Origin of the sequence: Lunatibacter salilacus, from assembly GCF_009797935.1 — a bacterium.
GTDB lineage: Bacteria > Bacteroidota > Bacteroidia > Cytophagales > Cyclobacteriaceae > Lunatibacter > Lunatibacter salilacus.
This window is the reverse complement of the sequence record NZ_VOLC01000013.1, coordinates 1-57,671: the sequence shown is the minus strand read 5'-3', so window position 1 is coordinate 57,671 and position 57,671 is coordinate 1. Positions and strand designations below refer to the sequence as shown.

47 protein-coding genes and 1 pseudogene (1 of these 48 running past the window's edge) are annotated in these 57,671 nt (G+C 42.6%); 25 read left to right on the top strand and 23 right to left on the bottom strand.

Annotated features, from left to right (window positions below; translation table 11 throughout):
- The 3 genes from FQ608_RS17245 to FQ608_RS17235 form a co-directional block, all read left to right on the top strand.
- Nucleotides 1-786 carry the end of a gliding motility-associated C-terminal domain-containing protein gene (locus FQ608_RS17245; protein ID WP_158859603.1) on the top strand. It extends 4,386 nt beyond the left edge of the window, so 786 of the gene's 5,172 nt are visible here — the last part of the coding sequence; its start codon lies off the left edge, out of view; the stop codon is at nucleotides 784-786.
- Between the two features lie 2 nt (nucleotides 787-788).
- Nucleotides 789-1,541, top strand: a complete 753-nt coding sequence (yaaA, locus tag FQ608_RS17240; RefSeq protein WP_158859601.1) for a peroxide stress protein YaaA — start codon at nucleotides 789-791, stop codon at nucleotides 1,539-1,541.
- A gap of 225 nt (nucleotides 1,542-1,766) precedes the next feature.
- Complete coding sequence (locus tag FQ608_RS17235) at nucleotides 1,767-4,448, top strand: hypothetical protein (RefSeq protein ID WP_158859599.1); 2,682 nt, start codon at nucleotides 1,767-1,769, stop codon at nucleotides 4,446-4,448.
- Nucleotides 4,449-4,714: 266 nt separating this feature from the next.
- Here FQ608_RS17235 and FQ608_RS17230 read toward each other — a convergent pair whose 3' ends face one another.
- The gene (locus tag FQ608_RS17230) at nucleotides 4,715-5,167 is read right to left on the bottom strand and encodes a c-type cytochrome (protein ID WP_234364249.1); all 453 of its coding nucleotides are present in this window, start codon (nucleotides 5,165-5,167) and stop codon (nucleotides 4,715-4,717) included.
- A gap of 118 nt (nucleotides 5,168-5,285) precedes the next feature.
- Here FQ608_RS17230 and FQ608_RS17225 point away from each other — a divergent pair, with 118 nt between their 5' ends.
- A complete protein-coding gene (locus FQ608_RS17225; protein ID WP_158859598.1) occupies nucleotides 5,286-6,614 on the top strand; it encodes an amidohydrolase in 1,329 nt (442 codons plus the stop codon).
- A gap of 140 nt (nucleotides 6,615-6,754) precedes the next feature.
- Here FQ608_RS17225 and FQ608_RS17220 read toward each other — a convergent pair whose 3' ends face one another.
- Both FQ608_RS17220 and FQ608_RS17215 read right to left on the bottom strand, forming a co-directional pair.
- On the bottom strand, nucleotides 6,755-7,285 hold the full coding sequence (locus FQ608_RS17220; RefSeq protein ID WP_234364248.1) for a DinB family protein: 531 nt from the start codon (nucleotides 7,283-7,285) through the stop codon (nucleotides 6,755-6,757).
- Nucleotides 7,286-7,475: 190 nt separating this feature from the next.
- On the bottom strand, nucleotides 7,476-7,721 hold the full coding sequence (locus FQ608_RS17215) for a hypothetical protein (protein ID WP_158859596.1): 246 nt from the start codon (nucleotides 7,719-7,721) through the stop codon (nucleotides 7,476-7,478).
- 183 nt (nucleotides 7,722-7,904) lie between these two features.
- Here FQ608_RS17215 and FQ608_RS17210 point away from each other — a divergent pair, with 183 nt between their 5' ends.
- From FQ608_RS17210 to FQ608_RS17200, 3 genes are all read left to right on the top strand, one after another.
- Nucleotides 7,905-12,653 carry a T9SS type A sorting domain-containing protein gene (locus FQ608_RS17210; protein ID WP_158859594.1) on the top strand — a complete coding sequence of 1,583 codons (4,749 nt, stop codon included), beginning with the start codon at nucleotides 7,905-7,907 and terminating at the stop codon, nucleotides 12,651-12,653.
- 73 nt (nucleotides 12,654-12,726) lie between these two features.
- Nucleotides 12,727-13,134, top strand: coding sequence for a lipocalin family protein (locus FQ608_RS17205; protein ID WP_158859592.1), 408 nt, complete (start codon nucleotides 12,727-12,729; stop codon nucleotides 13,132-13,134).
- 288 nt (nucleotides 13,135-13,422) lie between these two features.
- Nucleotides 13,423-14,508: an STING domain-containing protein gene (locus FQ608_RS17200; protein WP_158859590.1), complete on the top strand. Its 1,086-nt coding sequence runs from the start codon at nucleotides 13,423-13,425 to the stop codon at nucleotides 14,506-14,508.
- Nucleotides 14,509-14,804: 296 nt separating this feature from the next.
- On the opposite strand, the gene FQ608_RS28085 is transcribed toward FQ608_RS17200, so the two are convergent.
- From FQ608_RS28085 to FQ608_RS28075, 4 genes and pseudogenes are all read right to left on the bottom strand, one after another.
- Nucleotides 14,805-15,074: a tetratricopeptide repeat protein gene (locus FQ608_RS28085; RefSeq protein ID WP_394351670.1), complete on the bottom strand. Its 270-nt coding sequence runs from the start codon at nucleotides 15,072-15,074 to the stop codon at nucleotides 14,805-14,807.
- A gap of 79 nt (nucleotides 15,075-15,153) precedes the next feature.
- Complete coding sequence (locus FQ608_RS17185; RefSeq protein WP_158859588.1) at nucleotides 15,154-17,916, bottom strand: NAD-binding protein; 2,763 nt, start codon at nucleotides 17,914-17,916, stop codon at nucleotides 15,154-15,156.
- A 578-nt stretch (nucleotides 17,917-18,494) separates the two neighbouring features.
- The gene (locus tag FQ608_RS28080; protein ID WP_394351669.1) at nucleotides 18,495-19,280 is read right to left on the bottom strand and encodes a laminin B domain-containing protein; all 786 of its coding nucleotides are present in this window, start codon (nucleotides 19,278-19,280) and stop codon (nucleotides 18,495-18,497) included.
- Nucleotides 19,281-19,298: 18 nt separating this feature from the next.
- Nucleotides 19,299-19,505: pseudogene (locus FQ608_RS28075) on the bottom strand (PKD domain-containing protein); the annotation flags it as partial.
- A gap of 559 nt (nucleotides 19,506-20,064) precedes the next feature.
- Here FQ608_RS28075 and FQ608_RS17175 point away from each other — a divergent pair.
- Nucleotides 20,065-21,126, top strand: a complete 1,062-nt coding sequence (locus FQ608_RS17175) for an AI-2E family transporter (RefSeq protein WP_158859584.1) — start codon at nucleotides 20,065-20,067, stop codon at nucleotides 21,124-21,126.
- Nucleotides 21,127-21,144: 18 nt separating this feature from the next.
- Nucleotides 21,145-22,080: a tetratricopeptide repeat protein gene (locus FQ608_RS17170; protein WP_158859582.1), complete on the top strand. Its 936-nt coding sequence runs from the start codon at nucleotides 21,145-21,147 to the stop codon at nucleotides 22,078-22,080.
- Between the two features lie 26 nt (nucleotides 22,081-22,106).
- Here the strand turns inward: FQ608_RS17170 and FQ608_RS17165 are convergent, their stop codons facing one another.
- The 5 genes from FQ608_RS17165 to FQ608_RS17145 form a co-directional block, all read right to left on the bottom strand.
- On the bottom strand, nucleotides 22,107-22,538 hold the full coding sequence (locus FQ608_RS17165; RefSeq protein ID WP_158859580.1) for a DUF4174 domain-containing protein: 432 nt from the start codon (nucleotides 22,536-22,538) through the stop codon (nucleotides 22,107-22,109).
- Nucleotides 22,539-22,606: 68 nt separating this feature from the next.
- Nucleotides 22,607-24,667 (bottom strand): methionine--tRNA ligase, encoded by a 2,061-nt coding sequence (metG, locus tag FQ608_RS17160; protein ID WP_158859578.1) that lies wholly within the window; start codon nucleotides 24,665-24,667, stop codon nucleotides 22,607-22,609.
- Nucleotides 24,668-24,850: 183 nt separating this feature from the next.
- On the bottom strand, nucleotides 24,851-26,146 hold the full coding sequence (locus FQ608_RS17155) for a serine hydrolase domain-containing protein (protein WP_158859576.1): 1,296 nt from the start codon (nucleotides 26,144-26,146) through the stop codon (nucleotides 24,851-24,853).
- 312 nt (nucleotides 26,147-26,458) lie between these two features.
- On the bottom strand, nucleotides 26,459-26,995 hold the full coding sequence (locus tag FQ608_RS17150; protein WP_158859574.1) for a DinB family protein: 537 nt from the start codon (nucleotides 26,993-26,995) through the stop codon (nucleotides 26,459-26,461).
- Between the two features lie 165 nt (nucleotides 26,996-27,160).
- Entirely contained in the window at nucleotides 27,161-27,727 is a 567-nt protein-coding gene (locus FQ608_RS17145) for a peptidylprolyl isomerase (protein WP_158859572.1), read from the bottom strand.
- Nucleotides 27,728-27,863: 136 nt separating this feature from the next.
- Between FQ608_RS17145 and FQ608_RS17140 the strand changes: the two genes are divergently transcribed.
- The 3 genes from FQ608_RS17140 (at nucleotide 27,864) to FQ608_RS17130 (ending at nucleotide 31,834) form a co-directional block, all read left to right on the top strand.
- Complete coding sequence (locus FQ608_RS17140) at nucleotides 27,864-28,703, top strand: sugar phosphate isomerase/epimerase family protein (RefSeq protein ID WP_234364247.1); 840 nt, start codon at nucleotides 27,864-27,866, stop codon at nucleotides 28,701-28,703.
- 130 nt (nucleotides 28,704-28,833) lie between these two features.
- Nucleotides 28,834-30,486: an amidase gene (locus FQ608_RS17135; protein WP_234364246.1), complete on the top strand. Its 1,653-nt coding sequence runs from the start codon at nucleotides 28,834-28,836 to the stop codon at nucleotides 30,484-30,486.
- 340 nt (nucleotides 30,487-30,826) lie between these two features.
- Entirely contained in the window at nucleotides 30,827-31,834 is a 1,008-nt protein-coding gene (locus tag FQ608_RS17130; protein ID WP_158859570.1) for a cation diffusion facilitator family transporter, read from the top strand.
- A 478-nt stretch (nucleotides 31,835-32,312) separates the two neighbouring features.
- Here FQ608_RS17130 and FQ608_RS17125 read toward each other — a convergent pair whose 3' ends face one another.
- Entirely contained in the window at nucleotides 32,313-34,355 is a 2,043-nt protein-coding gene (locus FQ608_RS17125) for a M3 family metallopeptidase (protein ID WP_158859837.1), read from the bottom strand.
- Nucleotides 34,356-34,409: 54 nt separating this feature from the next.
- Between FQ608_RS17125 and FQ608_RS17120 the strand changes: the two genes are divergently transcribed.
- Complete coding sequence (locus tag FQ608_RS17120; RefSeq protein WP_158859568.1) at nucleotides 34,410-34,940, top strand: DinB family protein; 531 nt, start codon at nucleotides 34,410-34,412, stop codon at nucleotides 34,938-34,940.
- Between the two features lie 68 nt (nucleotides 34,941-35,008).
- Nucleotides 35,009-35,323: a thioredoxin gene (gene trxA, locus FQ608_RS17115; protein ID WP_158859566.1), complete on the top strand. Its 315-nt coding sequence runs from the start codon at nucleotides 35,009-35,011 to the stop codon at nucleotides 35,321-35,323.
- Nucleotides 35,324-35,326: 3 nt separating this feature from the next.
- Here trxA and FQ608_RS17110 read toward each other — a convergent pair whose 3' ends face one another.
- Both FQ608_RS17110 and FQ608_RS17105 read right to left on the bottom strand, forming a co-directional pair.
- A complete protein-coding gene (locus FQ608_RS17110) occupies nucleotides 35,327-35,809 on the bottom strand; it encodes a DUF4442 domain-containing protein (protein WP_158859564.1) in 483 nt (160 codons plus the stop codon).
- Between the two features lie 21 nt (nucleotides 35,810-35,830).
- Complete coding sequence (locus tag FQ608_RS17105) at nucleotides 35,831-37,909, bottom strand: response regulator (RefSeq protein WP_158859562.1); 2,079 nt, start codon at nucleotides 37,907-37,909, stop codon at nucleotides 35,831-35,833.
- A 267-nt stretch (nucleotides 37,910-38,176) separates the two neighbouring features.
- Here FQ608_RS17105 and FQ608_RS17100 point away from each other — a divergent pair, with 267 nt between their 5' ends.
- Nucleotides 38,177-38,980 carry a M48 family metallopeptidase gene (locus FQ608_RS17100; protein WP_158859561.1) on the top strand — a complete coding sequence of 268 codons (804 nt, stop codon included), beginning with the start codon at nucleotides 38,177-38,179 and terminating at the stop codon, nucleotides 38,978-38,980.
- Nucleotides 38,981-39,471: 491 nt separating this feature from the next.
- Here the strand turns inward: FQ608_RS17100 and FQ608_RS17095 are convergent, their stop codons facing one another.
- Nucleotides 39,472-40,278 carry a 3'-5' exonuclease gene (locus FQ608_RS17095; RefSeq protein WP_158859559.1) on the bottom strand — a complete coding sequence of 269 codons (807 nt, stop codon included), beginning with the start codon at nucleotides 40,276-40,278 and terminating at the stop codon, nucleotides 39,472-39,474.
- Between the two features lie 500 nt (nucleotides 40,279-40,778).
- Here FQ608_RS17095 and dnaB point away from each other — a divergent pair, with 500 nt between their 5' ends.
- Together dnaB and FQ608_RS17085 are read left to right on the top strand one after the other, a co-directional pair.
- Nucleotides 40,779-42,380 (top strand): replicative DNA helicase, encoded by a 1,602-nt coding sequence (dnaB, locus tag FQ608_RS17090; protein WP_158859557.1) that lies wholly within the window; start codon nucleotides 40,779-40,781, stop codon nucleotides 42,378-42,380.
- A gap of 27 nt (nucleotides 42,381-42,407) precedes the next feature.
- On the top strand, nucleotides 42,408-43,412 hold the full coding sequence (locus tag FQ608_RS17085) for a quinone oxidoreductase family protein (protein ID WP_158859555.1): 1,005 nt from the start codon (nucleotides 42,408-42,410) through the stop codon (nucleotides 43,410-43,412).
- Nucleotides 43,413-43,478: 66 nt separating this feature from the next.
- Here FQ608_RS17085 and FQ608_RS17080 read toward each other — a convergent pair whose 3' ends face one another.
- Nucleotides 43,479-43,805: a tetratricopeptide repeat protein gene (locus FQ608_RS17080; protein ID WP_158859553.1), complete on the bottom strand. Its 327-nt coding sequence runs from the start codon at nucleotides 43,803-43,805 to the stop codon at nucleotides 43,479-43,481.
- Nucleotides 43,806-43,875: 70 nt separating this feature from the next.
- Between FQ608_RS17080 and FQ608_RS17075 the strand changes: the two genes are divergently transcribed.
- The 4 genes from FQ608_RS17075 (at nucleotide 43,876) to FQ608_RS17060 (ending at nucleotide 47,588) form a co-directional block, all read left to right on the top strand.
- Nucleotides 43,876-44,613 carry an electron transfer flavoprotein subunit beta/FixA family protein gene (locus tag FQ608_RS17075; protein WP_158859551.1) on the top strand — a complete coding sequence of 246 codons (738 nt, stop codon included), beginning with the start codon at nucleotides 43,876-43,878 and terminating at the stop codon, nucleotides 44,611-44,613.
- A gap of 21 nt (nucleotides 44,614-44,634) precedes the next feature.
- Complete coding sequence (locus tag FQ608_RS17070) at nucleotides 44,635-45,600, top strand: electron transfer flavoprotein subunit alpha/FixB family protein (RefSeq protein WP_158859549.1); 966 nt, start codon at nucleotides 44,635-44,637, stop codon at nucleotides 45,598-45,600.
- A gap of 5 nt (nucleotides 45,601-45,605) precedes the next feature.
- Nucleotides 45,606-46,211, top strand: a complete 606-nt coding sequence (locus FQ608_RS17065; protein WP_158859835.1) for a bifunctional nuclease family protein — start codon at nucleotides 45,606-45,608, stop codon at nucleotides 46,209-46,211.
- A gap of 93 nt (nucleotides 46,212-46,304) precedes the next feature.
- Entirely contained in the window at nucleotides 46,305-47,588 is a 1,284-nt protein-coding gene (locus tag FQ608_RS17060; protein WP_158859548.1) for a NupC/NupG family nucleoside CNT transporter, read from the top strand.
- Nucleotides 47,589-47,889: 301 nt separating this feature from the next.
- Here the strand turns inward: FQ608_RS17060 and FQ608_RS17055 are convergent, their stop codons facing one another.
- The gene (locus FQ608_RS17055; protein WP_158859546.1) at nucleotides 47,890-48,324 is read right to left on the bottom strand and encodes a peptidylprolyl isomerase; all 435 of its coding nucleotides are present in this window, start codon (nucleotides 48,322-48,324) and stop codon (nucleotides 47,890-47,892) included.
- A gap of 230 nt (nucleotides 48,325-48,554) precedes the next feature.
- Here FQ608_RS17055 and FQ608_RS17050 point away from each other — a divergent pair, with 230 nt between their 5' ends.
- Complete coding sequence (locus tag FQ608_RS17050; protein ID WP_234364258.1) at nucleotides 48,555-50,054, top strand: peptide MFS transporter; 1,500 nt, start codon at nucleotides 48,555-48,557, stop codon at nucleotides 50,052-50,054.
- 674 nt (nucleotides 50,055-50,728) lie between these two features.
- Here the strand turns inward: FQ608_RS17050 and FQ608_RS27260 are convergent.
- The 4 genes from FQ608_RS27260 to FQ608_RS17035 form a co-directional block, all read right to left on the bottom strand.
- Nucleotides 50,729-50,875 (bottom strand): hypothetical protein, encoded by a 147-nt coding sequence (locus FQ608_RS27260; protein ID WP_199856402.1) that lies wholly within the window; start codon nucleotides 50,873-50,875, stop codon nucleotides 50,729-50,731.
- A 175-nt stretch (nucleotides 50,876-51,050) separates the two neighbouring features.
- Nucleotides 51,051-51,266, bottom strand: a complete 216-nt coding sequence (locus FQ608_RS17045; protein WP_234364245.1) for a hypothetical protein — start codon at nucleotides 51,264-51,266, stop codon at nucleotides 51,051-51,053.
- Nucleotides 51,267-51,330: 64 nt separating this feature from the next.
- Nucleotides 51,331-51,816, bottom strand: a complete 486-nt coding sequence (locus FQ608_RS17040) for a hypothetical protein (protein WP_158859542.1) — start codon at nucleotides 51,814-51,816, stop codon at nucleotides 51,331-51,333.
- Nucleotides 51,817-51,889: 73 nt separating this feature from the next.
- Entirely contained in the window at nucleotides 51,890-52,264 is a 375-nt protein-coding gene (locus FQ608_RS17035; RefSeq protein WP_158859540.1) for a response regulator, read from the bottom strand.
- 285 nt (nucleotides 52,265-52,549) lie between these two features.
- Between FQ608_RS17035 and FQ608_RS17030 the strand changes: the two genes are divergently transcribed.
- Nucleotides 52,550-53,032 (top strand): deoxycytidylate deaminase, encoded by a 483-nt coding sequence (locus FQ608_RS17030; protein ID WP_158859538.1) that lies wholly within the window; start codon nucleotides 52,550-52,552, stop codon nucleotides 53,030-53,032.
- Between the two features lie 378 nt (nucleotides 53,033-53,410).
- Here FQ608_RS17030 and murB read toward each other — a convergent pair whose 3' ends face one another.
- The gene (murB, locus tag FQ608_RS17025) at nucleotides 53,411-54,424 is read right to left on the bottom strand and encodes a UDP-N-acetylmuramate dehydrogenase (protein WP_158859536.1); all 1,014 of its coding nucleotides are present in this window, start codon (nucleotides 54,422-54,424) and stop codon (nucleotides 53,411-53,413) included.
- Between the two features lie 102 nt (nucleotides 54,425-54,526).
- Here murB and FQ608_RS17020 point away from each other — a divergent pair, with 102 nt between their 5' ends.
- Together FQ608_RS17020 and FQ608_RS17015 are read left to right on the top strand one after the other, a co-directional pair.
- The gene (locus tag FQ608_RS17020; RefSeq protein ID WP_158859534.1) at nucleotides 54,527-55,468 is read left to right on the top strand and encodes a succinylglutamate desuccinylase/aspartoacylase family protein; all 942 of its coding nucleotides are present in this window, start codon (nucleotides 54,527-54,529) and stop codon (nucleotides 55,466-55,468) included.
- A gap of 1,181 nt (nucleotides 55,469-56,649) precedes the next feature.
- The coding region (locus FQ608_RS17015; protein WP_158859532.1) for a hypothetical protein at nucleotides 56,650-57,671 on the top strand (1,022 nt) is incomplete at its 3' end.

Below are 57,671 nucleotides of genomic sequence, written 5' to 3'. Positions count from 1 at the left end.
GATGTGGAGCAGCTGGTGGAAGTGGAACTGAGCAGCCCAAACATCTGCGGGGACGCTACCTTCACGACCATTACTGCTTCCGGTGATTTGACAGGAGTGGACCGAATAGCTTGGTTTCGGGAATTAGAAGGTGTATTTGTGGAAATCCAAGGACAAACCGACCCCATTATTGAAGTGGTAGATCCGGGGAATTACCAGGTAAGGGTGTTTAATGAAGCAGGGTGCGAGGTGGGTAATGAGACCATCGAAATCATACAATCTTCCACGCTTCCACCCCAATTGTCACCAAGCTATGTTATCTGTGGGATTGAAGATAATCTAGCCAATCTGGAGGCAGGACCTTTCGAGGTGTTCGAGTGGATTTTAGATGGAGAGGTTCTATCGGTAGAAAGGCAGTTTACGCCTACACTTCCCGGAACATATACCTTGCGGGTTTGGGATGATCAGGGTTGTGAATTTGAAACGGAATTTTTGATAATCGAAGATTGCGAGGTAAATGTGACATTTCCCAACGCCATAGTTCCATTGGATCCAAACCGGGGATTTGTGATATACACCCAAGGCCCTATTGATAAGCTGGGAGTTTACATTTATAACCGATGGGGCGAGTTGATTTTTTACTGTGAAGAATCAAATCCTTCGGAAAATATTTCGCTCTGTATTTGGGATGGTGTTGTAAATGGGGAAAAAGTTCCTGTGGGAACATATCCGGTAGTTGTGAAGTTTAGTAGTGAAGCACAAGGAATAGATAGGACTTTAAAAAAAGCAATTGTAGTAATAGACTGATCATGATAACTTTAATTTCTCCAGCCAAAACATTAGATCTAAGTGACAGCATTTTTAATCAGCATACACAGCCAGACTTCGAAAGAGAAATCAGCGATTTGGTAAAAATAATGAAAAAAAAATCCGTACGGGATATCAAAGAACTGATGGGTGTTAGTGACAATTTAGCCGAGTTGAACAGGAAACGGTACTTGAACTTTGAGGATGAATTTTCTGTCGAAAATTCCAAACAGGCCCTGCTTGCATTCAAAGGGGATGTTTATACACGAATCGAGGTTGACGAATTTTCGAGTGAGGATTTTGAGTTTGCCCAAAAACATTTGCGTATTCTTTCCGGACTCTATGGGTTGTTGAAACCCCTGGACCTTATTCAGCCCTACAGGTTGGAAATGGGTATTAAATTGAAGAATAGTAGAGCAAAGGATTTATATGGGTATTGGGGAAGCAAGATTGCGAAAGCCATAAATGAAGCAAAGGACGATGAAATAGTGGTGAATCTGGCCTCACAGGAATATTTCAAAGCGGTAGACCAAAGCAAACTTAAGGGAAGGATTATTCATCCTGTATTTAAGGAATATAAAGATGGAACATATAAGATCATTGGTATTTTTGCCAAACAAGCGAGGGGGATGATGACCAATGAAATTATCAAAAGCCGCATTAATAACCCCGAACGGCTAAAGACATTCAGACAGGAAGGATACGAGTATGCAGAAAATCTGAGTACCGAAAACGAATGGGTTTTCGTCAGATAGTTTCTTTGTCATCTATAATAGATTTTACAATTTATTTTATTAAAGATAACAAATTCTAGTTGTTGTCTTTTATTGTTCTCTTTATACATTGACGAGTCCAGAAAAATTAATTTTTACTTCAAATCTAATATAGGCAGTTATTTAAGTAAATTTCGAATATTCTTTTGATCCAAATTGGCTGAAGTGGGTATGGTATTTGATAGGGCATTTTAAATTTAATGGAGCATGCGATTTATTCCTTATTTATCCGTGATGCTGGCACTCATCGCCAATATGCTTTGGCCATTTGCATTCACGGGTTCTTTTGATTACAGTCAGGAAGAATATTTTCAAGATCCTGCTTTGATAGGACCTTCAAGTGCTTGTCTTAATGGCCCTTATGTTTACGGTAACTTTTCCGGTGCAGGTGACCCAGCCACCGACAGGTATATCTGGACCATAACAGATTCGAATGGATTTGAACTATATTATCAGGCGGGAGAAGCGGATGTCCAAAACATACAGTTTCCCTTTACGTCAACGGGTGTATTTAATGTGAATTTACGGGTAATTCGGGGGGGAAACCAGAATTTTTTTTCACAGACCCAACAAGTAGTCGTAGAGATGGGGCCTAGGTTTGTGCTGGCCCCTGACGTTATTATTTGCGGGAACGAGCCAGTGTTACTTCAGGCACTTGATACCACTGACCCCAATTACTCTAATTTTCAAATTGAGTGGTTTAGGGTAAATGGTCAAGTATTAGGTCGGGAAAATACTTTCTTGGCTACTGAGCCAGGTAGATATTATGTCAAAGTAATTTCTGCCGTATGTGAAGCAGTGGGAAGCACCTTCTTAGGTCCATCAATTCAGGTAGATGTGACCGCGTCAGCAACTAGAGCTTGTCTTGGTCAGACAGTTGATTATACACCGGATGCGCCATTTTTGGGACGTTGGTCCTATCAAAAAGTGGGACAAACTGAGAGAACTTTTATGGAGGAATCATTCACTTTGGCATTAAATACCCAAAATTTGGAGGGTTTAGGTCAATACAAGATTTTCTTTAGTGTGGATGACTCCGAAAGACCGGGTTGCTCAGTAGAAAAAGAATTTAATCTTAACGTTGAGGAGGGTGCGGGTTTTTTTACCGTAAATAAAATCAGTGATTCAGAAGGGTGTGATGCATCTAATGGTGCCTTTGAAATTATTTCCAATAATGCCTTTGATTCAATAGTTATTGCGGGTGTCCCCAATGGAACAATAACCAATGTACCGGCAAATGAGACCCGAACCATTACAGGACTAGCTCCGAGGGTGTATACCATCACCGGAAGATTGGGGAACTGTACAGTGACTAGGAACATTACCATTGGGAATACTGATCTCGATGAGGCCATTGCTTTTACGGTGGCGGCTACACCCCAAACATGTTCCGCCAACGGCATAAACCTGGGGACCTTGGTTATTGATTTTAACGGATTGAGTCAGTCAGGTAGGTATAGGATAGTTGGCGCTGGTGGAAATGTACTTTCAGAACCTTTTCAGAACCAAACCCAAGTAGTGGTTAATGTGCCAGCAGGCACTTACCAAGTGGAAGTAAGCAACGACGTAAATTGCAGTAGCACTAATTCGATATCTTATGTGGTGGAAGGAAGTAGCCAAATCAACTTCTCCATTCCCGGTGATATCACCGCATGCCAGTCCTATGAGTTATTCCCGGAAAGTGGAGCCCCACTCAACTATTCCCTCCGGCGACCTGACGGCACAGAAGTGACGGGAAATTCCGGCGATGGCTTTATACTCAATCAACAAGGATCTTATCAGCTAATCGGACGATCCAATGACCCCAATTCACCACTTTGCCCAAGAACTAGATCCTTTGACGTCACGATTAACCAACCTTTGGAATACGATGTAATCATAGAACAAATCGATTGTTTTGGGAATCAATTTATCACGGCCGATTTGAATGGAAGAGATCCAAATACGGTTATTATTCGTTGGCTTACGGAAGAGAGGTCAATAGTAGGCAGGGACCAGGTCTTTTTCCCGCCTTCTACAGGAAGATTTATTCTTGAAGTGCAACCCCGGGCCAGCAGCAGGTGTGAGGTTGAACCTGTTTCTTTTGAGGTGGTAATCCCCCAAAGCCAAACAGAGGTGGTCTTGGAAGCAATTCCATATTGTGATATGGATCCATTTACCACATTAACAATGACTGCCGCTAACCCCGACATTGTTGAAACTATTGAATGGTTCAAGATTGACGATCAGGGAGGAGAGGAATGGTTGTTGGCATTTGAAAACCAAACTTCTATAGATGTCATTGACGAAGGTTTGTATAAGGTAGTTGTTAGGAATCAGATAGGATGCAGGTTGGGAAGTGCGGAGTTTGAGGTCATCAAAGCTGCTCTAGTGGAAATTGAATTGGAGGACACATATAAAATATGCAGTGCTGATAATATTTTCCCTATACTTAACCCTGGGCAACTGAATGATATAGAATGGTACTGGGAAGGGTCTCTTGTAAGCACTGCAGCCACATACAAAATTATTGCTCCAGGTGCTTATGAATTACGGACTACTAACGAAGAGGGGTGTAGTCAAGTTAAAAATTTTGAGGTAACAGAGGATTGTGTTTTGCTCATAAGGCATCCGGATGCTATGATTGTTGGTGATCCAAGCAGGGATTTTAGGGTATACGCTAATTCTGATGTGGATGAAGTGGAAGTGTTTATTTATCAACGGACAGGCGAATTGATCTTCCATTCAGTCAATACGGCAACTAATCCAAATCTCCCAGTTATTGTTTGGGATGGACAGTTAAACGGTAAGCCAGTCAGTGTAGGAACATATCCCGTTTTAATTCATTATAAAAGTCAGTCCTTAGGATTAGATGAGGTACTAAGAAAATCACTTATCGTGGTAGAATAATTTTTCTTTAAAAGGCATAACCAACTGTGAGCACCAGTCCATAATCACTTGTGGAGTCCATAAATATTGGAGGTTGATTGTCGAAGTTGTTATAAAAAATTCAACCCTAAATCGATATTGTTGACGATTGTCCAGTTTATTCTGGTTTCCCCATCGTTTCTATACCCTCCTTTTTGGGTCAATCCGATAAAAAAGGTCTGGGTAGTTGTGAAAATTATTTTTGGACTTCTCAACTTAAAAAAGCGTCGGCAATCATCGGGCCATTTTTAATTTTTTTGATGCTTTAGAGATAGGATGAAAGTAACCATCGTTTGTGCGTCTTCGAAAGTAACATTGGGATGGGGATTCATAATCGGATATCCCCAAGAACCGGTACCACCGCTGATAACCTTTCGGGCCAAAAGGTCTATATACACCTGTCGTATGGGGTATCGTTTGGAAATATCCTGAAAGGATGGTCCCTTGGCCCTGTTTTCCCGGGTATGGCAGTCATAGCAGTCCGAGTAGGCAATTAGAACTTCCCCAAGTTTGATTTGGTCTTCCGCTATTTCTTCATCCTCTCCTGGGATTGGGCGGATATAGTCTTGGACTCTTGAGCGTTTTTCTTGGGCTAAAGCATTTTCCTCTGCCTTCTCACAGCTAAAGAATAAGCAAGCAAATCCAAGTAACCATAAGATCTCTGATGTCTTTCTATTTGTCGGCAATGTGTTTTTATTCATATTTACTGCCACCAAAGATAATAAATAAAAGATAATAACATCCTTTTTTAATCTTGAAATGTTGCTGGGAATATAGGTTTTCCTGGTTATATTTCATCCTTTATAAAACCTACTTGATATGGCTTCTACTATTCATACGTATTTCCTTCGATTAACATTGCTTGTATTAGGTAACGGCGTACTCTTTCCCATTGCGCCTACCCTTGCTCAGAGTCAGCTAAAGCCAACGATAAGTCAACAAGCCGAGGATTTGGAATCCAAAGTAATTGCCTGGCGGCGGGATTTTCATGAGCATCCTGAACTTGGAAACCAAGAAACCCGGACGGCGGGAATTATTGCTGCCCACCTAAAGCAATTGGGAATGGATGTTACGGATGAGGTGGCGGTGACTGGGGTGGTGGGAGTATTGAAAGGTGGTAAACCCGGACCTACTGTTGCCTTACGGGCGGATATGGATGCGCTTCCGGTGCCGGAACGTGCCGATGTGCCCTTCAAGTCCACCAAAACAGCTACCTATAATGGACAGGAAGTGGGTGTTTCCCATGCCTGCGGGCATGATTCACATGTGGCTATTTTGATGGGCGTTGCGGAAATTTTGGCTGGCATGCAAAAGGATCTGCAGGGCACTGTTAAGTTTATCTTCCAACCCGCAGAGGAAGGAATGGATGGGCTCGATACTTGGGGTGCCAAACAGATGGTGGAGGAAGGAGTAATGGATGATGTAGATGCCATTTTTGGTTTGCATATTAACTCCCAAACTCCGGTAGGCAAGGTGAAATTTAAATCAGGACCCGCAATGGCCGCAGTGGATAATTTGGAAATTAAGATAAATGGGAAGCAAGCGCATGGAGCTTACCCTTGGTCGTCTGTGGATCCCATTGTAACTGCTTCCCAGATTGTAATGGGATTGCAAACGATCGTCAGTAGAAATGTGAATATCACCGAAATTCCTGCCATTATCACAGTAGGATCCATTCATGGTGGTGTCAGGCATAATATTATTCCAGAAACAGTTGAGATGATAGGAACCATTCGGACTTATAGTGAATCACAGCAAGATCTGGTACACCGGCGTATAGCGGAGGTAGCGGGGCATATAGCGGAAAGCGCCGGAGCCAAAGCGGAAGTAAATATCCGCAAGATGTATCCGGTGACTTATAACGACCCTTCACTTACCGAGTTGATGCTTCCCACATTAATGGAGACAACAGGTCCGGAGAATTTGCTGGAGCATGAACTGATTACCGGGGCGGAAGATTTTAGTTTTTATCAAAAAGCTAAGCCCGGCTTGTTTATCTTCCTAGGAGGAATGCCTGCCGACGGCGACCCATTGAAAGCGCCTTCCCACCATACTCCTGATTTCTATTTGGATGAAAGTGGTTTTGTTTTGGGGGTAAAAGCATTGAGTCATTTGGCGGTGGATTACTTGGAAATGGGAGCGAAATAAGCCGAAAAGGTGTACGGCAATAGTGCCTTTGCCAAAAGAGAAAATATAAAAATAGACCGGCTGGAAGGCCGGTCTATTGATTTCAATTCGATTGTTTATTCAAAGCGGTAAATTCCATCGCTTCTTTCTTATAAGTAATTTTACAAGCCTCTAAATGCCGGAGGATCTATACCATTAGCCCGTATATAAGCCACTGCAGCGCCTCTATGGTGTGTCGCGTGATCATCTATCAAGCCAACCATTTGCCTGCGGGTGACTTTTCCGGCAAAGGAATCAATTTCTTCACCCAATTGTGCTTCTGACAGAGAGGAAATTGTTTTCTTTCCATAGTCATAACACTGCTCGATAAACTTCTTCAATTCGGCTTTGGTCTGGGGTTTTGCCTGCGGGTCAAAATCCATGTCTCCTCCTTCAAGAAATCCCTTGGAAAGTCCGGCAATACTTCCCGCAACATGGGTAATTTGCTCTTTAAAACTCATGGCCGAATCATGCGGTTTATAGTCCAGAAGGTTAGCGGGCATTTTGTCCAATGTTTCCAGGGTAAATTCCCTGCTGTTTTCCCACTTGGACATAAATTCGTCCATGGTGATTTGCGCTTGGCTTGTGGTTGCTGCAAATAGGGTCAGCATAGCAAAGACGACGCAGCTTGTGAATGATGTGATTGTTTTCATAAGGTAAGGGTTTGGTTAGTTTCGTTAAAGTTCGGAAAAAGGGATTGGGAAAGCAAGAGGGGAGGGGGGCATGTTAAATTTGAATATCTTATTTACCTCTCCACGCTTGAATCAGGTGGGGTACTTTTGAGCGTTCACGAACCGGTGTAGGAAGGGATCAATCGGGCCATAACATTTGCCCAAGGGGGCACTAAGTTGATTGCTTGAATCCAAGATATGCCCTAGCAAGTGGGAAAGTTTTTTTCCGAATGTTATAATCCGACAAATTGTTGTAAGAGATTGCCAACCCCAAAGGTTCTTGTATTGATAGATGTAAGCTATAACCTTCCCATAGATAGGGAAGTGCATTTTCTGGTTCATCTAATTTTAAATATATCGTTATATCAATCGGCGTTGAAGTAACTTGGAAAACAATAATTGATTTTTTTATTTTCAAATTACTCCTTTTTGCATTAAAACTCATTTTTTAACCATACAAGAATCAGTTCGTGACCTTTCGTCAATTTACTTTATTCCAGTAACTGAAAGGTTCACGAAATTATATGGGCGATTCACGAAGTTTTAGCTATAGATATTATTTTATAATAGTAGAATTGGTTGCAATATCAACCAAGCTACTATGAATCTGAAAATTTACTTCCTTCCCTTAATCCTGATACTGGCATGTTCATTGTCTTTGAACGCCCAAATAATATTTCAGGATGATTTTGAAAGCGGCGCATTGAAGCCGGAGTGGACGGCAATTCCGGGTGCGGACAACGCTGTGGTAGGGGTCTACAACCAGATCCAAAACCGAAATGCTTTTTATCGTGGTACTTATGGGGTAGCCATGGGAAAGACCAGTTCAGCTGGTGGAGCGATTACAAATAGACTGGATCTAAAATTAGATTTAAGTGCCTATTCCGAGGTAGAGATGGAATTTTTCATGAATAATTACTATGATGCAACGCATCCTCAAGATGGGATTTATTTAAGTGACAACAATGGGTCGACTTTTATCAAAGTGATGAATTTTGATGGAAGCAACTGGGCGGCAAATGTTTATGGTAAATTGCCTCCACTGGACATTGGCAAACTTGCTAAGCATTATGGACTAAACTTGACACCAAATTTTATTATTAGATTTCAACAACATGGCATTTATTCTTTTGGAGGTGGTTCATCTAATGTAAGAGATGGTATTTTGATAGATGATATCGTAGTAAGGGTTCCTAATAAAACTTACATTTCTATTTTTCCCTATAGTACTGGTTTTGAGGGAAGCTTTGAATTTCCGGAGGGCTGGAAACAAGCTAATCCTACTTTTCCATATATTGATCCTTCTGTAGGTAGCTCCACTGGATTGATAAATGAAGCCTCTACTGTAAGATTAGAGGGGGTTGCGGAAGTAGGCTCCACTATATCAGGGCGAAACGCATTCCGAAATGGCCAAAATGGATTGATTTTGGGCAAAAGGGTTCCTGGTCAATTTGGAGCGGTAGCCGTGGACCTTCATTTGAATTTAAGCAATACCCCCGACATCGAATTGTCTTTTTGGATGAACAATTTTTATGAAAATACACATCCCCTCGATGGAATTTACTTTAGTGATGATGCTGGATCTACATTCACCAAAGTGATGGATTTTGACGGGGATAAATGGGCAATTGGCTGGGGTAAATTGCCACCATTGGATATTGATAAATTAGCCAAACATTATGGACTGGCACTTTCATCAACTTTCATTGTAAGGTTCCAACAATACGATAATTATTCATTTGGAGGAACCTCAACAAATACGAGGGATGGAATTTTTATCGATGACGTGGAAGTGAGGGTGCCTGATCAAACCTATATTTCAACTTTCCCATATATTACAGGGTTTGAAGACAGCCTGGATTTCCCAGCAGGTTGGAAGCAGGCAAATCCCACATTTCCGTATATCAATCCAGTAATTGACAATTCTACTGCGTTGCTTAGTGGGGCCTCTACTGTCCGACTGGAAGGGGTTGCAGAAATTGGTTCAACTATTTCGGAACGAAATGCATTTTTAAATGGACAGAACGGATTGATTTTAGGCAAAAGAGTTGGCGGTGAATTTGGGGCGGTGGCTGTTGATCTCCATCTAGATCTAAGTGATACTCCCGATGTCGAAATGTCTTTTTGGATGAATAATTATTATGAGAATACCCATCCTCTTGATGGGATTTACTTTAGTGACAACGCAGGGGTGACATTCAAAAAAGTAATGGACTTTGATGGAAATAACTGGGCAAATGTAAGCTGGGGCAAATTGCCACCTATAGATATTGACAGATTGGCAAGCCATCATGGATTAGCACTCACATCAACATTCATTATAAGGTTTCAACAGTACGATGATTATTCATTTGGCGGAAATTCATCGAATACACGGGATGGAATTTTTATTGATGATGTTGAGATAAAAGCACCAGATCAAACCTATATTTCCACATTTCCTTATTCCACAGGATTTGAAGGAAGTATTGAATTACCAAAAGGATGGAAGCAGGCAAATCCAACGTTTCCCTATATCAATCCAGTTATTTCCAATTCCACAGGACTGATAAGTGGGGCTTCTACCGTGAGATTGGAAGGAATTGGAGCAGTTGGCTCCACCATCTCAGGACAAAATGCATTTCTGAATGGACAGAATGGTTTGATTTTGGGTAAAAGCGTTGGTGGGGAATTTGGTGCAGTCGCAGTTGATCTTCATCTGGATTTAAGCAATACGCCAGATGTTGAATTGTCATTTTGGATGAATAACTATTATGAAAATACACATCCCCTAGATGGAATTTATTTTAGTGATAATGCCGGGGAATCATTTACCAAAGTGATGGACTTCGAGGGAGATAATTGGAGCAATTTAACTTGGAGTCAACTGCCTCCGTTAGACATCGACAGACTTGCAAGCCAATATGGATTAACACTTTCATCTACGTTTATTATACGATTTCAACAGTACGATGACTATTCATTCGCAGGAAATGCGGTTAGTACAAGGGATGGCATATTCATAGATGACGTGGAAGTGAGAGTGCCAAATCAAACTTATATTTCTACTTTCCCATACTCCGAAGGATTTGAGTCTAGTGAACAATTACCCGCAGGTTGGCACTATGCGAATCCTACTTTTCCCTATATTACACCATCGACTGAATTTTCTACGGGTATAGTTAATCAGCTTTCTACCGTTCGACTCGAAGGTGGGGTTGGCGTATCAAATGTTATTGGCGGCAGGAATGCCAATAGGTCCGGTCAGCGTGGATTGTTTTTGGGCAAAAGAGCAGGTGGGGTTTTGGGTACTACTGCTGCGGATTTAAAATTGAACCTCAAAAACGCGGAAAATGTAATTTTAAAATTTTGGGTATATAGCAATTATGAAAAACTTCATCCTCAAGATGGAATATATTTAAGTAATGACGGGGGGATAAAATTTCAAAAGATTTATGATTTCAATTTCACAAGCAGGCAAATAAGCTGGCATCAGTTAGAACTTGATATATCCACACTGGCTGCGGATAAAAATCTAACGCTTACCGAAAAATCTGTTTTGCGATTTCAACAATATGACAATGGAAGCTTCGGCAGTAATTCTACTACAACAAGGGCAGGCATTTTCATAGATGATGTGGAGATGTCTGCAACAAGCAGATCCATTCAAACAATTGAGTTCCCCAATATATCCGCAAAAACCTTCGGTGACGCCGCATTTGATTTAACAGCGACTACTGATTCTGGCCTTCCCATTGCTTATTCGATTGTTAGCGGTCCTGCCACCGTTTCTGGGAATAGGCTGACCATCACTGGTGCCGGAACCGTGGTAGTCAAAGCGGAACAAGTAGGGAATAATGAATATGAACCTGCCGTCCCAGTGGAAAAAAGCTTTGTAGTCAGCAAGGCCAACCAAACCATCAACTTTGCCGCAATCCCAGCCAAAACATTTGGGAACCCCCCGTTTGACTTGGTTGCTTCAAGTAGTTCCAGTCTTCCAGTCGTATTCACCCTAGTGAGTGGACCGGGCACCTTGAGTGGAAACCGAATAACTATTAGTGGTGCGGGTATACTTACCATATTGGCTACGCAACAAGGTAACAATAATTACAATGCCGCATCCCAAGAAAGAACAGTTACAGTCAACAAAGCAAACCAAACAATTGATTTCGCAGCAATTCCTGCAAAAACCTTTTTGGATGTCCCATTTGGTTTGACAGCGACCGCCAGTTCCAACCTACCAGTTACATTTAGTATTGTTAGCGGCCCAGGGACCTTGGCAGGAAGTAACGTTACCATTACAGGAGCTGGATCAATTGTCATTAGAGCGACTCAAGCCGGGAATAACAACTATAACTCCGCAACACAAAATAGGACCGTGACTGTCAACAAAGCAGCACAGACGGTTACCTTTGCAGCTTTGGCGGCGAAAACATTCGGTGATCCGCCGTTTGATTTGACTGCAACTAGTAGTGCCGGATTACCGGTTTCGTTTACAGTTGTATCCGGGCCTGGCTCTGTCACTGGTAATAAGCTTACTATTAACGGAGCGGGTCAGATCGTAGTCAGGGCAAGCCAAACTGGAAATGCCAATTACTTGGCAGCTGCAAATGTTGACCGCACAATGACGGTGAATAAGGCTGTTCAATCTATTACCTTCCCTGCCATTGCTTCCCAAACTTTTGGAGGACCTGCGGTGACTTTAATGGCTACTTCAACTGCGGGGTTACCTATAACCTACACCGTGGTAAGTGGTCCTGCAACCGTTTCGGGAAATACATTAACGCTAACTGGAGCAGGTACGGTAACCGTTCGGGCAAGTCAGCCGGGAGGGGATAACCACCTTGCTGCAGCAGTGGTTGAAACCAGTTTCTGTACCAATCCTCCCCAACCTACGATAGATATTGACGGGACAGAAATTTCCCCTGAACTTAGCCTAAAGGCAGTTGGAGCACCTTCGGGAAGCAGCTTTCAGTGGCAAAAAGACGGTGTAGACATACCGGGGGCAACTCAGGAGTTGTTGGAACTATCAGCAGGGGGAGCATATACGGTAATAGTTACTGTAGGAACCTGTAGCAGTACTTCCGACCCGGTTGCCCTTACATCGCATGAAGATGTGTCATTTGAAAAGGGAACGATCCAGTTGTACCCCAATCCCGCATCCAATAAGTTTTCCATACAGGGATTATTATTGGGGCAGACCTATCAACTAACAATCTATGATGGCACAGGCAGGAAGCAGACAGAAATCGACTATGTCCATGCGGCTGATGCATCTGTCGACTTGCGGAGATATGCTGCCGGTATTTATCTGGTTGAACTCCGCTCCGTAAGATTCTATGCGGTTCAGCGTCTGATCATTTCAAACTAACACAATTTTTTAGGAAAGGGCCAAATTCGGTCCTTTCCATTACTTCATTCACAAATTGTAAACACGGGAAATTATGAAAACGACATATAAACTTATTTGCTATCTATTTCTAGTAGCCTACATTATTGCCTGTGGAAAGGGAGATGATCCTCAGCCTACACCTCCCCCACCTACCAAAAAGGACCTGCTTACCCAAACTTGGAGATTAGTCAAAGTAACAGCAAACGGTGCCGATCAACCGAGCGCAGGATATACGGTGAGATTTACGTCTACAAATACCTATACCGCTAATGGCCCCATGCTTACGGTTGCCGGATCTGGAAATTGGGGTTTCAATTCCGGCGAAACAGCCATTTTGCTCAATGGCGGACCAGAGCAGTTCCGCATTGTAACGCTTTCTGCTGAACAGATGGTTTTGGAGGTGGATCAAGAAACCTACAAAGCCGGAGAGTTGAACGTTAGGTTTGAGTTTCAGAAGTAGGTTGGAACGAGAAATTCTCATTTCAAAACAAGAATTAATATATGTATCTAAGGGCAAGTTTGTGCTTAATCGGTTTGTTATGCCTGACCAAAAGCAGTTTGTGTTTTGATGGTTTTTTGGATAATTAAGAGAAATCCGAAAAAAATATTGAATAATTCTGTAAATTTTGGGTAAAGTTAAATTTTCTAATTAATCAACAGGGTGTGGGTTAGAGATTGAGGTTGAAGAACCTGAGTTGGTTTTTGTTAAGCATTTTTGAAAATTTCTTTTTTTAAAACCCAAACCGATATGTTTAAAACCTCTTATTTCACCGACCAAAGACTAGAAATTGTCATCTTGGGGCCCATGCGGGGCGAAAAAAATGACAGCAGTATTCAGATCAGAAATGCATTAAAGAAAATCCTTCGGGAAAAGAAATGTAAGGAATTTCTTGAGAAGCATGGGGTAATCGATAAAAACATAACAATTACCTTTCCGGAAGAATGGAAAGGGTCCAGTATAGAGCGGGATGTTTTTTCAAAACTCGACACTGCAGACCTGGTGGTTTTTAACATTACGCCTAGAGAAGGTGAAACCAATCCTTCACCCAATGTATTCTATGAACTGGGCTTGGTTCATGCATTGGGCTTACCCTACTTGGTTTTAGTTCAAGATGGTGTAGACATCCCATTTTATTTGCGGGGCATTCGGTGCTATCCGGTGAAGGCATTTGAGGAAAAAGAGCTGAAGAAGGTGCTCCGACAACCTATTCAAAACTTTGTATCCGATGATTCTCCCTATTCCTTTACGGATAATATTATTTCAGATTTTTATGAGGGCCTGCCAGTAGTAGACATTTCCGCTGCAGTCGGCTTGGCAACGGGGTATTATATGAACTTTGTGAGGAGAATTCTAAAAGACGGAGGATTTATTTCCCATTATCCCGACAAGATCAAACGTCTGATAGTAGTCAGACCTATCAGTGTGTTTGATACCTATGAGGAAGATGTAAATGCCATGAAGGCAAGACTCAAAGAAGCCGGCTTTGAATTGGTAACGGAAAAGTTAGCACTCATACCTTCAGATAAAGACGGTGCCATTTGGTTTGACCATATTAACGGCACGGTAGTCGATATCCCCCGGACCATCTATCCCTTAAAGCGATCTCCCAGACTCCTAAGCCTTCGAAAGCGAATGGACCAACACCCCCACCAATACGATAACAAACTAAGGATATCCCTTCTCAACGAAGCTGCTGAAAAGCTAATGGACAAAATCGAAGGCATTATCAAATACCATATTCGAAACGATTCGGAACGGGTTAGGGAAGGGTTGTTGGAATTTACTTCGGTTGAGGGGTTAGTAGATTCCCTTAAGAGAGATGGTTATTTATAATTCCCAAGATAAAAAGGGAATCTTCTAAAATTTAAAGCAGAGGATTGTAGAAATGCCTTCTTATCTTATCCTACTATGGCTATTTTATGAGGGCCTAATTCAATATTTCAAATAGCTATCTTATTTTCGCTCGTTAAGTAAATACCCAATGGAGAAACTTGAATCCCAATCGAATACAAATGTTTCATACCCAGTAGATTTTCGAATTGTATCATAAATTACAATTCCACTTTGCTCTCTTTCACTATCAAATTTGTAAAAATCAGATTCTTTTAGAGCTGTATATCGTTCATTATTCACCCTATGACCCTTCGCCATTTGAAACGGAACACCACCTGTTTGGCAGATAATTCATACCATTTTCTCGCTTCCGTGTGATTTTTGGGTGTGCCTTGTCCGATGTCATATGCTAGTCCAACATAGTTTTGCGAATCCGAAAACCCCTTTTCAGCCGATTTTTGGAACCATAAAAACGCTTGATCTCTGTCTTGGCTTACCCCATAACCGTTGCAGTATCGACACTCGGCTTTTAGCCATTCAGAAGAGAGCTGCCGATTACAATTTATATTATAACTAGTAAAAATTTACCTATATTAAATAATATCTAAGCTTTTAAAATAGAGCATATTTTGAATATTTTAATTATTAAAATTGAATATTTTGATTATAGAGGCATCTACTAAGAAAACCTATGAAGAAGGGGATTCCTTCTATCTGATGGATATCTTTTATTTGTTCTTTTTGTGGCAAATCCCTGAACGGTACCAAGAGATTGTGTAATTTTTGTGCTTTGTAGTTTTCTTTGTGAATTTCCCAATCTTTACCATCAAACGGTCTCCAACCATCCAGAATCTTCATCATATTCCATCTGCGGTGTTCCACCAGGCCTAAATCTTCGATTTCATTTTCTGCCCAGAATTTTTGAAAATGCTGAATGTCTGATGGCTTTTCCGAGAGTGACCAGGATTTATTGAATTCTGTCACCTTTACCCACAGGTGATCCGCCGCCTGTCTGTTGCCCTCTCTATCTGTTTCGGATAAGCTTTTCCAGCAATAGCGCATCATGTTCTGCATATCACCTAACAGTTGATTATCGGTAAGGGCATGGTGCCATAGTTGTTCTAACCCTTCAATCTTTAACTTCATTACATCATCGTTGGACGCCTTGGTGTCATTTGATAGAAAACCCTTTTGTAAATTATTAATTTCTAAAATAATTTTTGAAAATCGCTCGTCTATCTCGATTGATCTTCTGACGGATTCTGGTCCGGATCCGTAATCATACAGCAAGTAGTACCAAAATGCAATTTGTTTTGCTAAGTGGTCTGCCTCCCTGTTTTGGATGGCGTTGCAGGAAAACTCATAGAGATAGTTGCCAAAACATTTCACAGGGATATGCGGCGCCAGTGCATTTAGCTTCTGTTCCAAATAGGCCTCTTCTTCCTCGTCCGGAAAGTTGTAGAAGCAATAGGCTTGGATATCGTAGCTCGCTTGTTGCAGCTTTATCCCTTCCAATCCGGGCAAAACGGCTGTCAAAAAAGAAGCGCTTTCCAGACCCGTGTTGAGGCATGCAAATACTTTTAACTTTCCCTCATTAAAAACATTGGCCAGTAGTGGGCTTTGGGGATGGGAAAGATGTTGGTGAATCATAGGCAACTGGAAAAAAAGAATGCGGTCGGAAATGCTCTCGCTACCTTGATCGTCGAAAAAAGTCCAATCAGTTAATTTCTTAAACGGACCTTCTATGCCCTGAACGCTTGTCGGAAACAGATAGGAGTATTCACTTTTAAAGTCTTCCACCGCTTTTGTTTCATTTTCCGTATAGAAAACGACTATCTTGGGTACTGGAGTTTTGGTAAAGACCAATTGAAGTACAGATTTTAATACCAATGCCTTTCCAACCGCTCCAAAACCTACAATTGCGATTGAGGTAGTCAGTGACGGGCTTCTCAATTCAGGAAGTCCCGCCAACATGCGACGGGCTGTATTATCCGCATGGCTAAACACCGTCAGGGCATAGTTGGTGCGGGCACTGATGGATTGTTGTAGCAATTGTCTGAGCGTTCTGTCCTGGATATGGACAAACCAATCCTCGGTTATGGGTTTTTTGCCTTTGGAAGCTACCTGATCCATTTCCATAACGCAACGTACATTTTCCTCCTCAGATCCAGTAACTACAAATACCCGCTCCGCGCGATGAAAATAGGTTTTTTGTAGAGAAATGCTGTCGCTAGGGATCCCACTGATTATCCAAGCCCCCTCATTTCTAGCCAAACTTGTGTAGGGAGTGTTGATATCTTGACTCAATACTACAACTCTTGATTTGGATTGATAGGGCTTATTTCTTCGTAAGTCTTGTATGATATCGTATGCGACTTCATTTAGCCCTATGACCACAGAAAACCTGCTATTAAATATTCTGTAAAACCAAAACCTCAACCGATGAAAGTTTTCTTTGCCAAGAGCGAAGTAAAATGCAAGTCCAAAACCATAGGCTGCCAACCCTGCCCCAAAAACTCGTGCTGTTTTTGTCCAACTGGAAACAGGATTTGGGAAGACAGATTCATTTAATGTTATAAGGTTGGCTGCAAAGAAAAAAGCATTACCATTTGTATTGATGTTATTGTTGTCTATAAGATAACCTTTCCAACCAATGATGAACACGATTGACGCTAAAAGAATTGGAATACCAAACCGGTAAATGAAATCAGAATAATATTTAAAGGTTTTTTTTCCGCTTTTTTTAACATTATCAAATGTTGATGTCTCCCAATCATATTTTTTCCGAGGTAAGATTAAATGGTCTATGTATAAATTTGCATTAGGGGTTTCATTAGATATGCGGGGAGTAAATAGATGGAATAGTATGCCCGGAATTTCGCCTTTTTGATTTGCCCTTTCTCTAAAGCTTTTGACCACCTCCGATGTGCCACCAATTTTCCCAGTATCCACACCATCCCATAAAGCTATCAAATGTGTGGAATGGCTAACTAGTAAATCACATAGAATCTCGTATGGAGCTCGATTGGATGTGCTTTGATTTGCCCCTAGCTTATAAATAAATAGATTTTTTTTGCTCTCTATCTTGCCTATTCGTTCCAAATCTTCTTGGTCGAATGCTGGGAAACTTTCTTTATCTATCACCAATAACACAACCGAGATCCCAAGACCGACTGCTACTTCTGCAACCAACTCATCCGCCCCCTCCGCAAACCCGGTAATAAGAATAAACTTATTTGGGTTTCCCTTTACAATTTCTTTCAGTTTGCCTCTAACTTTTTCCCGGATCGTTTGAAAGTCCTCAGACAATAGATCACGATGGCCGGAATGACTGATGACAGTTTTGTCTTTTAATTGAGTTTTAAGATTTTTTGAAGTTAGATATATCATGGCGCGGTGTGGAAGCATTCGCAGGCATAGTCAAATTCCATTTTTGTGAATACCTCTATATTGGTGTGGTAGAGCAATAATAAAATACCGCCTTCAGCTACCGATTCGATCTTTTTGCACGGCAACCTTTCCTTTACCATTCGAATTCGGGCCCTGTGGTCTCGTTAGAATCCTAGATCGAAATAAATGCCTTGTTTGCCCTATAAACTGTTTTGTGTTCAGGGTAGCATTTCCCATTCGTACATTTTCATCCTCCTGTTCAATGGGTGCCGCAAGGAAATTTTTTTTTCTACATCAAAAAGGATGGTATAGGTAAATGACTATAAAGTGTGTTTAAAGCAATTTTATTCCGTCAACAAAATAATCAATAAAATTCATTTTTGGGTATTGGAGATGGGAAAAATTTATGTTTTTTTGGCGAAGTTGAATTTGGGATTTAGGAATGATGATTTTTTATTTAGAAAATGACAATAGTACCAATTTCGGTTAATATGAATGTACCGCATTCTGCACCAATGAAAAATACCCAAAAACCAAAATCCCACAGCGCATGCGCTGTGGGATTTTGGTTCTAAATGTTTATCAATAAAGATAGGCTAAAGGGGCAGCTTTAATTCAAACTTATCAAGCCCCCCTGTATCTGGACCATATTCAAATTCTCCCCTAATTCTAAACGCCGTAATGTTAGCTAACACCTCTTCAATTTCAATTTTGGTTGCGACTCTGTCATTTCCTATCAACCATACACCCGCTTCACTGATTTCCACTTCAAATTTCGTCCAGGTTAGACCGGAGTATTCGCTATGGTACAGATAGATTTCCTTAGTGCCATTTCGGATAATAATGTCTTTGGCTTTAAATTGGTTACGCATATTGCTTTTTTGAATGAGCCAAAAAGACATTGTGCCCCCATAGTATTCGGATTTGTTTCCTCTAAATTTTTCTGGTGCGGAAAAACACCAAACTCCACCCGTGACTCTGTCTTCTGCGTAGATATACCCGGAATCGTCCAATCCTTCAAAAGGAGAATAGGAAGCCACTATATTTGATCCCCCCTGTGCATCACCTACGATTGTCCATCCGTCCGCATCTGCAGAAAACCCCGATGAAATGACAATTTCCTTTTCTTCAACAGTTATATAACCTTCCTTTGTTGTAATAGCTTCTGTGTCTTTGTTGCTTGCGGTAAGGGTAACTTTGTATATTCCAGGATTGGTATACCGAACCTCGGGGTGCTGTATAGAGGAATTTTCAGGATCACCTCCTTCGAAAGTCCAAGTCCATTCAGTGGGATTACCAAAAGATAAATCCTCAAAACGGACAATTTCCCCTTCCGAGATAACAGTTCTGTCGCTTGAAAAATCCGCAGTTACCTGAACCAGATCACGTACCGTTATATATTCGGTCTTTGTGACTATATCTTCAGTGTCCTCATTCGATACTTTTAAAGTAGCCTTGTATTGCCCGGAGGTTTCGTACTCTATCGTCGGGTTTTGTTCTGTTGACATCGACGGAATTCCTCCCTCAAATTCCCAAGTCCATGATGTAGGGTCTCCCTCTGAGTCATCTGTAAAGGTAATACTTTCACCTACTTTTATCGAAACAGGATCAGCATTAAGACGCCTTCACCTGAACCAACTCAAATACGTTTACTTGTCCCGTTGTAGTACTATTTTCTCTGCACTGTTGTTATACTCAGGGTCTTCAAATTTAAAGAGAATTTCGGTTGGGAAATTATGCACATTTACTGAAACGGCTTCCATTTCATATACACTAACTTTTGGCGGAGCCAATAATGTTCGTGAACATCAGGTTTGACAACGTGAGGGTGGGGTAATTGCGAATGGCAGTAATCTGTCGAAACAAGGAAATGGATAGCTGTCAATTTGAAAAAAGAATCTACTGATCCGGAAGAGCCCCTCTGTTTTTTTAAATAATGAAAAAATGCTGGGGTATTTAGAAAAGGCGGTTACCTATTCATCCGATGAATCCAAACATCGATTTTTCTTCCCCACCAATATTTAAATACCAAACCACAATGCCCTATAACCTCCGGCATTCGATTTGTCAATACTTTTTGGTGGGTTTGTTTCTTAATCCAAAACAGCCTCAAAATAATTAATCTATTTGTATACATTTATATGAAATTTATCCGTGAAGAATTCTATGGACAAGTATAAAATCCCCGGTTACCTAAAGGTTCTGGCTATCTTATTGTTAATTATCGTTATCGTTTTTATTTTAACAATCGGCAGAAGCCTGCTGATCCCATTATTTTTGGGCGGATACATTGCTATGTTAATGATTCCGTTTTGTAATTGGATGGAAAGTAAAAAAATTCCCCGAATATTAAGCGGGATCATTGCCTTGCTATCCGCAATTGTCGTTATTCTAGGCATAGTTCTCCTCGTAATCTTGCAGGTTCGTAATTTTACAAAGGATTTAGATGATGTGTCAGATCGATTAAACAACTATTTGTCGGATATAGACAAATTAGCCAGTAACCTTTTTGGGGCTGACTTAGGCATCAAAGATGGAATTGATAAATCTCAGATTTTCAATCTATTGGAATCAAACAGTGATACCGTTTCCAATTTGCTTTTAAATACAATCGGTTCCTTGGCCGGAGTGGTTTTAGTTCCCGTATTTATATTTTTCATGCTTATTTATCGGGATCATTTATCCGAGTTTATCGCCCGGTTATTTAGGGATCACAATGATGAACACGTAAAAGAAAAAATTAGATCTTTGAGAAAAGTTGTCCAGTACTATATCTTGGGAGTCTTTAAGGTAATGGGGATTTTGGCCGTGATGAATACCGCAGTTCTTTACCTAATTGGTGTAAAAAACGCATTATTTTTCGGTATTTTCGCCGCCCTTTTGAATATAATTCCTTACTTAGGCCCCTTTCTAGGGGCTATATTACCCTTCATCTTCGCATTTCTGACAATGGATGGCCTGTTTTATCCTTTCATGGTGGTTATCTCATTTACTGTAATCCAATTGATCGAAAGTAATTTTCTCACCCCAAAAATTGTAGGTAGCAACGTAAATCTGAATGCCCTAATTACCTTTGTCGGGTTATTGGTTGGGGGAGCTATCTGGGGCGTGGTTGGCATGATTTTGATTATTCCCACGTTGGCTATTATGAAACGGATTTTTGACCTTCAGGAAAGCACTAAACCGTTCTCTTTTTTGTTTGGAGAGGAAGAGAAATTAAAAAAATAGGTTCTGAAGAGGGTAATTATGGGTCTGAATAAATTAATTGTCGTGATTATTGGGGCATTGATGATTGTCTCCTGTGATACGGCAGAGAGTAAAAAGGGCAGATTTCTTCTAAAGGGAAACGTCAAATTGCAAGATGGGGACATACAAGGAGCTATCACCTTTTATGAAGAAGCCTTAAAACTAGATGAAGAATTTGCTGATGCCTACTACAACAGGGGTCTAGCCTATATTCGACTGGCCAACTTTCCAAAGGCCATCGGAGATTTCAGCAAAGCGTTCGAAATCCAGCCAACCAATTACGATGCGTTATATCAACGCGCCATTTCCCACCTGGACTTTGGGGAAAACTACAGGGCTCTCGGCGATGCTGAGATATTGATAAAAGTCCTACCCCAAGACAATAGGGGATACTTCATTCAAGGCCTTACGTATACCGAACTCTCCGAATATGACAAAGCACTTGGTGCTTTTTCTCAGGCAATTTCCTTGGCTCCGGATAATTCGGACCTCCTTGTAAACAGGGCTACCATTTATTATTATCAGGGTAATTACGAAAGTGCACAGGATGATTTAAGTACCGCCAAAACATTAAACGAAAAAGAACCCAACATATACAACCTGGCATCACTGCTAGCCTTTGAGTCTAATGATTATGACCAAGCATTGGAATTGGTGGAAAAGGCAATATCAATAAACCTTAATCAGCCCTATTATTATAATAATCGGGGACTATATCGGCTATTTTCAGGGGACTTGGATCGTGGATTGGAAGACATCAATTATAGCCTGAGTCAGGATAACAACAACGCCTTTGCCCTCAGAAACAAAGGGTTATACCACTATTTTAAAGGAGAATTCGTTCAAGCACTCAGGTACCTGCAAGAGGCTTCAGCAAAAAATGAAAATATACCACTAATAGCGGAATATATGGATAAGGTAAGGAATGAAATGTAGAAATAATTGATGAGAAGATCCTTCTTTTAATTCGTGTCTATTAATCGATTCATCTCCTTTTGTCTCATGGGCATGGAATCGATCGTCGCAAAAAGCAATTTCCAATCTGGGGCAGTGCCTTCCTTCTTCAATTTGGACCCGCCGTCTTTGCCCAAAAGAATCCAGCATACCTCTTTAGACCCTAAAGCGTATTTAGTCCTAAGTTGCCTCTCGTAATTTTTTTCGAACTTATAATCAGAATTTGAAATCAGACTGTCTCCAAATACGAAGTAAATAAGATCCCTATTCGCAATCTCTACCAACAGGCTATCTGTCATTTCCCAAAGGAGGGAATTATCTTCGTTAGTTGACGGAAATACAAGCAATACCCTGTTTTTCCATTGCAAATCCTCCAATGTAATGATATCGGACCAAAACATCCCACTTATAACAACGATCAGCAAAACACTATTTTTCATGCAGTATGAGTTCTATAATAGTTGTTAAACAAAAAGCACTCCAAAACCATTACAAAACAAAAAAATACTTAGCTGATCGTCGAACCTTGATTCGAGGGTTCATGCGGGTGTAATAATTTGAGTTTGCCCGCTGCATCCTCTGCCATAAGAATCATCCCTTCCGAATCAATACCCATCATTTTCCTAGGAGCTAGGTTAACTAACATGGTAACTTGCTTTCCGATAAGTTCTTCCGGAGAAAAATGTTCTGCAATTCCACTAAGCACGGTTCTATTACCAAGCCCCGTATCCACCGTCAATTTGAGCAGTTTTTTTGATTTTTTCATCTTCTCAGCTTCCAAAATCGTCACAATCCGCATATCCAGCTTAGCAAAATCATCGTAAGTAATGATATCCTTCATAGGTGCTATTTGGGCATTTGACAACTCATTTTGTTTTTTGGAAGCCAACAGCTTATTTACTTGTATCTCCACGGCTTCATCCTCTATTTTATCAAAAAGCAGGGTTGCGGAGGCAATTTCCGAACCAGTGATGAGTAACTGGTCCTTGCCTGCATCCTTCCACAACAACGGACCCAATCCCAAAGTCTCTTTTAATTTTATAGCCGTGAATGGCAAAAAAGGAGCAGACACAATACTTAAATTTGCCGCAATATTCAATGCCAAGTTTAAAATGGTGGCTGTTCGATCAGGATTGGTCTTAATCACTTTCCAGGGTTCTGTATCTGCGAGGTATTTATTTCCCAATCGGGCAAAATCCATCATGATTCCTAATGCTTCCCTGAATCGGAAACGCTCCAAAGATTGGGCGATTTTTTCCGGAAAATCGGCCATCTCCTCCAGCACTTCCAAGTCATAAGGGGAAAGGATTCCCCGTTCGGGAACCTTGCCCTCAAAGAATTTGTGCGTCAATACCACTGCCCGGTTTACAAAATTGCCATAGATGGCTACCAGCTCCGAATTGTTTCTAGTCTGAAAATCCTTCCAGGTAAAATCATTGTCTTTTGTCTCTGGCGCATTGGCCGTAAGCACATAGCGAAGGACATCTTGCTTTCCGGGAAATTCCTCCAAGTATTCGTGAAGCCAAACCGCCCAATTGCGGGAGGTAGAAATCTTGTCCCCTTCCAGATTCAGAAATTCATTGGCCGGAACATTCTCCGGTAAGATAAAATCTCCAAGATTTTTAAGAATGGCTGGGAAAGTAATACAGTGAAAAACAATATTGTCCTTTCCTATAAAATGAACCAACTTGGTATCTTTATCTTTCCAATAGGGCTCCCAGTCTATGCCTTTCTCCTGCGCCCACTCCTTCGTGGAAGAAATGTATCCAATGGGTGCGTCAAACCACACATAAAGCACTTTCCCTTCTGCCTCAGGAAGCGGAACCGGAATTCCCCAGTCCATGTCTCTAGTCATTGAGCGTGGCTGCAATCCGTCACCGGCTTCCAACCAGCTTCTGCACTGACCAAGGACATTGTTTTTCCAGTCGTCTTTGTGGTCTTCCAAGATCCACTTCTTCAAAAAGGCCGTGTACCTCCCTAAATCCATAAACCAATGTTTCGTCTCCTTTAAAACAGGTGAGTTTCCGCTAAGTTTAGATTTCGGGTTGATTAGGTCAGTGGGACTTAACGAAGAGCCGCACTTCTCACATTGATCGCCGTAGGCATGTTCGTAACCGCATTTTGGACAGGTTCCTTCGATATAGCGGTCCGCCAAAAATTGGCCAGCTTCCTTATCATAATACTGTTCGGTGACTTGCTCAATAAACTCTCCTTTATCGTAAAGTTCCTTAAAAAGACCCGCCGCTGTCTCATGGTGAATTGGCGCAGATGTACGGGAATAATGGTCAAAGCTAATCCCAAAAGTCTTGAAGCTATCCTTCATCAGCTCGTGGTAACGGTCGACTACCGCCTGGGGGGTAATGCCCTCGTTCTTGGCTTTGATGGTAATTGCCACGCCATGCTCGTCCGATCCGCACACATAGGCAACATCACGCTCCCGTGACCGCAGGTACCGGACATATATATCCGAAGGTATGTAACATCCAGCCAAATGTCCTATATGAAGGGGTCCGTTAGCGTAGGGCAAGGCCGAAGTTACAGTATATCGTTTGAAAGATTTTTCGCTCATAGCCCGCAAATATAAGGAAAAAGCACCTTGGAAGGCCAATTCATTGCCACAAATCTATTAATCGTCTACGGCTGCTCCCACTAGCTGTTGAAATTCCATCCAGTTTTATCTTCTGAACTTCCCACAGACTGTCTGAGGAGTTTCCCGATGACCTTTACTTCCAGGTTAGCAAAATATTAGGTGTTAATTATCGACAGCAGCCCCCACCATCTGCTTAAACTTCCAGGAAGTTTGATCACCGGTGCCGCCTTGGGTTTGCTTCATGATAATGCCCACAATGTTTTCCTTTGGATCCGCAAAATACTGTGTATTAAAATATCCTCCCCAGACAAACGTGCCTTCGCTACCGTCTCCTCCCTTGCCCTGACCTCTTTCAGTCAAAACACCGAAGGCCAAGCCGTAATGCTGATTTTCACCTCCATATAAAGGACCCGTTTGATCCGCCATGATTGCCGCTATCGTGGTACGGCTAAGAATACGCACTCCGTTTAGCTCACCGCCATTCAAATACATCTGCAAAAAGGTCGCATAATCCATTGCCGTACTGGATAATCCTGCTCCTCCGGAGAAAAAACGTTTCGCTCCTTTGATAGGATAATCGACTTCATAGAACGTGTCCGGATAATTTTTCCATGCGCCGTCTACACGATGGTGGATGGCTACCAGTCTATTGGCTTTGGATTCAGGGAGGTAAAACCAGGTATCATCCATCCCCAAGGGATCGAACAATCTTTCTTTTAAAAAACGGTCAAAGGGCATTCCAGACACCACTTCTATCAGGTAGCCGAGGACGTCGAGACCCACACTGTAGGTGTACTTTTCTCCCGGATCGTGATGAAGCGGCAATTTGGCCAGCTTCATGACTACATCCTTTATACTTACTTCTTCGGTTGTAAAAAGATCTGTAGTACCTGCCTTGCCATAAATCATCTTCATCCGTTCATCTCCGTCAATTACACCATATCCCAAACCGGATGTATGGGTAAGTAGATGTCTGATGGTGATTTCCTTATTAGCAGGGCGTGACGTGTAGGTGGTGTCCACATACCGGAAATTCTGCAAAACCTGTAGGTTGTTAAATTCAGGAATGTACTTGGAAATCGGATCATCCAGCCGGAATTTTCCCTCTTCCCAAAGCATCATTACGGCCGTTGACGTGATGGCTTTGGACTGCGAGGCGATACGGAAGATATGATCCTTCTTCATGGATTCACCTTTGGCTGCATCTGCGATACCATAGGCTTTGTGAAAGACGATTTTACCGTCTTTGGCGATTAAGGCAACAACACCGGGTATATCCCCTTCGGACACAGAGGCACCGAGCATGGCATCTATTTTTTCCAAACGTGCCGGAGACATGCCGACTGACAATGGGTTGCCTTCACCAAGCGGAAGTGATTTTTTAGCAGTGGGAGTCTGGGCAGCAACAACCATTACCTGAAATAAAAGAATAAATGAGCAGAAGTACTTATACAACATAAATGAGAGTTTATGGATTGAAAAGAAATATATGGATACGTAAGATGGCAATTAAATAAAAGAAAGCAAACGGTAAAACATACGTGTGACAGTTATTAAGGGAAAATATTGTCCGCTGAACTTGTCCCGAGTCCTAGTTCTTGGGATCCCGCTGATTTTCGCGGATTTATTTTTAGATCGGTCTGAATAATCAGTGGAAAAAAGAATTTACTTTGAATTTCCGCTAATCAATTTCTGCGCCTATCTTCGGAATCTGCGCAAAATAGATCTCCCTCAAAATCCACAAAAGCAATATAGAAATAAAAAAACTTATTACTGAAACTGAATATAATTGGGAGGTTTTATTCCTTTTAATCTGAGGTAAACCAAAAGCTGCCCCCGGTGGTGGGTAACATGGTCGGCCAGCAACATCAAAAATTGCCTCCGGGAGCGTGTAAACTCCGAATAGGTATTTGTTTCGTCCAATCGACCGGGATCAAATTGTTTGATAAAGTCAGCGGCTTTATCAAACTCCGCTACCATTACCCTGATTACCTCATCTTTGGAGCGGCTATCCAAACGAAACTCATCAGACCTGAACGGTGTATCCAACCCTCCAAACCTGCTGAACGTGTGCCATTCTATCACCACCGCAATATGCATCAACTGCTCCGCAAAGGTCATCTCTTCCGTAACTGGTTTAAACCCGTATGCATCCTCAGGCATTGCTTCCGCTACGGCGACCATGTATTCCTTTGAGCTTTTCCAGCGCTGCAAAAAATCCCGTAAAAAGGGATCATCTTGGGTATATGCAGTATATAAAGGAGCAATTAACAGAACGGTCAGAAAGGATAAAAAAGGTTTGTTCATAGGTGGATGGGTTTATAGGTTGTGGAATTACGAATTACGAATTTCAAATTACGGATTGCGCGCCAAGTTGTTGATAGGTTGTTAGGTCGATGGGTTGGTAAGTTGAAGAAATCCGTCCCTCAGTCCCTCAGTCTCTCGATAAGTCGATAAGTTAAAGGTATTCTTTCATAACTCATCAAGCTCTCGTATATAATCCCGATCTAAATAACGAATACTCACCTCAAGCGTAATCGGTTCCAATGGTTCATCATTATCATCACGTGGGGCATTCACGATTTTATCCACCACATCCATCCCCTGAATGACTTGACCAAAAATGGTGTAATTCCCATCTAAGCGAGTGATCCCCTCCTTTTGGTGAACAATGTAAAACTGGCACCTGGCGGAGAGTTTATCGGGATTGTCATCCCTTCCCGCTCCCACTGCTCCGTAAACGTGGGTAAGTGAATCTACAAACTCGGGTTCCAGCAAATACTCGGAATCAGTGAATCCCTCTGGGGTGTCCGGACAGCCTCCCTGGGCGACGAAATCTGGAATAACCCTATTAAAGGTCAATGAATCCCAGTATCCTGCCTCGGCAAGTTGGATAAAGCTCGCTTTGTGGACAGGAGTTTCATTATGAAGTTTGATGTAAATTTCTCCAAACGGGGTCTGAATTACTCCCATTGCCTCCTGCTGGGCGTGCAGACTAAAGGAAAGTAGAAAAATATAAACGAAAAGGGTTGGTTTCATGGCAGTGGGTTAAAATGATTGTCATGTTTTTTTTAAGCTATTTTCAGCTACTTTTCCATAGAAAGCAACCAAGCTGGGGAAATTTTGAATAATTTTGACACACTAATAAAACATAAACCTCTAAAAGTAATCAATTATGATAAAGCGACTTCTAAGCAAGGGCATATTTTTAACTCTATTTTTACTGATTTCAGTGGCTTCACTTGCTCAGGAGGGCATTCCAGTGGACTGGAAGGTGGGCAGTCAGGCATATACTTTTCGTCTGTTTTCATTTGAGGAAGCCCTAGAAAAACTAAATAGTATCGGTGTAAAATATGTAGAACTCTACCCCGGTCAAAAAATTAAAAAAGGTGGCGAGGCCACCACGGCATTTACAGCAAGTGCCCAGGACTTGGAAACGATTAAGTCGCTATTGAAGAAATACGACATGCAGGCTGTAGCGTACGGGGTGGTGAGTCCAAGTGACGAAGACTGGCCAAAGGTATTTGCTTTTGCCAAAGCTTTGGGCATTGGAATCATCACCACCGAACCAAGAGCCAATCAGTACGACCTGATAGAAAAGCTCTGCGAGGAACATCAAATCAAGATCGCACTTCACAATCACCCAATTCCTTCCTTTTATTGGCATCCGGAAATTCCCCTACGCCTTTTAGAAGGAAGAAGTCCGTTGATGGGTGTTTGCGCAGATATTGGGCACTGGGTACGGTCAGGTTTGGATCCTGTAGAAAGTTTAAAAAAACTGGAAGGCAAAATCATCAGCCTGCATTTCAAGGATCTCAATGCCTGGGGTACAAGAAATGCCCACGACATCCCTTGGGGCACTGGAACCTGCAATGTAGCCGGCGTCCTGCACGAATTAAACCGGCAGGGATTTAAAGGAGTATTTTCTGCCGAATATGAGCACAATTGGGAGAACAACTTGCCGGAAGTAAAAGAAAGTATGGAGTATTTTAAAAGAGTAGCTTCACAGTTTTAAAAATAAATGGGCTGCTTGATTGGGCGAAATTTTCCATTATCATCCGATTGGCAGCCCTCTCATTTCTAACCACCAAATACTTCTGTGTTGGCTGCTCCGACAATCAACAATTTAACCACACTAACAAAATATGAAAATTTTCCCTAACTCCTTTTTTGGCTCTCCAATAAGGACGAGCAGCCCCCTTATCTCAGGAAGAGTAATCCTGTTTTCTTTGATGCTTTCTGGCATTTTAATTAGCGGCTGCCAAAACACCTCACCATCAGTAGATATATCCTCTGAAGATACCTTTGCTTATTTAGAATGGGAAATATCCGATTTTGAGAAGGCCTACAGTTCCGGAGAGCTGACGGTGGAAAAAGTGGTTAGCAGCTATTTGAAAAGAATTGAAACATTAGACCACAATGGTCCTGAAATCCGATCAGTTCTGGAAATAAATCCGGATGCAATTACCATTGCCAAAGAATTGGATTCGCTATTAAAAGAAGGGATACGAAAAGGACCTTTGCATGGCATCCCCGTCCTCTTAAAGGATAATATTGACACCCATGACCGGATGCACACCACTGCCGGGTCCCGAGCTTTAGCCGGTTCCCAACCCCTTCAGGATAGTTTTGTCGCCCAAAAACTACGGGAAGCGGGAGCAGTTATCCTAGGAAAAGCCAACCTGAGTGAGTGGGCCAATTTCCGCGGAGAGATGTCCAGCAGTGGCTGGAGCGGCCTAGGTGGCCAAACCAAAAACCCTTATATCTTGGACCGCAACCCCTGCGGATCCAGTGCTGGATCGGGCGCGGCTGTTTCAGCCAACTTTGCGGTGATGGCCATTGGTACCGAAACTAACGGATCCATTGTCTGCCCCTCCACTGCCAACGGCATTGTGGGTATCAAACCCACCGTGGGTTTGATCAGCCGATCAGGTGTGATACCAATTTCCTACACCCAGGACACTCCAGGCCCTATGACTCGGACCGTACGGGATGGTGCAATTAGCTTGGGGACTATGATAGGTCTAGATTCCAGGGATGATAAAACGTCCGCCAGCGAAGGTAAATATCATACCGATTATACCGTCTTTTTAAAAGCCGATGGGCTTAAAGGTAAAAAAATCGGATGGCTCCAGGATAAGTCAGGTGTAAACTACAAGGTGGATGCACTTATGGAGCAAGCAATCGCTTATATGGAAAGTCAGGGTGCGGAAATCATTCCTATCCAGCAAATTTCAGCATCAAATTCGGGAAGTCACTCCTTTCAGGTGATGTTGTTTGAATACAAGGACGGCCTGAATAGCTACTTTAAATCATTGGGAGATCAGGCTCCAGTCAAAAGCTTGGAGGAATTGATTGAGTTTAATAAAGGTGACTCTATAGAATTAAAGCATTACAACCAGAAATACTTGGAAATGGCTCAGGAAAAAGGGGACCTAAACTCTCCAGAGTATGTGGAAGCCTTGGAAAAATTACGGATTAACAGTCAAGACGAAGGCATTGACAAGGTATTGGTAGAATTTGATTTGGACGCCATCGTGGCGCCTACCGGGAGTCCTGCCTGGAAAACCGATTGGACCAACGGCGACAGTTACCATCTAGGAAGCTCCTCCCCCGCCGCACACGCTGGTTATCCAAGCATTACTGTACCTATGGGGATGATTGATGATTTGCCGGTTGGAATCTCCTTTTTCAGCACAGCATGGTCAGAGCCGGTTTTGTTGGAGGTAGCGTATTCATTTGAGCAGGGGACGAAAGCGAGGAGGGCACCTAGATTTTTGGAAGGGAGTGGGAGGTAAGGGGGGGAGTTTTTATTTGTGATTATTGATTTAGGATATGACGATGCCTAAAAAATGTTGACCGTTTACTGGTACTTTCTACTCATCATACAGCAGATTTTACATCTGGATTTTGAGCTTTTGTTTGGAATGCATGGATATGTTTCATTTTGGCAGCGGGTATGTTTGTAGAAGCTAGGCTTTATGAATTTTGATTTCGGAAGCCTGATAGCCGATTGTTTGGTGACAGTGTACGGGTTTCAGCCCGTTTCGTTTTAGATTCGTCATTACTTTGATGTTACCTTTCACAATCTCTTTTTTTGTTTTAATTTTGGCAACCACGGTTTAAAATTACGTTTGAGTGAACAAAGAAAAGAGGCGACTGATTATATTTTCCATTGTGATAAGCATCGTCTTGATGATTGTCAAATTCTATTCCTATTACATAACCCAGTCTAACGCAATCCTTACAGATGCCTTGGAGAGTATTGTTAATGTCGTGGCCTCTTCATTTGCGATGTACAGTATTTATCTAAGTTCGCAGCCTAAGGACGACAACCATCCTTATGGGCATGGTAAAATAGAATTTTTCAGCGCGGGTATAGAAGGTATTCTGATAATTCTGGCTGGCATATTTATCATTTATCAGTCATTTTATACACTGTTGTTTCCCCAGAGCCTTTCCATGTTGCCAGCAGGGATGGCCTTGGTGGGTTTTTCCGGTGTTATCAACGGAGTTCTGGGTTATGTGCTTCTGAAAAAAGGAAAAGAACTTAACAGCATTACTCTCCAAGCCGACGGAAAGCATATTTCCACAGATGCTATCAGTAGTTTTGTGCTTATTTTGGGCATTGCCGTTATTTACCTCACCGATCTATATTTCTTGGACAGTGTATTTTCCCTCTTTTTTGCACTATATATCATTTACAATGGATACACTCTTGTACGTAGGTCTGTTGCCGGTCTTATGGACGAGACCAATCCTGCAGCAATTGGACATACGGTTAAAATCCTTAATAGGCACAGGAAGGCGAATTGGATTGATATCCACAACATGCGGGTACAACAATATGGTGGCGACAGCCATATTGATCTTCATTTGACCCTGCCTTACTATTACGATCTGGTCAAGGTTCACGATGAAGTCCACCATGTAGAAGAAGTTTTGGAGAACAACCTTCCCGGGTATGTGGAAGTCTTTGTTCATGCAGACCCCTGTATTCCCGAATCCTGTTGCCATTATTGCCAAATAAAAACCTGCCCAGTAAGAAAAGTACCGACTGTGCAAAAAATTAAATGGGATGAAGTAAATATGTCAAAAAACCAAAAGCACTATCACGAACATTCTTCTTTTTCCAATCAGGTTTAAAACTCGCCAATTCCCTCAATGCCAGTGGCTATCACTTAGCTGTACTTTCCATTTTATTGGTTTCTCACCAAATTCCAACTTAAATTGTATTCGTATTAGTAAATCACTGTATTTGATAAAAATTAATTAAGCTTTAGTGTTAAACAGTGCTGTTTTTAAAAAAAATATATTTGGCAATCAACGGTTTAATTGCTTTTTTATTGTAGATTAATTTGTATTTCACATATATAATTTTTAACTTCATATGTGATTTAGGAACATATTAATCTCGGAAGCCATGAAAGATAAACAATTTACCATTCTCATTGCGATTTCAGCGCTCTTATGGTTGATGATAATTGGATTTATCGTCATATAACTTAATATAGAAGATTTCTTTCGCTTACCTTTTCAAGTCTAGGTCTAGAGTTTTTGATAGGTTACTTTTGAAAGGGGCATGATTTACATGCCCCTTTTCTTTTTGGAAGAATGCTAGTCTCTATAAATCTTCCGAAGAGATAAGGCCTGCTCTTCTGAGTAGGGCTTCAGGTTTGGGAGATCTTCCCCTGAATCTCTTGTAAAGGGTGTTGGGGTGCGTTTTGCCTCCGGCTGACAAGATATGCGTTGCGAATGCCTCTGATGTTTTTTTGTCAAATATCCCTTTTTCCAAAAACAACTCAAAAGCATCTGCGTCCAACACTTCCGCCCATTTATAACTGTAATAACCCGCAGCATATCCTCCCTGAAAAATATGGGAAAATGAAGTGCTCAAAGAGGTTTCCGGGACAGCCGGTAGCAGTTCGGTTTTCTCCATCAAGTTCTTCTCAAAGCCCAAAATATCCTCTATTTCCTTAGGGTCAGTACTATGAAAAGCCATGTCCAGTAAGCCAAAACTAATCTGCCTCACTGTCTGATAGCCCTGCTGAAAGTTGGAGGCCTTTTTCAATTTTATGATCAATTCCTCTGGGATTTTGGCACCTGTGTCATGATGGCGGGCAAATAAGTCCAGACATTCCTTCTCGTAACACCAGTTTTCAAATATCTGAGAAGGGAGTTCGACAAAATCCCAATATACATTTGTGCCGGATAGCGACTCATATTTTCCCTGTGCCATCATGCCATGCATGGCATGTCCAAACTCGTGAAACAAGGTGGTGACCTCGTTAAAGGTCAACAAGGACGGTTTGGTTTTTGTAGGTCTGGAAAAGTTGCAAACTATGGATATTAAAGGACGTTGGGATTTCTCCCCCAACGTGCGCAGACCCCGGTAGGAAGTCATCCATGCTCCATTTCTTTTCCCCGGCCGGGGAAAGAAGTCCGCATAGAATATTGCCAAGTGATTTCCCTTACCGTCCCTCACCTCATAGGTCTCCACTTCTGAATGGTATACAGGTATGTCGGTCCGTTTTTCAAAGTTAATTCCAAAAAGTTTTTTGGCAGTCAAAAAAACACCGTTGATAGTATTTGTCAATTCAAAATATGGCTTGAGTAATTCATCGTCCACATCGTATTTTTGTTTCTTAAGTTTTTCAGAATAGTAGCTGAAATCCCACTTTTCCAGTCGGTCCAATCCGTCAAGCTCCTTGGCAAAAGCTTCCAATTCAAATATTTCTTCACTTGCCTTTGGCTTTGCTTTTTCCAGCAAATCATACAAAAAAGCCATCACCGTAGACCCGTTGGAGGCCATACGTTCTTCTAGCACAAAGTCGGAAAATCGCTCGTATCCCAATAGCCTTGCCCGTTCATCTTTTAACGCCAACATGTTTTTGATAATTTCCTTGTTGTCCAATTCATCTCCCTTACAGGATTTGGTGTTGTAGGCTATAAAAAGTTCTTTTCGTAACTCCCTGTTTTTCGCATAGGTCATAAATGGGAGATAACTTGGAAAAGCAAGGGTGAAGATCCACTGACCTTCTTTGTCTTTTTCTGCGGCAGTCTGTGCGGCCGCTTCCTGAATCGCCTCCGGAAGACCATCAAGGTCTTTTTCATCCGAAACAACAAGTTCATATCGATTGGTCTCCTTAAGGACATGCTCGCCAAATTGAAGACCCAGTTGGGATAAATCCCGGTCAATTTCCCGCAGTCTTTTCTTGTCATCAAGAGAAAGTTGGGCACCATTACGGATAAAGGATTTATAAGTCTTATCAAGGAGCATGGTGCTTTCTTCGTCCAAATCCAAACTGTCCCGTTGGACGTATATCGCAGCTATGCGGGCAAATAGATGTTCATCTAATAAGATGTCATTACTGTGGGCAGACAAAAGAGGAGATATTTCTTTTGCCAATCCCTGTATAGTATCGTTGGTTTCAGCGGCATTCAGGTTGAAAAATATTCCTGAGATTGTCGATAGTCTGACACCGGATCTTTCAAGAGCGACAATAGTATTTTCAAAATTTGGACTAATTTCTGATTTTATTGCTTCAATGTCAGCCTTGGCTTCCTCAATTGCTGCGTGGATTCCAGGCAAAAAATGGGAGCTTTCCAATTGATCAAAAGGAGGGGCATTAAACGGGGTATTAAATTCTTCCAACAGTGGATTCATCATAACTTTCTTAACTTTGTAATAAAGATGCAAAATTAACAAATTATTCAGACTATGCCCCACATTGCCAAGCCTAATCCCATGGAATACAAGCCCTTTTATCAAGGTTACATCGATATATTGGAGGGGTTGTCGGTCCATGAACTATTAATAGATCAGATTTCACGCCTTAATCGGGTATTCGAAGATTTGTCAGAAGAGGAGATAGATTTAACTCCTGTTCCGGGCAAATGGTCCTACAACCAGGTGTTTGGCCATCTTTTGGATACGGAGAAAATAATGCATTTCAGGGCGTTGATGATTGCGAGGCAACCTGTGGTGGCTTTGCCCGGATTCGACCAGGATCTCTATGTGGCTGCGGGCAATTTCGTCGGAAAGGAAATCTTGTCTGGAAGTATGAAGAGCATCATCGCCAACCGGGAGGGAATTGTGGCATTTTTGGATACACTCCGCAGTGAACAACTCGAGCATCTGGGAGAAGTCGATGGTCACCCTATGTCGGTGCGCGCCCTGATTTACATTATCTGCGGACACATGCAACACCATTTAGCTGGCTTTTATGCCAGCAGGGGATGGAAACTGTGACTAAAATTACTGAATATACTATTTTTGTCACCTACCTTTGTACTTGATAAATAAAAGATAACTATCGTATGGCTAATGCAAAGAGTTTCACAGAATTGATTAATGGCGATCAACCTGTATTGGTGGATTTCTATGCGACTTGGTGCGGTCCCTGTAAAATGATGCAGCCTATTTTGCAGGAAACTGCACAGCAAGTGGGCCAAAAAGTAAAGATCGTGAAAGTAGATGTGGACAAAAACCCTGCTGCCGCTCAGAAATTCCAGGTTAGGGGTGTTCCCACGCTGATTTTATTCGAGAAAGGGCGTCTATTATGGAGAAAGTCCGGAGTTGTTCCAGCCAATGAGTTGGTAAAGGTGATAAATAAGGAAGTAAAAGCAGTTTAGGGACTATGTTTTTCTCTTAAATGACCAAGACACTTTGAAATTGGCAACCTCCTCTGTGTCTTCGTTTCTTGCGCTTACATTAAGTTGAATGCTGCCGGTTTGTCCAGGCTGATTGAGTGAATCAATTAGCTTTCCAACGCTGTCCCCTTCAATGCAAGTGAATGTAATGGTTTGATCAGCCTTTTTTAGGAAGGCAGCCTCAAACCCGGTAATCAGCATGGAGTATTTTTCAGTACCCTGTAGGTAAAACATACATAGTGCTCCAGTGGCAAGTTCTGCCGCTCCGGAAAGAGCTGCGAAATAAATAGATCGAAATGGGTTTTTGGTGCGCCAGCTATAGGGTAGCGTCACCTGGCAACTCCCACTGTCTAACTGCTTTATTAGGACCCCCCAAAATAAAACCGTGGGAAGTTTCGACAATAGAAACCAGCGAAAGGTAAATGGAGAGCGCATTTGCCGGACATATTTTTGTTGCGGTTCGGTCATATACTGTTTTTTTTGAGATGTTTACCTACTGTTTTGCAGCCATTTTTGAAATATCTGTGCCAGATCTGCTTTTACCAGCGGCTTGGAAATGTAATCGTTCATACCGGCAGACAAGCATCGTTCTCTTTCTCCGATGACCGTTCCAGCGGTCAAGGCGATAATGGGGTTGGACAGTAGGGGATATTCCTGCCTAATTTTGTGGGTTGCCTCATAGCCGCTGAGTTCCGGCATCTGAATGTCCATAAAGGTTATTTCCGGTTTATTATGCCGGAATATTTCCACTGCTTCCAGCCCGTTTTTGGCTTCGAGCAGGACACAGTTCGGCAGAAGTTGCTTTATAATCGTCCTGGCCAGAAAAAGATTTACCATGTTGTCTTCAGCTATCAGGACATTAATAGAACGCTCAAGGATAGGCTTAATCGGGTCTGCGGATTTGGTTTTTGGTTCTTCCATGTGCGTGTGGGCTAACGAGGTGATTAGATTTCTGAGAGTTACTGGTTTTTTTAGTATTTGTTGACACCCTAGGGAAAGTATGGCATCATCCGGTTTTCCCTGTTTGTCAAAACCCAGTAAAAACACTGGTATTTCAACTCCGGAGGATTTGATTTTGGAAATGGTTTCCAGTCCATCCAGATACGGCATGATCTCATCCATGATAATTAAATCGATGGCTTTGTCCTCCTCCAGAATTGTTAATGCTTGCATGCCATTGATGGCCGGGATGGCATGGAGCCCAATACTGGACAACATGGAGATAAGGGACATTCTGGAAAATTCGTTGTCGTCTACCACAAGAATCCGGCGAAAGGAAGTTGAACATTGGAAGACGGTCTTATCCTGTTCATAGTTGAATGTCACGTCAAAATAAAAAGCGCTTCCTTTACCCAGTTCACTACTTAGTTCCAACTTACTGTTCATATATCCCAAAATCTTGTTGGAAATGGTCAAACCCAGACCAGTCCCTCCATATTTTCTTGTTGTGGAGGAATCTTCCTGAGAAAAAGCGTCAAATATTTTTAACTGATATTCCTTGCTGATACCGATACCCGTGTCTTCCACCCGAAAACAAAGTGTCACATGCTGGCTTGGTAGGAATTCCTTGGGAGTAATGGATAGGCATACCGTGCCCTTTTTCGTAAACTTAATGGCATTCCCCAACAGATTAATTATTATCTGCCTCAGCCTAATTTCATCAGACCATATGTATCGGGGACAATCGGGGTGTATATGCAATACAAGCTCGATTCCTTTATTTAATGCCTGAAAATGAATGATACCCAAGGTGCTTTCGGATAAGTCTCTCAATTCAGTTTTCCGGATTTCAAGTTCGAGTTTGCCAGCTTCAATTTTTGAAAAATCTAAAATGTCATTAATTATTTCCAACAATAACATCCCCGATTGATGTACCGTTTGAGCAAACTGCTGTTGCTCCGGACCCAATTTGGATGTTGCCAATAAGTCAGAAAATCCAATAATTCCATTTAGTGGAGTTCGGATTTCATGGCTCATATTGGCCAGAAACTCCGATTTGGCTTTATTGGCTGCCTCCGCTTTTTCCTTTTGGCGTATAATTTCATTTTGGAAGATTTTCCGCTCAGTAATATCTCTAGAAGAGGCAATGATAAAACCCTTGCCATTAATATCGAAGTACTTCACGGTGACCTCCACAGGAAAGCTTTTGCCGGTTAGTTGATTGGTATTGACACCCTCCAGAACCATGTGTTTGACAGATTTCAATTCTTTCACATGCCTTTCCCATGTCCCGGGTACTTTGAAAATCTCCTCAAAATCCTTAACCTGGTAACTGCCCACTTCGGATTGTGGAATCCCAAGACGCTCAGAAGCCTCTTTATTGATGTATTCCAAGTGGCCGTTTTCGCGGCTTACCTGAAATGCATCGTTACTGTTTTGGATAAAACTGGCAAGAAGGTCCATGCGATCCCGGGTTTCCTCCCTTTCGGGTTCTACATGCTTACCTGGCTCGGATGTTGTCCACCTTTCGTTGACGGCATCGACAAACCTTCTTAGCGGGCTATCTTTGTGCCAATTATGGGCTGGAAAAAATTTGTCTATCAACTCCTGTAAGTCTTGGTTGTACATCAAATTTGGAGTTTAGTCATGGCTCTTTTAGAAAATTTGACTTGTCGGGGTGAACCCCGGGGAGTTGGGTAGTATAAACCTAGCATGATTTTATGAATAAATCAAAAAAAATCCGTTTCTTGATATATGAACCAAGAACACAGCCGTATATTTCTGACAGGACCTGAATCTTAATCACCTCTTTTGCTTTTAATTGGAGAGGAAATGTTTTTTTATTGAATCTGGCATTTTTTTTGGTGGTTGGAGTTTAAATAAAATTTTAAACTCATGTTGAAGAAAATCGGTGTATTATTTCTCATAGGCCTTATTGGTTACAGTTGTGCCACCGTTCCTTTGAGCGGCAGGAGACAACTAAGTATCGTAGGCAACAGTGAAATTTTGCCTTTATCCTATGACCAATATAGTCAGGTTAAGAGCGAAAGTAAGATTGTAACTAATACGCCTGATGGACAGAAGGTTGTTAACGTAGGCAAGAGGATTGCAGCTGCCGTGGAACAATACTTGAAGGAAACCAATTATGGTTCTATTACAGAGGGGTTTTCTTGGGAATTTAACCTGATAGAAAGTGATCAGGTGAATGCTTGGTGTATGCCTGGGGGAAAAGTGGCTTTTTATACAGGCATTTTGCCAATTTGCCAGAATGAGACCGGAATTGCCGTAGTTATGGGGCATGAGGTAGCCCATGCCATTGCCAATCATGCCAGAGAGAGAATGTCGCAGGGAATGGTGGCCAATGGATTGTTAGGTGGGGTTCAGGTTGCTATGGGTGAAAATCCAAGTCTCACGCAAACTATTTTTCTTCAAGCCATTGGTTACGGAGGTCAAGTGGGTATGCTGAAATTTTCCAGAGATCAAGAATTAGAAGCTGACCAATTGGGACTTATCTTTATGTCTATTGCAGGATACGATCCCCGGCAGGCACCTGCTTTTTGGGAGCGGATGAATGCCAATGCAGGAGGAGCGGCACCGCCGGAATTTTTATCAACACACCCTGGCCCTACCCGCCGAATAGAACGACTTCAGGAACAAATGCCGGACGCCATGGTCTATTACGAAAAAAACAAAAGGTAAACGGCATCATTATTAACCGCAAAACCGCAGTGGTTTTTTGTGACCTAATTTGATGCTGAAAATTACCACAAAGGGCACAGAGGAGGCACAAAGAGCACTAAGTTTTTTCTCTAAAAAATCTTTGTATAGTGGGGGTAACCTATTGATTGAATTGAAGTTAGATTGAAAATTTCCACATAGGACACAATAGTGCACATAGTTTTAAATTTCAGAAATTAAAAAAACACATTTTTCCGGAAACTGCTATGTGTACTCCGATCTATCTATGTGGTTTAAAACGTCCATTAAAAAAATTAACCACGAAGGGCACGGAGAAGGCACAAAGAGCACAAAGTTTTTTGAAAGTTTAGGTGTCAGTTCTTCGTGTATTTTTCCGAATATTACTATGTGGTTTAAATGAATTACCCACAAAGCGCAAAAAGTTTTTTTGAAAAATCCTCCGTGTCAACCGCGAAACTTGGGGATCTTTGGGGCTCACTTTTTGGTTGTGGTTAGCGTTTATTAAAGCTACGCAGTTTGACTTGGGTAAATTTTCGCTTGGTGTCTAGGGGAAAGTCTCCCTTCATCATCCAGTCGTAATAGCCAGGCTCTTCGACCAAAACTTGCTCGATGGTTTTCCCCTTCAATTTGCCAAAATTAAAGACTTCCTGCCCCTCATTGTTGAAAACAAACCTTCCGGCAAGGTCTACCATTTTTTCATTGAGAAGGTTATGTATTTTCCGCATGTCATTTTCCAAAATGCCCAACTTGTTGCCCTGAAGGTCTTCAGCCTCTTCGCCTTCATAACGTTCTATTTGCGCCTTGAAGACTTCATAGGAGGCGACAGTATCGGCTTCCGCACTATGTGCATTTTCTAGCGTTTTACCGCAATAAAATTTGTATGCGGCCGAAAGATTTCTTTTTTCCATCATATGGAAAATTTTCTGCGAATCGAGCAGGTTTCTCTTTTCGATATCAAAATCCAATCCAGCCCGAAGAAATTCTTCCACCAATAGAGGGATATCATATTTCAGGACATTGAATCCCGCCAAATCTGCTCCTTCAAAAAACTGAAAGAGCTCACGCGAAATGTCTTTAAATGTCGGCGCATCAACCACATCCGCATCATAAATACCATGTATCAATGACGTTTCTTTAGGGATTGGAATGGTTGGGTTGATTTTTGAGGTTTTTGACTCCTGACGTCCGTTGGGATGAACCTTCAATATTGAAATCTCTACGATCCTGTCTGTAGAAATATTGATCCCTGTCGCTTCCAGGTCAAAAAATGCCAAGGGCGTTTTTATATTCAAACTCATAGTATGTTGTCGGTAAATGATAAAGAAGCATCCCGCTGAGAATGCTTTGATCTTACAAAGATACTGCTTTAAACCTAAAATACGCATTAGAATTTTTACTACCAAATTCCCGACAGCCAATATTAACCGTTTCACATCACTTATCGAATATAGGACAGGTATGAAGTAGTCCAATCTCCAAAATTGTCAGATTTTCCCCTGCTAATATATGCTAATGAATTGAACGGTAAACTCTAATTCAATAAACGGGATAGTAATACTTGCTTTTTGCCTATTACCAAATGGAAATCTGGAAACTATTGTCCAAACAATGAAATATTGCGGGCAATTTTTTTGTTGGTATACTAGTGGTAGGAAACCGGTGGATGCGGTGGAATTCAAGGAGGGGAATGCTAACTTGGTGGGGTACAGGATATTTTGATCTTTGCCCAACAAAATGTGGATAAGTGGGTGTATAAATTGTTTAAAACCTTTCCCCCAAAGAAGGTACATTTGTAAATATGGCAGAAAGCAGTGCAAGTAAAAACGAGCGGTTGGGACAGCGAAGGCGGTTTCCCGAGACACCCACAGGGCTGGGCAAGATGCCCCCGCAGGCAGTGGATTTGGAGGAAGCGGTCTTGGGTGCTTTGATGTTGGAAAAGGATGCCTTGACTACGGTCGTGGATATTTTGTCTCCGGAAAGCTTTTACAAAGATTCCCACAAGCTGATTTACGACAGCATTCTGGACCTGTTTAACGAGGGGGAACCTATCGACTTGTTGACGGTCACCAACCAGCTGCGTAAAAACGGGAAGTTGGAACTTGCCGGCGGAGCATTCTATATTACTGAACTAACCTCTCGAGTGTCTTCTGCGGCCAATATTGAATTCCACGCGAGGATAGTCACGGAGCAGGCCATGAAGCGGGATATGATCCGCATAGCTTCGGATATCCAGCGTGAGGCCTTTGAGGACACGACGGATGTGTTTGAACTGTTGGACAAGATGGAACAGTCTCTTTTTGAGATTTCCGAAAACAACATCAAAAAGAATTATATGGACATGCGGTCCATCATGCGGGAAGCCATTACCGAATTGGAAGGAAAAAAGGGTCAAAAGGATGGTCTGACTGGAGTTCCCAGCGGATTTACTGCCCTTGACCGGGTAACATCGGGTTGGCAAAAATCCGATTTGGTAATCATCGCTGCCCGTCCCGCCATGGGAAAGACGGCCTTTGTGCTTTCGGTGTTGCGAAATGCTGCCGTGGACCACAACCGTCCTGTGGCCATTTTTTCCCTGGAAATGTCCTCCATTCAGCTGGCTAACAGACTGATATCCTCTGAATCGGAGCTGGATTCTGAAAAGATTAAAAAAGGAAACTTGGCGGATTATGAATGGCAACAGCTGATCCATAAGACAAGCAAATTATCCACAGCCCCTCTCTTTGTAGATGATACCCCGGCCTTATCCATCCTGGAACTCCGGGCAAAATGCAGGAGGCTAAAGGCACAAAATGACATTCAGATGATCGTTGTCGATTACCTGCAACTTATGTCCGGCGAGAGCAGTAAGGGAGGTAATACCGGCAACAGGGAGCAGGAAATCTCAAGTATCTCTCGGGCATTGAAAAAAATCGCCAAGGAACTCAACGTGCCTGTCATCGCCCTTTCCCAGTTATCCCGGGCTGTGGAAACTCGGGGTGGAGACAAGCGACCCCAACTCTCGGATTTGAGAGAGTCCGGTGCTATCGAGCAGGATGCGGATATCGTGATGTTTCTTTATAGGCCGGAATATTATGGCATCACCGAAGATGAGGAGGGACACAGTACTGCCGGTGTGGGTGAGGTCATAATTGCCAAACACAGAAATGGATCTCTGGAAAATGTCAAGCTCCGTTTTATTGGCAAATACACCAAATTTACCGACTTGGAACTCAATACCCCTTATGCGGCTCAAGATGCGCTTTATGGCAGTAGGTTTCCAAGTAGCGCAAGCGGAAAGGATTTTGAGCAGGGAAACACCATTCGGTTGGGCAGTAAGGCCAACGGTCCGGACAGCCTGCCCGATACCTCTGATGATCCGTTGCTTGGTGGATTTGGTTCCAACGATCCAGCTCCATTTTAAATTTGCTACCTTTTAAATTTGCTACCTATGAAAGCTATTGTATTGGACCGCACCCTTCCTCAGGGAATTTCCATTCAAAATGTAACCCTTGGACCTCTGGGAGACCATGATGTTCGGATTGAAGTGGCCGCTGCCGCTCTAAACCACCGGGATGAATGGTGCCGGCAGGGAAAATACGCCAATTTGAAAGACGGAGTGGTTTTGGGATCGGATGGTTCAGGAATCGTAGTGGAGGCGGGAAAAAGTGTGGACCACTCTTGGATTGGGAAGGAGGTAATCATCAATCCCGCCCTTCACTGGGGAGACAATCAACGGGCCCAGAGTCCCGATTTCCGTATCCTTGGAATGCCAGATCACGGCACATTGGCAGAATTTATTCAAGTACCGGGAGACCGTATCTATTCCAAACCGGATCACCTGAGCCTTGTCGAGGCTGCTGCATTGCCGCTGGCAGGACTTACCGCCTATAGGGCTCTTTTTTACCAAGGAGAATTAAAGCAGGGCCAAAATGTGCTTATTACGGGAATCGGTGGCGGTGTGGCCCAGTTTGCGTTGCAGTTTGCCCTAGCCCAAAAAGCTACCGTCTATGTCAGTAGTAGCTCCCAGGATAAGTTGGCGGCTGCTACAGCTCTAGGGGCCAAAGGTGGATTTATTTATTCTGAACCCACCTGGGTAGAAGAAGCCAAAAGTCTCACAGGAGGGTTTGATTTGGTTATTGATAGTGCAATGGGCAATACCTTTGGGAATTTGCTGGACGTCATTAAGCCCGGCGGTAAGCTGGTTTTTTTTGGAGCTACCCTCGGAAATCCTTCCGAGATGAACGTGAGAAAGATCTTTTGGAATCAGCTTACTTTGAAAGGGACAACGATGGGCAGTGACCGGGATTTTGAGGAAATGCTGGATTTTGTCTCGCACCATAAAATTATGCCCGTCATTGACCATGTTTTTAATTTTGACCAAACCATCACTGCTTTCGATCGGATGCGGCGGGGTGCCCAATTGGGTAAACTGGTCCTAGGAATCATGCAATAGGCGTTTATTCCAGTCTAGTGTCGGAAAAAGAAGGTTTGTGCGGAAGACCTACCTGCTGGAATCTACCTACTCATATTCCATTTGAAAATTGAAAAATGCATTTTCCAACTCTTTTTTGGCGTGGAGGTTATTTTGTTGGATCGACAATTCTAATCCCTTTTCATATATTTGCCGCACCTTGTCGGTGGTTTCTGCGTTGATAAAAAATGCGGCGGCATGATAATAAGCCGGCAAATAGTCTGGGAAATCCCGCAAAAGTTTGTCAAAGTACATTGTCGCTTCGTTTTTGTCTACGAATTGGTATTCCAAAGCGAGTGCGTAATAATTAAATGGATCATTGGGATCTTCCTGTACAAACTGTAAGAGATGTTCTATGCGTGGTAAATTGCTCATGATTCTTTTTTTGAATTGTACGAGTTATCACTAAATTCACGAAATTTAAAGAAAAATATAAATTTAATATATGAAAATTCTTGTTTGTATTACCCATGTACCGGATACTACCTCCCGGATACAGTTTACAGATAACAATACCAAATTTGATAAAACTGGGGTACAGTTCGTTATAGGACCCTATGACGACTATGCACTCGCACGTGCTGTGGAACTCAGGGATCAGACAGGGGGCAAGCTCACTGTCCTCAATGTAGGAGAGGCAGAAACAGACCCCACACTGCGGAAAGCCCTGGCCATTGGAGCCGACGAGGCAATCCGGATCAACGCCTATCCTAAAGATTCCTATTTCGTAGCCCAACAGATTGCCCGTGTGGCCCAGGAAGGTGCCTATGACTTGATCCTGATGGGGAGGGAATCCAGCGACTATAACGGAGGTATGGTACATGGCATGGTAGGCGAAATGATGGGTCTGCCTTCCATATCACCGGTAATGAGGTTGGATATAGAAGGAAACACCGCCAAATTGTCCCGGGAGATTGAAGGCGGTAAGGAAGAGTTGGAGGTGTCCCTTCCTCTCGTTGCCGGCTGTCAGGAACCAATTGCGGAGTGGAAAATACCTAACATGCGAGGAATCATGTCGGCAAGGAGTAAGCCCTTGACGGTAAAAGAAGCGGACGCTTACGATGTTCACGCATCTATTGTATCCTATGCCTTACCTCCGGCAAAGGGAGCTGTCAAGCTTTTTGATAAAGATCAGATGGAGGAATTGGTGAAATTATTAAAAAATGAAGCCAACGTGCTTTAATTAACTAAAGAAAGAAGAATCATGTCTGTATTGATCTATATAGAACACGAAGAAGGTGTCGTAAAAAAATCATCGCTGGAAGCGGTATCCTATGGCAAATCCCTGGCAGAATCATTAGGCACCGAAGCGTTGGTGGTAGGATTGGGAAGTATTTCACCGGACGAATGGACGCTCGTGGGCCATGCGGGAGCCAGTAAGGGGTACCACGTCACAGACGAGCGACTAAATGCTGGGATTATCCAGGCGCATACCGCTGCTGTTTCAGAAGTTTTTGAACATTCCGGAGCTGATGTGTTGGTGTTGGCCAAGTCTTCTTTGGGGGATGCTGTTGCGGCCAGATTGTCCGTAAAGCTTCAGGCGGCCTTGGTATCCAATGTTGTTTCCCTTCCGGATCTTGCTGAAGGATTTAAAGTAAAGCGCAGTATTTTTACGGGCAAAGCCTTTGCGATCACGGCAGTACAAACCTCTAAAAAAATCCTTGCCATCAAAAAAAATATTTTGGAAATTCGCCAAGATGCTACTGATATTGCAGTGGAGGAATTCACAGTTTCACTGGTGGACCGGGTGTTTGCTGCAAAAATAACCGGGACGGATAAGGCTGAAGGAGAAATTTCCCTGCCGGAGGCTGATATTGTGGTATCCGGAGGCCGTGGAATGAAAGGCCCGGAGAACTGGGGCATTATTGAGGATTTAGCCAAAGCCTTGGGTGCAGCTACGGGATGTTCCAAGCCCGTATCTGATCTAAACTGGCGCCCACACCACGAGCACGTTGGGCAGACAGGGATAAAAGTTTCCCCAAGCCTCTATGTGGCGGTTGGAATTTCAGGTGCTATTCAGCATCTTGCGGGGGTGAATGCCTCCAAGAACATTTTGGTCATTAATAAGGACCCGGAAGCTCCCTTTTTCAAGGCTGCCGATTATGGGATCGTGGGTGACGCCTTTGAAGTTTTGCCCAAGTTAACTGAAGCAATAAAAGCGATAAAATAATGTCAGTGGAAAATGCGATTGAATTAGAGATAATAGGTCTCACTGCTAACCATTCCCAATCCGGATCATTCACCTTAGTGTTGGGAGAAGTGGAAGGAAACAGACGGTTACCCATTATTATTGGGATGTTTGAGGCGCAGGCGATAGCGATTGAACTGGAAAAGATCATTCCCAACAGGCCTATGACGCATGATTTGTTTAAGTCATTTGCCACCAATTTTGACTTTACCCTAGACCATATTTTGATTTCCGATATGCGGGAGGGGGTCTTTTATGCCAAAATAATATGTCAAGGACCTTTCAAAAAAGTGGAAATTGATGCCAGGCCCTCGGACGCCATTGCTATTGCGGTGCGCTTTGAGGTTCCTGTCTACTGTTCTCTTCCCGTGATGGCAGAGGCCTCCATGGAAGATACCGATGACAGGGACACGTCCGGCGCTCCTGAGAAGCCCCAGTCTAGGCAAATGCCTTCTGTGGAAAGCAAAAAAACCGAGGGTAGCTTAAAGAATTTCTCGTTGGATAAGTTGAATCAGATGCTGGATAAGGCCATAAAAAGCGAAGATTACGAAAGGGCTGCGAGGCTGAGGGATGAGATCAACCGACGAAACTGACAATCAAATCCTGGCCTTATTTTATGTCCGAAAGACTGCCCGGGGGTGGGGAACGGATAAACACTCTTAACTACCTTACATTTAATTATTTCTATGGAGTATGCGAGAGGCCTAGGCGGTATATTGGTACTGTTAGCAGTTGCCACACTCTTTTCGGCAAAACGGGGGCAGGTTGACTGGAGGTTGGTTGGAATCGGGGTTACCTTGCAGGTTGTTTTCGGAATCTTAATTACCAAAGTAGATCTAGTAGCGGATATTTTTGCATCCATAAGCCGTGGATTTGTCCTTTTTTTGAGTTTTTCCCAAGACGGTGCTACCTTTCTCTTTGGAGACCTGGCAACCAATTCTTTTGGGTTCATATTTGCTTTTCAGGTACTTCCAACTATAATTTTTTTTTCCACCGTCTCGGCAGGACTGTATTACTTGGGGATTCTGCAGAAAGTGGTATATGGCATCGCTTGGGTGATGTCAAGGACTATGAGATTATCCGGGGCAGAAAGCTTATCGGCCGCAGGCAATATTTTCTTGGGTCAAACGGAAGCTCCTTTGCTGGTTAGACCTTTTATTCCTACCATGACCCGTTCAGAGCTTATGTGCCTGATGACGGGAGGGATGGCGACCATCGCCGGAGGGGTATTGGCAGGGTATGTCGCTTTTTTAGGTGGGGATAGCCTGGAGGAACAAAGCCGTTTCGCTACCTATTTGTTGGGTGCAAGTATTATGAATGCACCTGCTGCCATCGTAATGTCCAAGATAATCATTCCCGAATCAAATAAAGATGCTGTGGTTGATACCTTGGAGATCAATGCTGAAAATGAAGATGTCAACCTGATAGACGCGATGTCCCGGGGAGCCGGAGAAGGGCTGAAACTGGCTTTGAACGTAGGGGCGATGCTGTTAGCGTTTATTGCGGTCATTGCTGCGCTTAACTACCTGCTTTCTGACCTGATAGGCGCCTACTCGGGGCTTAATGGGCTGATCGTAAAAACAACCAACGGGCAATTCCAAGGGTTTTCTCTGGAGTATATTTTGGGGCAAATATTCCGGATTTTTGCCTGGGTCATTGGTGTGGAATGGAGCGAAACGCTACAAGTGGGATCTTTGCTGGGTCAAAAGACGGTGATTAACGAATTCGTCGCTTATCTTGGATTGGCTGATATGAAAGAAGCCGGAACTCTGTCCGACCGTTCTATTACGATTGCTACTTATGCGCTTTGCGGTTTCTCCAATTTCAGCTCCATAGCCATACAGGTTGGAGGAATAGGCAGTATAGCCCCTAACCAACAGGGAAACCTCTCCAAACTGGGCATGCATGCCTTACTTGCAGCAACGTTGGCCTGTCTGATGACAGCTACCATTGCGGGGGCACTATTCTAAATAAAAAACATTTTTCGCAGAAAAATTAACCGCAAAGGGCGCAAAGAAGGCGCAAAGGTCGCTAAGCTTTTGATTCGTCTCGTAATAAAAGAACCACAAAGAGAGATTCTTTGGTTCACAGTAAAAAATATCCGCAAAGGGCGCAAAGGTCGCTGAACTTTTGATCGTTGGAGTAATAAAGGAACCACAATGGGGACAAAGTAGGCAAAGAGGCCACAGAGAAATAATTTTCTTTGTGTTCTTTGGGGTTCTTGGCGCCCTCAGTGGTCCCCCTTTTTGTAAACTTTCGGTTTTGACCTTTCTATTCGTTGATTACGATTTTTTCGATTTTGTCGCCTTGGCGGATGGCATCGATCACTTCTAGGCCTTCCGTTACTTTTCCAAAGCAGGTATGGTTTCTGTCTAGGTGTTGGGTATTGGCTCTGCTATGGCAGATGAAAAACTGGGAGCCCCCGGTATTTCTTCCCGCATGGGCCATGGACAAAACGCCACGGTCATGATGTTGCAATTCTCCGGTAAGCTCGCAGTCGATGGTATAACCCGGTCCGCCTGTGCCGTTTCCCTTGGGACATCCTCCCTGAATCATAAAATTGGGAATTACGCGGTGAAAGGTCAGACCGTCATAGAACCCTTCTGAGGCTAATTTTATAAAATTGGCAACAGCTTTTGGGGCATCTTCCTCGTAAAAAGTGACCTTCATCGTGCCTTTTTCAGTTTGAATTTCTCCAGTTTTCATATTTTTTTTTTGCAAAAATAATCATTTGTGCGGATTTTATCAGGATAAGAAGGATATTGTGTACTTGGAACCCCCAAATTTTGATCCTGCGGGTTATCCAACCGATAATTTCACCCGCTAATAACGACAGTCAATTGAAAAAGGAAGATAACTATTCGGGGAAACATTATGCCCCTGACGACATCCTGGAACCTGATGGACCTCAGCTGTTTGGTCATCCCAAGGGATTGATGACCCTGTTTTTCACCGAAATGTGGGAGCGTTTCAGCTATTATGGGATGCGGGCCCTACTGATACTGTTTATGACCGCCTCTATTGCCAACGGTGGTCTTGGGCTGGACGATGTGACATCAGGAGCCATTTACGGCCTATATACAATGGGTGTTTACCTGTTTGCACTTCCGGGAGGCTGGGTAGCTGACCGATTGATTGGTTTAAAAAAATCCGTGTGGTATGGAGGGATTATCATTACAATCGGGCATTTTACTATGGCAGTTCCCGGGGTATTTTCTTTGTTTGACGGAGACGAAGCGGTGAAGGAAACCCTTTCCGGGCTGGATTTGTATACCTTCTATGCCGGTTTGATACTAATTGTGCTGGGCACCGGCTTGTTGAAGCCAAATATCAGTTCTATCGTAGGGCAGCTTTACGCCGAGGGTAGCTCAAAGCGGGATGCAGGTTTTTCCATTTTTTATATGGGCATCAATTTGGGGGCTCTTATAGCTCCCATTGCCTGCAGTACGCTTGCTGTTTACGATTGGCACTTAGGATTTGGATTGGCTGGTTTCGGGATGCTGTTGGGTTTGGTCCAATACAAGCTTACCGGGCATTATTTGGATGGAAAGGGAGATCCGCCAATAGCCGTTACAAAAGTGGAGAAAGATTCCAAAAAGAAGCTGACGCAAATTGCGTGGATTGTGTTACTTGTTCTGACAGTGATTTGCATATTGTTTTTTACGGGCGTTATCGGATTGAATGCCCCAAGACTTGCCGCTGCTTCCAACAATATAATTGCATTGGTGGCCGTGTTATATTTTGCCTATTTGGTGCTATTTGGCGGGCTTGATAGGGGTGAAAAGAAAAAGGTGGGCGTACTAGCGATACTCTTTCTGTTCACCGCACTTTTTTGGTCCGGTTTTGAGCAGGCGGGATCTTCGTTGAATTTATTTGCGGAACGCTTCACCGATCGAACTCTATTGGGTTATGAAATACCTACCGGTTACTTTCAATCTATCAATTCCCTTTTCATTATCCTATTTGCGCCGTTTTTTGGTGCGATGTGGATTTGGTTGGGCCGACGGCAGCTTGAGCCAAGCTCTCCCCTTAAATTCGCATTTGGCTTATTGTTTCTCGGCATCGGATTTCTGGTAATGTATTTTGCGGCAAAAGTGGCCTCATCGGGGGAATTGGCCGCACCTACCTGGCTTATTCTCACCTATCTTTTTCACACCTTTGGAGAACTCAGCCTAAGCCCGGTAGGTCTAAGCCTCACAACCAAACTGGCTCCCAAAAAGTATGCCGGCCAAATGATGGGGATGTGGTTTTTATCCATTGCCATGGGCAACTTAATTGCGGGAAGGATCGCTGGAGTCACGAGTGGGGGTACCGTAGAAGGATTACAACAAATGCCCCAACAGTATTTGCTGATCGTCTATATCACCGTAGGTGCCGGGGTGTTGTTGGTGCTGCTTAGCAAACCGATCAGGTCATTGATGGGAAAGGTTAGATAGAAAGGGGTCGGAGGGCGTCAAAAGATGACCTCGAAGGACTCAAAGGAGGCACAAAGACCACAAAGGTGTTTTAAAACCTTTGAATTAACATTGCGTTTTCTGTGGTGTTGCTTTTAGGACATAAACGAAAAAGAGAACCAACGAACGAGGACCTGGGATAAAATTTTTCCAGCTCCAGTGGTCCCCTTGAAAAAAGACCACAAAGGAGGCACAAAAACCACAAAGTTGGTTTAAAAGTCGTCGAAGCAATATAGTGTTTTTCGAAGTATCGATTTTATTAGAGAAACAACAAATTGAAATCTTTCAGGGTGCATTAGCTTCATTAAAAGAAGGCCACAAAGCAACTGTAAAACTATATTTGGTGTGGTATCCCCTACGTCCACATTTGACTTTTTCGGATTGCTTTTAACAGAATAAATTTAAACTCAAATAACGTAGCATTATTTAGAAATTGCCATCTATCTGGCTTAAGTTTAAAAAGGACCACTAAGGTCCAAGCTTTTTCAAAAAAAACTTCGTGCCCTCCGTGAAATCTTTGTGTCCTCAGTGGTTCTCTTAAAAAAACACAAGGTAAGAGATCACATAAAAAAATCTTAGTTGCAAACTTAACCCGTTTTCAAAAAAAGGGAACCCTACATTCAGGATTCCCTTTTCAACTAAATCATAGGCGTAACCTACTCCTCTTTACCTGATTTTTTGAACACAGTACTTCTAAAATCAATTGCTGATATTCCAGCACCTAATCCTACTAGGATAGAAACAATTAACCAGAACAGCTGGGCACCGGATGCGATGGGAGCACTAAATATTTCTAATAGCATATTTTTAGATTTTTAGATTTCTTTTCAAATTTTCCGCAAGTTACTACAGGATGGGAAGATAACAAACCGATACACATAAAAAGCGGGAACGGAGCCCCGTTCCCACTTATTTTGTATTACGAAGTTTGATTAATAAATGGCAAATTGACAGGAGCCACTGCCTTTGCGGGTAAATTTAATCTTCAAATTCATCGTCCTCCTCCACGTCTTCCAAGTCGTCAAAATCATCGTCTAGGTCGTCAAAGTCGTCATCGTCTTCGATATCTGTAAAGATATCGTCTTCCAGACCATGATCCTCATCTTCATCAAAAACCTCATCCCCGAACTCATCGGCGAATTCATCTTCTTCTTCTTCAAGATTATCGAAGTCATCTTCCAAATCGTCAATCATTTTCTTTTGGTTTAATTAGCGCAGGTTTTAAATATTATGGCTGCTAATTAATAAAAATTACCAATTAACCCAATAGAGTAAAGTGATTTATTTTTTCAGTGTCTAGCGAAACTTCCGAATTATGCGCTTCAAGCCATTTTTCTTCCAAATTTTTTACCCAGGTTTCCAGGTATAGGATCACATCGGCTTTGCTGTTTTTCGATAAATTTAGCCTCTTATCTAAAGGTAAGTGAAATAGGATTTCCGGGTCCGATAATTTTTCCAAATGCATAAGGTCATCCAGTGTCAGTCCGGTCTCGAGCATCTTCCCCACCATCAAGTCCATGGGGTATCCACTTGTGGGGCAGTAGTCGACCAATTGCTCGTTCCAGTCTCCGTGACGCTGCATGGCATAGGCATGAATTTCTCCTTTGGATAGCTTCGTAAGTTCCTGAGCTAAATTTCCGCAATTGCAGGCCCCCATATGCCCCCATTGGTAAGGCGCGCCGTTTTTAAGTTTCTGGATTGTCTTTCTGATTCCCAAGATCAGTTCAGGTGTAGGAGTTGCCATCGTAAAACGTTTCTTTATATAACAGAACTTAAAGAAAGTAGTTTTACCAAACTGTATAAGAAAGTGAAAAAAATCAGTCGGGTCTTTCGCTGTTTCCAAAAATCAGCTTGATGTATTGCTTGATTAGGGGTTTGGATAAGTATTTCTTCACCTGCTGATATTCACTCGCCTTACTGATATCCCGCTCATCCACCGAACTGCTGAGGATATAGATTTCGGGATTCTTATAATGGGGTTCAAATTCCTCCAAAAAATCCCATCCGGTCATTTCGGGCATATTCAAATCCAAGAAAAGGTAGTTGGGCTCTATTGTGTATATGTTTTTCAACGCATCAAGGGCATTGTCAAAAGTGAAAATTTGGCAGGGGATTTTAATGTTTTTATGGATAAGCTTTTCTGTCACGAAAGTGCTTATTGGATCATCATCAATTAGGACAATTTTAATCATTGAAGTACAAAAACATTATTTTGAAAAGCATTAAATATTATACAAAATTAATTCATATCTTTGAATTAACTATTCATTTCCGAATTTTTTTTTATTATATTTTTAGATAAAAACAAATTATACGCCAATATTCCTGAATTTCAGTATCTAAAATAAGTGCACTGAACTTGCTTTCATTACCCTACTTTTTAGAGGCGTTCCTTTTCTTTCATCCTTTTTCGTAACTTTCGTGAATTTTATACTAATCGATAACAGGTAGTGAACGTGAACATAAAGCTTTCTTAGATGGTCAAACCGGATTTTGATGATATTTTTATGGAATTGGCCGTTAACCTTGCAAAAAGGTCCCATTGTATCAAAAAGCATGTTGGCGCGGTGCTCGTCAAAGATACCCGAATAATCTCTATCGGTTACAATGGCCCACCTTCCGGCACCCACAACTGTGATGAGGAGTTTCCGGAAACCGGGTGTAGCCGTGACAGCAAGGGCAGTTGTTCCCTAGCACTGCATGCCGAACAAAATGCCATTTTATATGCCGTAAAAAATAAGGCAACTGTAGAAGGTTCCACCCTATTTGTGACATTGGCACCCTGTCTCGCCTGCGCGCGCATTATATATTCAATGGGAATCGAAAAGGTTATTTTCTTGTATTCTTACGCAGCATACAAGGGATTGCCCCTGGACGAGGGGATCGAATTTCTTAAAAAATTTGGTGTGGAGGTACTCCTGTACCCCAAGAAAATTGAGGTCGAGGATCCGTTGATTTGAATTTAATTGATATTGGAAAATTGATATATGTAGATATTGGAGATTGGTGGATATTAGAAATTTATGGAAATATGCCTTTGGAGAAATATGTTGAAATATCTTGGGAATCGAAGTGGAGATCTAGGAAATCGGAGCGGTTTTTGGGAGAGAAAAATAGATATTTGTAGATATTGGATACTTATTGATATTAGATATTAAATAGGTTGAAATCGAAGCGTAGCGGGTATTTTTGATCTATGATTTATGACTTATGATTTCAATCCTGTCCCTAAGTCTTTCCGTTCTGAAGTCATAAGTCTCTTGGTTCATGCGCCCCTTAGTCTCAAGGTAAGTTGATAAGTTGATGGACTCCTTTCTTAAGTCTCTCAGTATATGCCCCTAGACAAGGTTTACTTCCGTCTGTAGCTTAACGCCAAATTTCTCAAATACGTCCTTGGCGATGGTTTTGCTTAACAAAAGCAGGTCTTCACCCTTTCCACCACCGTAATTTACCAAGACTAGGGGTTGTTGCGCATGGACCCCAATGGTTCCCCAACGCTTGCCTTTCCACCCACTCTGTTCGATTAGCCAGGCTGCGGGAACTTTTATCCCTTCCGGGGTATCGAAGCCGGGTAATTGTGGATAGATAGCCTTTAGCTGATGGAATTTTTCCGGCGAAATAACCGGGTTTTTGAAAAAACTTCCCGCATTACCCAATACCGTTGGATCTGGCAGCTTTTTGCTGCGGATATGGATGATTGCTTCACTGACCGCCTCAATGCTTGGTTCAGGAAATCCTAGTTCATGCATGGTGAATTCAACATCTCCATAGGTCGTGTTAAGAACCGGAAATTTGTCCAACCGAAAAACCACCCGGGTAATAACGTATTTATCTTTGCTTTTTTGTTTAAATATACTGTCACGGTAACCAAACCCGCAGTCTTCGCCTGAAAAAGTAACCAGGTTGCCGTCTTCCCTCACTACAGCCTCCAAGTGATCAAACACATCCTTGATCTCAACGCCATAAGCACCGATATTTTGCATGGGGGAGGCACCGACTGTTCCGGGAATTAGCGAAAGATTTTCCACCCCACCCCACCCATGTCTGATCGCGTGACCAACGAATTCATGCCAAATCTCGCCAGCCCCTACTTTCACCCAAACATGCCTGCTGTCTTCCCGGACAATATTGATTCCTTTAATGTTTATTTTGATTACAAAATAGGGGAGGTCTCTGGTGAGAAGAATGTTGCTTCCGCCTCCGAGGATAAATGCCGGAACTTCCGCTTTACGGGCGGCTTGGAGTGCCTCCATTAATTCTTTTTCATCAGCAACTTCGGTGAAAAAAGCTGCCTGATGGTCCAGTCCAAAAGTGTTAAATTGCCGAAGTGATTTGTTGGTTTCTATCTGCATGATATGCGAAATAAGGAAGAATTTGGTCAATTAGAAAGATTGTCTGTTAATTCTTGCCGCATTGGTGTTGCCTGCCTTACCTTTACACCTCAACTATAGGGGATGAAAGAAATAATTATCAACGGAATACGGGTCAGGCCGGGACAATCCCTGAATATTGAGATAGCCATAGCCCGGCTGCCGACCCATACCCTGATCGATTTACCGGTATTTATCCGACGGGCAAAAGAAGACGGCCCCTGCGTCCTGATCAGCGGTGGGGTACACGGCGATGAGATCAACGGCATCGTCACGGTAAAACGGATGCTGGAGGAAAATCTTTTTACCCCAATTCGGGGTACGCTAATTTACATCCCTTTGGTAAATGTATATGGTTTCCTCAGCAATACCCGCACATTTCCGGATGGAAGGGACCTCAACAGAAGTTTTCCCGGAAGCAGCAAGGGATCTCTCGCTTCCCAGATTGCCCATATTCTTACCCAGCAGATTATACCTCAGATAGATTATGGCGTGGATTTCCATACCGGAGGCCGTATGCTTACCAACTATCCCCAGATCCGGGTGGACTTCAAAGACACCAAGGGGTTGGAGTTGGCATCAGCCTTTGGTGCTCCTTTCATCATCAACTCTCCCCATATTGACCGATCCTTTCGAAAGGAAGCGTTTAAATCCAACAAAAATATTTTGGTTTATGAGGGTGGGGAGTCCATGCGCCTGGATAATGTAGTTATCGATGAAGCTATAGCCGGCACCAAAAGGCTGCTAAAATACCTAGGAATGATCGGGGAGGGGGATGAGCAGCAGCAGGTGTCCCTGAAACTGGAAGAAAGCTCTTGGCTTCGGGCGCGGGTGTCCGGTATATTTACTCCTACCGTTACTATAGGCGAATCGGTGCGTAAAGGGCAAATGCTAGCCAAGATATCCGATCCTTACGGTCAGGTAAAGGTTCCTGTTAAAAGCGTGGCCGACGGCTATGTGGTCGGACTAAATAATCTGCCCGTGATCAATGCGGGCGACGCGCTGTTTCATATAGGTAAATTATGAGTGATTAGTTTGACTTTGGCTTTGATTTAACCATTAAACATCAACCATTAACCATTCCGCACCTTACCCTAGTATCATTGATTTTTCAGAAATTCTTTCCCTGATATGGGGCAAGAACTGCTCACCTAACCAATAAAAAGCGGTGTCCCTATGGGGAATTAGGGCGTAAGTCGTTTGTTACTAGCTTTTTGCCTGTCGGGATTAGGGCGTAGTTCCGAATATGTTGCGGTTGGCATGATGTATGAAACTATTCTGTGCATAAGAAATTTTAATAAACACTCATTCATCAAACTATCATCATGAACAATATTTTCAAAGGATTAATCGCAGGTTATGGAGCCAGCAAGTTGGGCGGAGGGTGTCTAGGGACTATCGTCGTATTTGTAATTATCTATGCCCTGCTCGGGCAGTGCAGTTAATTACCTAATGTACAGTTGAATATAATTACTTAATGGGGGTGGAATGCAGTAAATCATGCATCCACCCTTTTTAATTTTTTAAAAAGGTGGCAGTTGCTATCCAGCACATTTTACGTGCACCTTTTCCATCTACCGAAAACTACGCATGGTTGTGGTAGGCCACCCAAGCTAACTCGCTGAGACGTTTACCACATAAAAGTCAAAGGGATTGACTCTTATGAAAATTTGTACGGGTTTGTTGGGTGATTTTTCAATTGTCTTGCAATTTTGGCGTTTTTCCACACTTCTCCGGCGTCCAGCAACACTAAGTCTTTGATATAGTTAATACGCTATCTTTGTCCGAGACCAATCAAAAATTGCAAGTGAGGGATTTACCACAAGGATATGCAATTTATAATTTCTAATTGTAATAAAACAGTTTTAATTTAGACAAGAAATATACGGATAATTTAATCGCATAAATAAAAGACCGTAATGATCGACTGAGAATAACTAATATGTATACGCAATTTATCCAGGAATAAAAAATTTATTAATAAAATACGCATTTATAAAAATGCAGTTTATATATATTTAAAAATCTATTATATTGATATTTTCGGTATTATACATTAGATATCTTCTGAAATTCAGGAATAAATTTTTTATTGGTCATTTTATCGTTAGTTTTATGCCTGATTCTTTGTAACAACGATCTTATTTAAATGATAAATATTTTATCAACATACATCTTTTTAACTACTATGCGTAAATTTTAAACTAATGAATTATAACAAAACAGCAAACCGGCTAAAAAGCCTTCTTAGGATTTCTTTTTTATCCTTTCTGGTATTGACCTTTGTGCGTTGTGCCACGCAGGAGCTCGAGTACATCCAACCTTACCAGTTTGTCAATGAGGAATTTGACGGTATTGGGGAATTGCCCGCGGTGGATGATGATGATCCGGTAATTTTAGAGCCGGAGTATCCTGAAATTGATGAATCTGCTGAGGCAGAGGCATTCTTGGATGATCTGGCAGCTGCCGAGAGCGAAGCGGATGTGGATGCCTTTAGTGTCAACCTCTTGGAACAGATTTCAGAATTTGTCGAGGAGCAGCCGGACGGCGTTTCGGAAGAATTAAAGGAACTTGCGGAGGAGCTTTCGGAAGCGGATATCATGGCGATGTTTGAGGAAGGTGCCGAACTTGACCCCGGCCTGTTGGCGTTGGTACAGGATGCCCTCGGCAGCAGCGATATAGGATTTTTGTTTCCTACCATCACTATCCCTCCGGGATTGACGGAAGAAGATCCTGAAGGCCGCAAGGATTTCAGTACGGACCTGGAAAAAAACATGATGTTGGAGAATCTGCGCACCGCCACGCTAGTGGGGCCCTGTGCGGATGAGGCAAGGGATGCTTTCAACCGGGCGGTTGACCGCCTGGAAGCGTCCCGCACCGCCCTGCTGGCAACTACCGAAACGAATTATCAAAACAGGTTGACGGCTGCGCAGCAGCGGCTGGTAACGAGAAACGCGGCGGCGTTTACCATTTATCAGAGCCGGTTGCAATTCGGAATCCAATATGGAAATCTCTTGTTGGCGGCTGCCAACAGTATTGCCCGGTTTAATCCCGCATGGGCGAATTATTATCGCTGGTACGCATTGTTGTATTTGGTTAACCTGAGGAGTCTGTACGGTCAAATGTACACCCTTTCCTTACGGGCCAATCAGGTCGCCTTTATGCAGGAGACTACCAATGCGCTGTTGCAACGCAACTTGATAAACTCCATCATTGAGGCCAACTTCAA

Coding starts and splice junctions, on each gene's coding strand:
- yaaA (WP_158859601.1), top strand. CDS start 789: ATGATAACTTTAATTTCTCCAGCCAAAACATTAGATCTAAGTGACAGC.
- FQ608_RS17235 (WP_158859599.1), top strand. CDS start 1,767: ATGCGATTTATTCCTTATTTATCCGTGATGCTGGCACTCATCGCCAAT.
- FQ608_RS17230 (WP_234364249.1), bottom strand. CDS start 5,167: ATGAATAAAAACACATTGCCGACAAATAGAAAGACATCAGAGATCTTA.
- FQ608_RS17225 (WP_158859598.1), top strand. CDS start 5,286: ATGGCTTCTACTATTCATACGTATTTCCTTCGATTAACATTGCTTGTA.
- FQ608_RS17220 (WP_234364248.1), bottom strand. CDS start 7,285: ATGAAAACAATCACATCATTCACAAGCTGCGTCGTCTTTGCTATGCTG.
- FQ608_RS17210 (WP_158859594.1), top strand. CDS start 7,905: ATGAATCTGAAAATTTACTTCCTTCCCTTAATCCTGATACTGGCATGT.
- FQ608_RS17205 (WP_158859592.1), top strand. CDS start 12,727: ATGAAAACGACATATAAACTTATTTGCTATCTATTTCTAGTAGCCTAC.
- FQ608_RS17200 (WP_158859590.1), top strand. CDS start 13,423: ATGTTTAAAACCTCTTATTTCACCGACCAAAGACTAGAAATTGTCATC.
- FQ608_RS17185 (WP_158859588.1), bottom strand. CDS start 17,916: ATGCTTCCACACCGCGCCATGATATATCTAACTTCAAAAAATCTTAAA.
- FQ608_RS17175 (WP_158859584.1), top strand. CDS start 20,065: ATGGACAAGTATAAAATCCCCGGTTACCTAAAGGTTCTGGCTATCTTA.
- FQ608_RS17170 (WP_158859582.1), top strand. CDS start 21,145: ATGGGTCTGAATAAATTAATTGTCGTGATTATTGGGGCATTGATGATT.
- FQ608_RS17165 (WP_158859580.1), bottom strand. CDS start 22,538: ATGAAAAATAGTGTTTTGCTGATCGTTGTTATAAGTGGGATGTTTTGG.
- metG (WP_158859578.1), bottom strand. CDS start 24,667: ATGAGCGAAAAATCTTTCAAACGATATACTGTAACTTCGGCCTTGCCC.
- FQ608_RS17155 (WP_158859576.1), bottom strand. CDS start 26,146: ATGTTGTATAAGTACTTCTGCTCATTTATTCTTTTATTTCAGGTAATG.
- FQ608_RS17150 (WP_158859574.1), bottom strand. CDS start 26,995: ATGAACAAACCTTTTTTATCCTTTCTGACCGTTCTGTTAATTGCTCCT.
- FQ608_RS17145 (WP_158859572.1), bottom strand. CDS start 27,727: ATGAAACCAACCCTTTTCGTTTATATTTTTCTACTTTCCTTTAGTCTG.
- FQ608_RS17140 (WP_234364247.1), top strand. CDS start 27,864: ATGATAAAGCGACTTCTAAGCAAGGGCATATTTTTAACTCTATTTTTA.
- FQ608_RS17135 (WP_234364246.1), top strand. CDS start 28,834: ATGAAAATTTTCCCTAACTCCTTTTTTGGCTCTCCAATAAGGACGAGC.
- FQ608_RS17125 (WP_158859837.1), bottom strand. CDS start 34,355: ATGAATCCACTGTTGGAAGAATTTAATACCCCGTTTAATGCCCCTCCT.
- FQ608_RS17120 (WP_158859568.1), top strand. CDS start 34,410: ATGCCCCACATTGCCAAGCCTAATCCCATGGAATACAAGCCCTTTTAT.
- trxA (WP_158859566.1), top strand. CDS start 35,009: ATGGCTAATGCAAAGAGTTTCACAGAATTGATTAATGGCGATCAACCT.
- FQ608_RS17110 (WP_158859564.1), bottom strand. CDS start 35,809: ATGACCGAACCGCAACAAAAATATGTCCGGCAAATGCGCTCTCCATTT.
- FQ608_RS17105 (WP_158859562.1), bottom strand. CDS start 37,909: ATGTACAACCAAGACTTACAGGAGTTGATAGACAAATTTTTTCCAGCC.
- FQ608_RS17100 (WP_158859561.1), top strand. CDS start 38,177: ATGTTGAAGAAAATCGGTGTATTATTTCTCATAGGCCTTATTGGTTAC.
- FQ608_RS17095 (WP_158859559.1), bottom strand. CDS start 40,278: ATGAGTTTGAATATAAAAACGCCCTTGGCATTTTTTGACCTGGAAGCG.
- dnaB (WP_158859557.1), top strand. CDS start 40,779: ATGGCAGAAAGCAGTGCAAGTAAAAACGAGCGGTTGGGACAGCGAAGG.
- FQ608_RS17085 (WP_158859555.1), top strand. CDS start 42,408: ATGAAAGCTATTGTATTGGACCGCACCCTTCCTCAGGGAATTTCCATT.
- FQ608_RS17080 (WP_158859553.1), bottom strand. CDS start 43,805: ATGAGCAATTTACCACGCATAGAACATCTCTTACAGTTTGTACAGGAA.
- FQ608_RS17075 (WP_158859551.1), top strand. CDS start 43,876: ATGAAAATTCTTGTTTGTATTACCCATGTACCGGATACTACCTCCCGG.
- FQ608_RS17070 (WP_158859549.1), top strand. CDS start 44,635: ATGTCTGTATTGATCTATATAGAACACGAAGAAGGTGTCGTAAAAAAA.
- FQ608_RS17060 (WP_158859548.1), top strand. CDS start 46,305: ATGGAGTATGCGAGAGGCCTAGGCGGTATATTGGTACTGTTAGCAGTT.
- FQ608_RS17055 (WP_158859546.1), bottom strand. CDS start 48,324: ATGAAAACTGGAGAAATTCAAACTGAAAAAGGCACGATGAAGGTCACT.
- FQ608_RS17050 (WP_234364258.1), top strand. CDS start 48,555: ATGACCCTGTTTTTCACCGAAATGTGGGAGCGTTTCAGCTATTATGGG.
- FQ608_RS27260 (WP_199856402.1), bottom strand. CDS start 50,875: ATGCTATTAGAAATATTTAGTGCTCCCATCGCATCCGGTGCCCAGCTG.
- FQ608_RS17045 (WP_234364245.1), bottom strand. CDS start 51,266: ATGATTGACGATTTGGAAGATGACTTCGATAATCTTGAAGAAGAAGAA.
- FQ608_RS17040 (WP_158859542.1), bottom strand. CDS start 51,816: ATGGCAACTCCTACACCTGAACTGATCTTGGGAATCAGAAAGACAATC.
- FQ608_RS17035 (WP_158859540.1), bottom strand. CDS start 52,264: ATGATTAAAATTGTCCTAATTGATGATGATCCAATAAGCACTTTCGTG.
- FQ608_RS17030 (WP_158859538.1), top strand. CDS start 52,550: ATGGTCAAACCGGATTTTGATGATATTTTTATGGAATTGGCCGTTAAC.
- murB (WP_158859536.1), bottom strand. CDS start 54,424: ATGCAGATAGAAACCAACAAATCACTTCGGCAATTTAACACTTTTGGA.
- FQ608_RS17020 (WP_158859534.1), top strand. CDS start 54,527: ATGAAAGAAATAATTATCAACGGAATACGGGTCAGGCCGGGACAATCC.